58 protein-coding genes (1 of these 58 only partly in view) are annotated in these 55823 nt (G+C 71.5%); 34 read left to right on the forward strand and 24 right to left on the reverse strand.

Annotated features, from left to right (window positions below; translation table 11 throughout):
- The first annotated feature begins 82 nt into the window (after positions 1 to 82).
- Positions 83 to 2452, forward strand: coding sequence for an acylase (locus AB0C02_RS07550; RefSeq protein WP_357542228.1), 2370 nt, complete (start codon positions 83 to 85; stop codon positions 2450 to 2452).
- Between the two features lie 81 nt (positions 2453 to 2533).
- Here the strand turns inward: AB0C02_RS07550 and AB0C02_RS07555 are convergent, their stop codons facing one another.
- Both AB0C02_RS07555 and AB0C02_RS07560 read right to left on the reverse strand, forming a co-directional pair.
- The gene (locus AB0C02_RS07555) at positions 2534 to 3469 is read right to left on the reverse strand and encodes a CU044_5270 family protein (protein WP_357542230.1); all 936 of its coding nucleotides are present in this window, start codon (positions 3467 to 3469) and stop codon (positions 2534 to 2536) included.
- Between the two features lie 15 nt (positions 3470 to 3484).
- Positions 3485 to 4063: an RNA polymerase sigma factor gene (locus tag AB0C02_RS07560; protein ID WP_357542232.1), complete on the reverse strand. Its 579-nt coding sequence runs from the start codon at positions 4061 to 4063 to the stop codon at positions 3485 to 3487.
- Between the two features lie 167 nt (positions 4064 to 4230).
- On the opposite strand from AB0C02_RS07560, the gene AB0C02_RS07565 reads away from it, so the two are divergent.
- From AB0C02_RS07565 to AB0C02_RS07590, 6 genes are all read left to right on the forward strand, one after another.
- Entirely contained in the window at positions 4231 to 4944 is a 714-nt protein-coding gene (locus AB0C02_RS07565; protein WP_357542234.1) for a hypothetical protein, read from the forward strand.
- Positions 4945 to 5012: 68 nt separating this feature from the next.
- Positions 5013 to 5189: a LuxR C-terminal-related transcriptional regulator gene (locus AB0C02_RS07570; RefSeq protein WP_357542382.1), complete on the forward strand. Its 177-nt coding sequence runs from the start codon at positions 5013 to 5015 to the stop codon at positions 5187 to 5189.
- 61 nt (positions 5190 to 5250) lie between these two features.
- Complete coding sequence (locus tag AB0C02_RS07575) at positions 5251 to 6597, forward strand: AAA family ATPase (protein ID WP_357542236.1); 1347 nt, start codon at positions 5251 to 5253, stop codon at positions 6595 to 6597.
- 53 nt (positions 6598 to 6650) lie between these two features.
- Positions 6651 to 6968 carry a FeoA family protein gene (locus AB0C02_RS07580; RefSeq protein WP_357542238.1) on the forward strand — a complete coding sequence of 106 codons (318 nt, stop codon included), beginning with the start codon at positions 6651 to 6653 and terminating at the stop codon, positions 6966 to 6968.
- Entirely contained in the window at positions 6968 to 8917 is a 1950-nt protein-coding gene (locus AB0C02_RS07585) for a ferrous iron transporter B (protein WP_357542240.1), read from the forward strand. Before AB0C02_RS07580 ends, AB0C02_RS07585 begins: the two co-directional genes overlap by 1 nt.
- A gap of 6 nt (positions 8918 to 8923) precedes the next feature.
- Positions 8924 to 9463 carry a NifU family protein gene (locus tag AB0C02_RS07590; protein ID WP_357542384.1) on the forward strand — a complete coding sequence of 180 codons (540 nt, stop codon included), beginning with the start codon at positions 8924 to 8926 and terminating at the stop codon, positions 9461 to 9463.
- 34 nt (positions 9464 to 9497) lie between these two features.
- On the opposite strand, the gene AB0C02_RS07595 is transcribed toward AB0C02_RS07590, so the two are convergent.
- Complete coding sequence (locus AB0C02_RS07595; RefSeq protein WP_357542242.1) at positions 9498 to 10262, reverse strand: TetR/AcrR family transcriptional regulator; 765 nt, start codon at positions 10260 to 10262, stop codon at positions 9498 to 9500.
- 106 nt (positions 10263 to 10368) lie between these two features.
- Between AB0C02_RS07595 and AB0C02_RS07600 the strand changes: the two genes are divergently transcribed.
- On the forward strand, positions 10369 to 11904 hold the full coding sequence (locus tag AB0C02_RS07600; RefSeq protein ID WP_357542244.1) for an MFS transporter: 1536 nt from the start codon (positions 10369 to 10371) through the stop codon (positions 11902 to 11904).
- Between the two features lie 128 nt (positions 11905 to 12032).
- Here the strand turns inward: AB0C02_RS07600 and AB0C02_RS07605 are convergent, their stop codons facing one another.
- The 3 genes from AB0C02_RS07605 to AB0C02_RS07615 are packed head-to-tail and all read right to left on the reverse strand — an operon-like array spanning position 12033 to position 14136.
- Positions 12033 to 13319 (reverse strand): ArsB/NhaD family transporter, encoded by a 1287-nt coding sequence (locus AB0C02_RS07605; RefSeq protein WP_357542246.1) that lies wholly within the window; start codon positions 13317 to 13319, stop codon positions 12033 to 12035.
- 40 nt (positions 13320 to 13359) lie between these two features.
- Complete coding sequence (locus tag AB0C02_RS07610; protein WP_357542248.1) at positions 13360 to 13818, reverse strand: CBS domain-containing protein; 459 nt, start codon at positions 13816 to 13818, stop codon at positions 13360 to 13362.
- Between the two features lie 45 nt (positions 13819 to 13863).
- Complete coding sequence (locus AB0C02_RS07615; RefSeq protein WP_357542249.1) at positions 13864 to 14136, reverse strand: hypothetical protein; 273 nt, start codon at positions 14134 to 14136, stop codon at positions 13864 to 13866.
- Positions 14137 to 14311: 175 nt separating this feature from the next.
- Between AB0C02_RS07615 and AB0C02_RS07620 the strand changes: the two genes are divergently transcribed.
- The 5 genes from AB0C02_RS07620 (at position 14312) to AB0C02_RS07640 (ending at position 19027) form a co-directional block, all read left to right on the forward strand.
- Positions 14312 to 15361 (forward strand): sensor histidine kinase, encoded by a 1050-nt coding sequence (locus tag AB0C02_RS07620; protein ID WP_357542251.1) that lies wholly within the window; start codon positions 14312 to 14314, stop codon positions 15359 to 15361.
- On the forward strand, positions 15358 to 16020 hold the full coding sequence (locus AB0C02_RS07625; RefSeq protein ID WP_357542254.1) for a response regulator transcription factor: 663 nt from the start codon (positions 15358 to 15360) through the stop codon (positions 16018 to 16020). The genes AB0C02_RS07620 and AB0C02_RS07625 overlap by 4 nt, the downstream gene beginning before the upstream one ends.
- A gap of 212 nt (positions 16021 to 16232) precedes the next feature.
- Positions 16233 to 17024 carry a hypothetical protein gene (locus AB0C02_RS07630; RefSeq protein ID WP_357542256.1) on the forward strand — a complete coding sequence of 264 codons (792 nt, stop codon included), beginning with the start codon at positions 16233 to 16235 and terminating at the stop codon, positions 17022 to 17024.
- Between the two features lie 255 nt (positions 17025 to 17279).
- Positions 17280 to 17789, forward strand: coding sequence for a SigE family RNA polymerase sigma factor (locus AB0C02_RS07635; protein ID WP_357542258.1), 510 nt, complete (start codon positions 17280 to 17282; stop codon positions 17787 to 17789).
- A complete protein-coding gene (locus tag AB0C02_RS07640) occupies positions 17789 to 19027 on the forward strand; it encodes a hypothetical protein (RefSeq protein ID WP_357542260.1) in 1239 nt (412 codons plus the stop codon). The genes AB0C02_RS07635 and AB0C02_RS07640 overlap by 1 nt, the downstream gene beginning before the upstream one ends.
- A gap of 163 nt (positions 19028 to 19190) precedes the next feature.
- Here the strand turns inward: AB0C02_RS07640 and AB0C02_RS07645 are convergent, their stop codons facing one another.
- From AB0C02_RS07645 to AB0C02_RS07660, 4 genes are read right to left on the reverse strand one after another with little or no spacing between them, the layout of a single operon-like run.
- On the reverse strand, positions 19191 to 20390 hold the full coding sequence (locus AB0C02_RS07645) for an ABC transporter permease (protein WP_357542262.1): 1200 nt from the start codon (positions 20388 to 20390) through the stop codon (positions 19191 to 19193).
- On the reverse strand, positions 20387 to 21082 hold the full coding sequence (locus AB0C02_RS07650) for an ABC transporter ATP-binding protein (protein ID WP_357542264.1): 696 nt from the start codon (positions 21080 to 21082) through the stop codon (positions 20387 to 20389). Before AB0C02_RS07650 ends, AB0C02_RS07645 begins: the two co-directional genes overlap by 4 nt.
- Positions 21079 to 22167, reverse strand: coding sequence for a peptidoglycan-binding domain-containing protein (locus tag AB0C02_RS07655; protein ID WP_357542266.1), 1089 nt, complete (start codon positions 22165 to 22167; stop codon positions 21079 to 21081). Before AB0C02_RS07655 ends, AB0C02_RS07650 begins: the two co-directional genes overlap by 4 nt.
- Positions 22164 to 22718, reverse strand: a complete 555-nt coding sequence (locus AB0C02_RS07660) for a hypothetical protein (RefSeq protein ID WP_357542268.1) — start codon at positions 22716 to 22718, stop codon at positions 22164 to 22166. The genes AB0C02_RS07655 and AB0C02_RS07660 overlap by 4 nt, the downstream gene beginning before the upstream one ends.
- Positions 22719 to 22849: 131 nt before the next feature.
- Between AB0C02_RS07660 and AB0C02_RS07665 the strand changes: the two genes are divergently transcribed.
- From AB0C02_RS07665 to AB0C02_RS07690, 6 genes are all read left to right on the forward strand, one after another.
- Entirely contained in the window at positions 22850 to 23506 is a 657-nt protein-coding gene (locus AB0C02_RS07665; RefSeq protein ID WP_357542270.1) for a response regulator transcription factor, read from the forward strand.
- Complete coding sequence (locus AB0C02_RS07670) at positions 23503 to 24750, forward strand: HAMP domain-containing sensor histidine kinase (RefSeq protein ID WP_357542272.1); 1248 nt, start codon at positions 23503 to 23505, stop codon at positions 24748 to 24750. The genes AB0C02_RS07665 and AB0C02_RS07670 overlap by 4 nt, the downstream gene beginning before the upstream one ends.
- A 124-nt stretch (positions 24751 to 24874) precedes the next feature.
- Positions 24875 to 25606, forward strand: a complete 732-nt coding sequence (locus AB0C02_RS07675; protein ID WP_357542274.1) for a hypothetical protein — start codon at positions 24875 to 24877, stop codon at positions 25604 to 25606.
- A 13-nt stretch (positions 25607 to 25619) separates the two neighbouring features.
- Positions 25620 to 25880: a hypothetical protein gene (locus tag AB0C02_RS07680; protein ID WP_357542276.1), complete on the forward strand. Its 261-nt coding sequence runs from the start codon at positions 25620 to 25622 to the stop codon at positions 25878 to 25880.
- Positions 25877 to 26284 carry a hypothetical protein gene (locus tag AB0C02_RS07685; protein ID WP_357542278.1) on the forward strand — a complete coding sequence of 136 codons (408 nt, stop codon included), beginning with the start codon at positions 25877 to 25879 and terminating at the stop codon, positions 26282 to 26284. The genes AB0C02_RS07680 and AB0C02_RS07685 overlap by 4 nt, the downstream gene beginning before the upstream one ends.
- A gap of 105 nt (positions 26285 to 26389) precedes the next feature.
- Positions 26390 to 26581, forward strand: coding sequence for a hypothetical protein (locus AB0C02_RS07690; RefSeq protein WP_357542280.1), 192 nt, complete (start codon positions 26390 to 26392; stop codon positions 26579 to 26581).
- A gap of 102 nt (positions 26582 to 26683) precedes the next feature.
- On the opposite strand, the gene AB0C02_RS07695 is transcribed toward AB0C02_RS07690, so the two are convergent.
- The 3 genes from AB0C02_RS07695 to AB0C02_RS07705 all read right to left on the reverse strand — a co-directional run bounded on the left by AB0C02_RS07695 (position 26684) and on the right by AB0C02_RS07705 (position 30104).
- Complete coding sequence (locus tag AB0C02_RS07695; protein WP_357542282.1) at positions 26684 to 29431, reverse strand: tetratricopeptide repeat protein; 2748 nt, start codon at positions 29429 to 29431, stop codon at positions 26684 to 26686.
- Positions 29432 to 29528: 97 nt separating this feature from the next.
- Positions 29529 to 29849 carry a GYD domain-containing protein gene (locus AB0C02_RS07700; RefSeq protein WP_357542284.1) on the reverse strand — a complete coding sequence of 107 codons (321 nt, stop codon included), beginning with the start codon at positions 29847 to 29849 and terminating at the stop codon, positions 29529 to 29531.
- A gap of 33 nt (positions 29850 to 29882) precedes the next feature.
- Positions 29883 to 30104 carry a hypothetical protein gene (locus AB0C02_RS07705; protein ID WP_357542286.1) on the reverse strand — a complete coding sequence of 74 codons (222 nt, stop codon included), beginning with the start codon at positions 30102 to 30104 and terminating at the stop codon, positions 29883 to 29885.
- Between the two features lie 166 nt (positions 30105 to 30270).
- Between AB0C02_RS07705 and AB0C02_RS07710 the strand changes: the two genes are divergently transcribed.
- The 5 genes from AB0C02_RS07710 (at position 30271) to AB0C02_RS07730 (ending at position 34231) form a co-directional block, all read left to right on the forward strand.
- Positions 30271 to 30783: a hypothetical protein gene (locus AB0C02_RS07710; protein ID WP_357542288.1), complete on the forward strand. Its 513-nt coding sequence runs from the start codon at positions 30271 to 30273 to the stop codon at positions 30781 to 30783.
- Between the two features lie 30 nt (positions 30784 to 30813).
- On the forward strand, positions 30814 to 32016 hold the full coding sequence (locus AB0C02_RS07715) for a histidine kinase (RefSeq protein WP_357542290.1): 1203 nt from the start codon (positions 30814 to 30816) through the stop codon (positions 32014 to 32016).
- On the forward strand, positions 32013 to 32690 hold the full coding sequence (locus AB0C02_RS07720) for a response regulator transcription factor (protein WP_357542292.1): 678 nt from the start codon (positions 32013 to 32015) through the stop codon (positions 32688 to 32690). Before AB0C02_RS07715 ends, AB0C02_RS07720 begins: the two co-directional genes overlap by 4 nt.
- Before the next feature lie 134 nt (positions 32691 to 32824).
- The gene (locus AB0C02_RS07725; protein WP_357542294.1) at positions 32825 to 33661 is read left to right on the forward strand and encodes a type II CAAX endopeptidase family protein; all 837 of its coding nucleotides are present in this window, start codon (positions 32825 to 32827) and stop codon (positions 33659 to 33661) included.
- A 57-nt stretch (positions 33662 to 33718) separates the two neighbouring features.
- Entirely contained in the window at positions 33719 to 34231 is a 513-nt protein-coding gene (locus AB0C02_RS07730; protein ID WP_357542296.1) for a GNAT family N-acetyltransferase, read from the forward strand.
- Between the two features lie 259 nt (positions 34232 to 34490).
- Here the strand turns inward: AB0C02_RS07730 and AB0C02_RS07735 are convergent, their stop codons facing one another.
- From AB0C02_RS07735 to AB0C02_RS07750, 4 genes are all read right to left on the reverse strand, one after another.
- A complete protein-coding gene (locus AB0C02_RS07735) occupies positions 34491 to 35684 on the reverse strand; it encodes a glycosyltransferase family 2 protein (RefSeq protein WP_357542298.1) in 1194 nt (397 codons plus the stop codon).
- Positions 35685 to 35960: 276 nt separating this feature from the next.
- Positions 35961 to 36806: an aldo/keto reductase gene (locus AB0C02_RS07740; RefSeq protein ID WP_357542300.1), complete on the reverse strand. Its 846-nt coding sequence runs from the start codon at positions 36804 to 36806 to the stop codon at positions 35961 to 35963.
- A 36-nt stretch (positions 36807 to 36842) separates the two neighbouring features.
- Positions 36843 to 37382, reverse strand: a complete 540-nt coding sequence (locus AB0C02_RS07745) for a DUF1697 domain-containing protein (RefSeq protein WP_357542302.1) — start codon at positions 37380 to 37382, stop codon at positions 36843 to 36845.
- A gap of 160 nt (positions 37383 to 37542) precedes the next feature.
- Positions 37543 to 38316, reverse strand: a complete 774-nt coding sequence (locus AB0C02_RS07750) for a D-Ala-D-Ala carboxypeptidase family metallohydrolase (RefSeq protein ID WP_357542304.1) — start codon at positions 38314 to 38316, stop codon at positions 37543 to 37545.
- 280 nt (positions 38317 to 38596) lie between these two features.
- Between AB0C02_RS07750 and AB0C02_RS07755 the strand changes: the two genes are divergently transcribed.
- Positions 38597 to 39238 carry a hypothetical protein gene (locus AB0C02_RS07755; protein WP_357542306.1) on the forward strand — a complete coding sequence of 214 codons (642 nt, stop codon included), beginning with the start codon at positions 38597 to 38599 and terminating at the stop codon, positions 39236 to 39238.
- A gap of 28 nt (positions 39239 to 39266) precedes the next feature.
- On the forward strand, positions 39267 to 39731 hold the full coding sequence (locus tag AB0C02_RS07760) for a PPOX class F420-dependent oxidoreductase (RefSeq protein WP_357542308.1): 465 nt from the start codon (positions 39267 to 39269) through the stop codon (positions 39729 to 39731).
- 48 nt (positions 39732 to 39779) lie between these two features.
- On the opposite strand, the gene AB0C02_RS07765 is transcribed toward AB0C02_RS07760, so the two are convergent.
- Together AB0C02_RS07765 and AB0C02_RS07770 are read right to left on the reverse strand one after the other, a co-directional pair.
- Complete coding sequence (locus AB0C02_RS07765; protein WP_357542310.1) at positions 39780 to 40421, reverse strand: NAD(P)H-binding protein; 642 nt, start codon at positions 40419 to 40421, stop codon at positions 39780 to 39782.
- Between the two features lie 71 nt (positions 40422 to 40492).
- Entirely contained in the window at positions 40493 to 41725 is a 1233-nt protein-coding gene (locus AB0C02_RS07770) for a serine hydrolase domain-containing protein (RefSeq protein WP_357542312.1), read from the reverse strand.
- Between the two features lie 65 nt (positions 41726 to 41790).
- Between AB0C02_RS07770 and AB0C02_RS07775 the strand changes: the two genes are divergently transcribed.
- From AB0C02_RS07775 to AB0C02_RS07785, 3 genes are all read left to right on the forward strand, one after another.
- Positions 41791 to 42384 (forward strand): pentapeptide repeat-containing protein, encoded by a 594-nt coding sequence (locus tag AB0C02_RS07775; protein ID WP_357542314.1) that lies wholly within the window; start codon positions 41791 to 41793, stop codon positions 42382 to 42384.
- Positions 42385 to 42508: 124 nt separating this feature from the next.
- Entirely contained in the window at positions 42509 to 42817 is a 309-nt protein-coding gene (locus AB0C02_RS07780; protein ID WP_357542316.1) for a hypothetical protein, read from the forward strand.
- Between the two features lie 231 nt (positions 42818 to 43048).
- Complete coding sequence (locus AB0C02_RS07785) at positions 43049 to 43330, forward strand: adhesin (protein ID WP_357542318.1); 282 nt, start codon at positions 43049 to 43051, stop codon at positions 43328 to 43330.
- A gap of 10 nt (positions 43331 to 43340) precedes the next feature.
- Here AB0C02_RS07785 and AB0C02_RS07790 read toward each other — a convergent pair whose 3' ends face one another.
- The gene (locus tag AB0C02_RS07790) at positions 43341 to 44438 is read right to left on the reverse strand and encodes a hypothetical protein (RefSeq protein WP_357542320.1); all 1098 of its coding nucleotides are present in this window, start codon (positions 44436 to 44438) and stop codon (positions 43341 to 43343) included.
- A gap of 184 nt (positions 44439 to 44622) precedes the next feature.
- Between AB0C02_RS07790 and AB0C02_RS07795 the strand changes: the two genes are divergently transcribed.
- On the forward strand, positions 44623 to 45954 hold the full coding sequence (locus AB0C02_RS07795; protein ID WP_357542322.1) for a cellulose binding domain-containing protein: 1332 nt from the start codon (positions 44623 to 44625) through the stop codon (positions 45952 to 45954).
- A gap of 247 nt (positions 45955 to 46201) precedes the next feature.
- Entirely contained in the window at positions 46202 to 47986 is a 1785-nt protein-coding gene (locus AB0C02_RS07800; protein WP_357542324.1) for a glycoside hydrolase family 15 protein, read from the forward strand.
- An 18-nt stretch (positions 47987 to 48004) separates the two neighbouring features.
- Here AB0C02_RS07800 and AB0C02_RS07805 read toward each other — a convergent pair whose 3' ends face one another.
- Complete coding sequence (locus AB0C02_RS07805) at positions 48005 to 49051, reverse strand: DNA polymerase ligase N-terminal domain-containing protein (protein ID WP_357542325.1); 1047 nt, start codon at positions 49049 to 49051, stop codon at positions 48005 to 48007.
- A 127-nt stretch (positions 49052 to 49178) separates the two neighbouring features.
- On the opposite strand from AB0C02_RS07805, the gene AB0C02_RS07810 reads away from it, so the two are divergent.
- A complete protein-coding gene (locus tag AB0C02_RS07810; RefSeq protein WP_357542327.1) occupies positions 49179 to 49964 on the forward strand; it encodes an aldo/keto reductase in 786 nt (261 codons plus the stop codon).
- A gap of 92 nt (positions 49965 to 50056) precedes the next feature.
- Here the strand turns inward: AB0C02_RS07810 and AB0C02_RS07815 are convergent, their stop codons facing one another.
- Positions 50057 to 51220 carry a cellulose binding domain-containing protein gene (locus AB0C02_RS07815; protein WP_357542329.1) on the reverse strand — a complete coding sequence of 388 codons (1164 nt, stop codon included), beginning with the start codon at positions 51218 to 51220 and terminating at the stop codon, positions 50057 to 50059.
- A 247-nt stretch (positions 51221 to 51467) separates the two neighbouring features.
- On the opposite strand from AB0C02_RS07815, the gene AB0C02_RS07820 reads away from it, so the two are divergent.
- The gene (locus AB0C02_RS07820) at positions 51468 to 52574 is read left to right on the forward strand and encodes an FAD-dependent monooxygenase (RefSeq protein ID WP_357542331.1); all 1107 of its coding nucleotides are present in this window, start codon (positions 51468 to 51470) and stop codon (positions 52572 to 52574) included.
- 142 nt (positions 52575 to 52716) lie between these two features.
- Positions 52717 to 54477: a cytochrome c oxidase subunit I gene (gene ctaD / locus AB0C02_RS07825; RefSeq protein ID WP_357542333.1), complete on the forward strand. Its 1761-nt coding sequence runs from the start codon at positions 52717 to 52719 to the stop codon at positions 54475 to 54477.
- A gap of 242 nt (positions 54478 to 54719) precedes the next feature.
- Here ctaD and AB0C02_RS07830 read toward each other — a convergent pair whose 3' ends face one another.
- Together AB0C02_RS07830 and AB0C02_RS07835 are read right to left on the reverse strand one after the other, a co-directional pair.
- Positions 54720 to 55481 carry an alpha/beta hydrolase gene (locus AB0C02_RS07830; protein ID WP_357542335.1) on the reverse strand — a complete coding sequence of 254 codons (762 nt, stop codon included), beginning with the start codon at positions 55479 to 55481 and terminating at the stop codon, positions 54720 to 54722.
- Between the two features lie 76 nt (positions 55482 to 55557).
- Positions 55558 to 55823, reverse strand: partial view of an MFS transporter gene (locus AB0C02_RS07835; protein ID WP_357542337.1) — the final stretch only. The gene runs 1030 nt beyond the window's last position; 266 of the gene's 1296 nt are visible here — the last part of the coding sequence; its start codon lies beyond the right edge, outside the window — the gene reads right to left on this strand; it ends in the stop codon at positions 55558 to 55560.

Genomic DNA, 55823 nt, shown 5'->3' on the forward strand with positions numbered 1-55823 from the left:
TCGTTAGCGTCGGTCGGCAATGGACAGTCGACAGACGGGGAGGACGTCCAATGTTCCGTCACCATCCGCTGCGGGCCGCCCGATGAGGCCCCGCCGCCTGGCTGCTGCCGCCACCGCACTCGGCCTGGTCGCGGTCGGCCTCACCGCCACCACCGGCCCCGCCGCCGCCCACTCCGGCGACTACTCGGCCCTCATCCGGCGCGCCTCGTACGGCGTACCGCACATCACCGCCCAGGACTTCGCCAGTCTCGGCTACGGCGTCGGGTACGTGCAGGCCGAGGACAACATCTGCATCATCGCCGAGTCGATGGTCACCGTCCGCGCCCAACGCTCCCGCTGGTTCGGTACGACCGGCGACGCCGCGGACAACGTCACCAGCGACCTGTTCCACCAGAAGGTCATCGACGAACAAGTCGTCGAGCGGCTGCTCACCGGCCCCCGCGACGGTGTGCACTCGCCGTCGGACGAGGTACGCGACCAGATCCGTGGCTTCGCCGCCGGGTACAACGCCTACCTGCGCCGCACCGGGGCGGCGCAGCTGACCGACCCGGCGTGCGCCGGCAAGCCGTGGGTGCAACCGATCACCGAGATGGACCTGTGGCGGGCCCACTGGACGAACATGGTCCGAGCCGGCTCAGCCGCGCTCGCCGACGGCATCGTCGCCGCCGCCCCGCCCACCGGAAGCGCCCCGGCGCGCCCCGGTGAGATCACCGGCCAGTTGCCCGCCCCCGAGGCGGCGGCCCTGGTCGCCGCCCGCGACGGCGCGCCGGCCGGGGTGGGCAGCAACGCGTACGGGCTCGGCGGCGACGCCACCGCCAGCGGGGCGGGCATGGTGTTGGCCAACCCGCACTTCCCGTGGGACGGCCAGGACCGGTTCTACCGGATGCACCTGAAGGTCCCCGGCCGCTACGACGTCGAGGGCGCCGCCCTGGTCGGTGACCCGCTGATCGAGATCGGCCACAACGGCCGGGTGGCCTGGAGCCACACCGTCTCCACCGCCCGCCGCTTCGCCTGGCACAAACTGACCCTCGCCCCCGGCGACCCGACCAGCTACGTCTACGACGGCAAGCGCCGCAAGATGACCGCCCGCACGGTCACCGTCCAGACCCCGGAGGGGTCGGTCAGCCGTACCCTCTACGACACCCACTTCGGCCCCGTCGTCGTGGTCCCCGGCGTGTTCGACTGGACCACCGACACCGCATACGCGATCAGCGACCCCAACGCCGCCAACAACCGCGCGCTCGACGGCTGGCTGGCCATGGGCCGCGCCCGCTCGGTGGCCGACCTGCGGACCGTGCTGGACCGGCGGCAGTTCCTGCCCTGGGTTAACGTCATCGCCGCCGACAGCGACGGCAAGGCCCTCTACGCCGACCACTCCGTCGTACCCCGCGTCACCGACGACCTCGCCGCCGCCTGCATCCCCGCCGCCTGGCGGGACCTGTACGCCGGCAGCGGCCAGGCCGTCCTCGACGGCTCCCGTTCCGCCTGTGAGCTGGGCCGGGACCGGGACGCGGCCGTGCCGGACATCCTCGGCCCGGCGCACCTGCCCACCCTGATCCGCTCCGACTACGTGACCAACTCCAACGACAGCTACTGGCTGGCCAATCCGGCTCAGCCCCTGGAAGGCTTCCCCCGCATCATCGGCGACGAGCGCACCGAGCGCAGCCTGCGTACCCGGCTCGGGGTCCACCAGGTGCGGCAACGCATCGCCGGCACCGACGGGCTCCCCGGCACCCGCTTCACCACCACCAACCTGTGGACGGTCACCCTCGGCAACCGCGCCTACGGCGGCGAACTGGTCCGCGACGACCTGGTCCGATCGTGTACGGCCCACCCGGTCGCCACCGCCTCCGACGGCACCCGCGTCGACCTGACCGCCGCCTGCGCCGCCCTGCGCGGCTGGGACCTGCGGGTCGACCTGGACAGCCGGGGCGCGCACCTGTTCACCGAGTTCGGCGCTGCCGGCGGCCTGCGCTTCGCCGACGCGTTCGACCCGGCCGCCCCGCTCACCACCCCGAGCCGGCTCGCCGTCGGCGACCCTCGGATCCTTACGGCGCTGGCCGACGCCGTCCGCGCGCTCGACGGCATCCCGCTCGACGCCCGCCTCGGCGACATCCAGACCGAACCGCGCGGCGCCGAACGCATCCCGATCCACGGCGGGCACCCCGGGATCGGCGTCTTCAACATGACGATCAACCCGCTGGAGCCCGGCGTCGGCTACCCGAAGGTGGTGCACGGCACGTCGTTCCTGATGGCCGTCGAGCTGGGCAAGAGCGGGCCGTCCGGCCGGCAGATCCTCACCTACTCCCAGTCGGCCAACCCGAACTCCCCCTGGTACGCCGACCAGACCCGGCTGTACTCGGGCAAGGGCTGGGACACCATCAAGTTCACCGAGCAGCAGCTCAAAGCCGACCCGAACCTGGTGACCTACCGGGTGGGGGAGCGCCACTGATCGACCGAACGTGACCCGGGCCGGCCTGCGGAACCACTGCCGCAGGCCGGCCCGGCACTGTTGCTGAAACGGATCTTGTGGCTACGGGTGCTGGCTGATCTGGTCCACGACCGCGAGCCGCACCACCGCGCTCGCGTACCGGACAGTCCCCCTGGGCTGTTCCTCGAATCGGCCCACCACGATGGATCGCTCGCCCAGGAACCGGTAGGTCTTCGCGTCGAAGATCAGCTCGTGCCGGATGCCGTGGTCCTCACGGGCCACCGCGACGCCGGGGCGTCCGGCGGCATCGGCCACGTTCGGTACGACCTCCACGCCGGGAATTCCCGCGGCCGCCTGGAACGCCGCCGCCAGCACCCGCGGCGGTAGATACGACTCCCTGATCAGGTCGCCGATGGTGATGAAGGCCTGCTCGTGGCGCGGGTTCGCGCCGTGCGAGTTGCGGTACAGGTACTCGCGCATGCCGGCCGCATCTTCCGGCAGGCCGGCGAGGTAGGCCGGCGGCTGGGGCGCGGTAAGAGGCAGGTCTTCCCACGCTCCACCCGAACCCTGGGGGCGGAGCCGGACCAGCCCGTCACGCGTGCCGTCCACCGACCACCAAGCCTGCCGCTCATTGGACTCCCGATGGTGCCCGGTCAGCCGGAGCCTGTCCCGCAGACCGCCGGTGTATTCGGTCACTAACGCCGAGTCGACCGATTCGACGTACACGAGCTGGTCGGGTCGGGGGGCCAGGTCAGGACCGTCCAGCGCGGCCTCCGCCGCGGCGAGGAGCAGGCGGGGTGCGTCGGCGGAGGCATCGACGGGCTCGACCGCCCCGCCGCGGCCGTAGACCACCAGCGTGGCCGCGAGCAGGACTGCCGCGAAAGCCGCCACGGGCACCAAGCCACGCCGCCCCAGCCGCCGCGGCCGTCGCACCGTGGCCGTTCCTGGCCGGGTCGACGACAGCACACGGTGCCGCAGCCCGCCGGGAGCCTGCGGCTCACGAGCGAGGGACTCACCAAGATCCTTGATCATCGTCATCTCGTCCACCGTCGGCTACCTCTCGTTCCGAACGTTCTTGGCGGTGCCCTCGGCCAGTTGCCGGCGTACCTTCTGCCGGGCGCGGCTCAGCCGCGACCGGACCGTGCCGATCGGCAGGCCGAGCACCTCGGCGGCCTCCTCGTAGCTCAGCTCGCTCCAGGCGATGAGCAGCAACAGTTCGCGTTCCCGAGCCGACAGCGCCAGCAGGGCGGCGGCGACGCCGGCTCGGCTGGCCCAGGCCATCACCTCGTCAACCACCCGTTCCGCCGGCCCGTCGACCGTCTCGCGCGGAGCGCTCGCCACCGCCTTCAGATAGGTGCGCTCCTTCCGGCGGTGTCGGGCGATCTCCTTGACCAGGATGCCGAAGAGCCACGGCCGGGCAATCGGCCTTGTCCCGTCGTACCGGGCGCGATGGCGGAAGGCCGCCAGGAACGTCTCGGCCACCACGTCCTGCGCCGCATCGGGCCCGAGCCGACGTTGAGCGTATTGGAAGAGCTGCTCGGCATAGCGGTCGTAGAGGACCGCGAAGAGTTCGGGATTCTCCCTGGAGGCGCGCAGGACCGAGGCGTCCTCGAGCGCCCCGTCTGAGGCCACAGGCGTCAGTCTGCTGGCCATGCCAGGCCTGTCTGCATCACGGATGAGCCTTTCGCTCGGCGGGTCTGTCACCTCTTCTCTCCACTGGGCGCTCATCCGGTTCCCGACCCGTCAGATCGATGACCCACCGGGTCACTCGATTGGACGCCGCTGGCCACTATGGCGGCATGCGCAGATGGCAACGGCCATACTCGCTCGATCTCGCGACCGGCACCGCGGTGCTGGGGCTGGTCGGGGTGGCTGGGTTCGCTACGTTCTTGGTGATTATGTTTGTGCACGGGGAGATGCCGACGCCGTTCGCGTTCTTCGTCGGGGTATGGCTGCCCGGTGCCGTCGCCGCCACGGTGAGGCAGGCGATGTTGGGGGTCTACGTCAGTGATGGCGGCATCCGGTCCCGGTCCTTCTGGCGTACGACCACGGTGCCGTGGGGGTCGGTGTCGGACATCCGCAGCGGCACGTCCACCATGGCGGGCCTGGACATGGGCCGCGTCGCGATCATCATCGAACGAACCGATGGGGTCTCGATACAGACCCCGCTGCAACGCGGCTACATTTTCCGGCCGTTCGAATTCAATCCGCCACTGGGCCGGCTGGCCACCTGGCCAGAACACTATGACGAAATCCTGGCAACACTGCGGGCACACCACCGCGACGCGCAGCGCCGCCGGCAGACCACGCCCACCGGTCAGCTGGCGCATCCCGCCGCCGCTACCCGGCCGACGAGCCCATCCGCCAGAGCCAGCGGGACACGCCAGACCCGCGATGCCCTGACCGCTGACCAGCGGCGCGACATCAACGCGCTGACCCGGCAACACCAGCGTGGCGCGCTCACCGACGCCGAGTTCGCCGCAGAACTGGCGAAGATCCGCGGCATCGACTAGGGCCTTAAGGTGCCGCCCAGCCAGCGGAGCGGAACAGGCCGATCGCGGCGACGAGGCCGGCGACGCCGATCAGGCTAAGCCACCTCGCCGCCGGACTGTCCAACGCCCAGATCGGCCAGCGTCTGCACCTGTCCGGCAAGACGGTGGCGAACAACGTCACCAGCATCCTCGCCAAGCCGCACCTCACCCAACGCAGCCAGGCCATCCTCCGTGCCCGGGGCGCCGGACTCGGCCGCCCTCGCTGAACGCACGTAAGGTGGCGGCACCGCTGCCCACCCGGGCGGCGCCGGTTCGGGGAGGTGGTCGATGCCCACGGGGCTGACCGTTCCACCGGCGGTCGAGGCGGAACGGGTCATCACCGCCGTGCTGGCCGACCTGCGCTCCGGCGCGCACCGGGGCGTCGTGGTCGACTCGCCGCCCGGCGCCGGGAAGTCCACCCTCGTGGTCCGCGCCGCCACCGAGCTGGCCGCCGCCGGCGAGCCGCTGATCATCATCGCGCAGACCAACGAGCAGGTCGACGACCTCATCGACCGGCTCGCCCGCAAGACCCCGCAGCTGCGCATCGGCCGGCTCTCCGCCACCGACTACCAGCCGTCCGAGCGGGTCGCGGGCCACGACACGGTCCAGGTCGCCGCCAAGGTCGCCGACCTCGCTGGGTCAGCCATGATCATCGGTACGGCCGCCAAGTGGGCCACCGTGAGCGAGGGCATCTGGCCGTGGGCGATCGTCGACGAGGCGTACCAGATGCGCTCGGACGCCCTGCTGCGCGTGGCCGGCCGGTTCGAGCGGGCGCTGTTCGTCGGCGACCCCGGGCAACTCGACCCGTTCTCCACCGTCGAAACCGCGCGCTGGACCGGCCTGACCTGGGATCCGATGCAGTCGGCGGTGGTCACCCTGCTGCGGCACAACCCGGAGCTCCCCGTACACCGGCTGCCGGTGTCCTGGCGGCTGCCCGCCAGCGCGGCGCCGGTAGTCGCGCAGGCGTTCTACCCGTTCACCGGATTCCGGGCCGGCACCGGGCCCGCCGACCGGGCGCTGTCGCTCACCGAACCCGGGCCGGGCGACCCGGTCGACGCGACCGTGGAGCTGGCCGCCGCCTCCGGCTGGGCGCTGCACGAGCTGCCGGCCCGGCACACCCTGCGTACCGATGGCGAGGCCGCAGCGGCCTGCGCGGAACTGGCCCTGCGGGTGCTGCGTCGCGGCGCGGTCGCGGTCTCCGAGCAGGCGCCCGGCGGCGCGGCGGTGACGGCGGACCGGATCGCCGTCGGCGCCGCCCACCGCGACCAGGTCGCGGCGATCCGCGCCCGGCTCGGCGCGGCCGGCGCGGGCGTCACCGTCGACACCGCCAACCGGCTCCAGGGCCGGGAGTACGACATGACGATCGTGCTGCACCCGCTGTCCGGGCGGCGCGACGCCACCGCGTTCCACCTGGAGTCGGGGCGGCTGTGCGTGCTCGCCTCCCGGCACCGGCACGCGTGCGTCGTGGTGGCGCGGACCGGGATCGCCGAGCTGCTCGACGCGCACCCGTCGACCGAGCGGGTACACCTGGACGTGCCGGTGAAGTTCCCGGACGGCTGGGCGGCCAACCAGACCATGCTCACCCACCTCGGCAGCGGTCGCTTCCCTGGCCGAGGGCCGACCCCGGGCGGGTGAGCGAGCCCACCCGCCGCTAGCAGGTAAAGGGAGCCTTACCTTATGGTGGACTGGTGGTACGACGCCCTTCCGCCAGCCCGCACCCTCGCCAGCTGACCGACGACGCCGCGACGGCGCAGCGGCCGGCGGGCCAGGTGTCGCTGCTCGCCGACCTGCCCCGGGGCCACCGGGCCACGGTCGTCCGGGTCGCCGACGACGCCCACCCCGCCACGGCGCGTCGCCTCGAAGATCTTGGGTTCACCAGCGGCACCGAGGTGGAGGTCGTCCGCCGCGCCCCGCTGCGCGACCCGGTCGTCTACCGCGTCAAGGACTACGAACTGTGCCTGCGCCGGGCCCAGGCGCAGTGCGTGCTGATCCGAGAAGCCGCCTGATGGACGCCGGATGCCACAGCGAGGGCACCCCCGGCGCCGTTGACACCGCACTGCCGCGCATCGCCCTCATCGGTAGCCCCAACGCCGGCAAGACCAGCATTTTCAACGCACTGACCGGCATGCACGCCAAAACGGGCAACTACCCGGGCGTGACGGTGTCCCGGTTCATCGGCAGCACCCGGATCGGCGACCAGCGTTATGTGATCGAGGACCTGCCGGGCACCTACAGCCTCGAGCCGATCAGCCCGGACGAGCAGGTCATGGTCGACGTCCTGCACGGCCGGCTGGACGGTGAGCAGCCCCCGGACGCGCTGCTCGTCGCCATCGACGCCACCACCCTGCGCCGTTCGCTGCGCTTCGTCGCGCAGGTGTTGCGGCTCGGCCTGCCCACCTGCGTCATGGTCACGTTCACCGACGAGCTGTCCGGCCGTCAGGGCCACCTCGACGTCGAGGCGTTCGAGCAGGCCCTGGGCGTGCCGGTGGTCCGGGTGATCGGCAACCGCGGGCAGGGCATCGACCGGCTGCGCGAGCGGATCGCGCAGTGGCGGACGTGGTCTGCCCCGGTTCTGCCGCCACCCGCCGACCCGGCCGAGACGGACGCCTGGGCGGAATCGGTGCTGACGTTCGCCGCGTACCGGGCCCCCGGACGGCACCGCGTCACCCAGCGCGTCGACGCCGTGCTGCTGCACCCGGTCTGGGGCACCATCGTGTTCTTTGCCGTGATGGTGCTGTTCTTCCAGACCGTGTTCACCATCGCCGCACCCCTGCAGGGCTACGTCGAGACGTTCTTCGGCTGGTTGTCCGGGCTGACCGCCGAGCACATCGGCAACCGCTGGGCGGCCGGGCTGCTCGGTGAGGCACTGCTCGGCGGCATCGGCGCGGTCCTCGTCTTCGTGCCACAGATCGTGCTGCTGTTCCTGCTGATCGCGCTGCTCGAAGGCGTCGGCTACATGTCCCGGGCCGCGTTCCTCATGGACCGGGTGATGGCCCGCGCCGGCCTGGAGGGGCGCGCGTTCGTGGCGCTGCTGTCCTCGTTCGCCTGCGCCATCCCGGGCATCATGGCCACCCGTACGCTGCCCTCGGCCAAGGATCGGCTGGCCACGATGATGGCCGCGCCGCTGATGACTTGCTCGGCCCGCCTGCCCGTGTACGTGTTGCTGATCGGCCTGCTGGTGGACCCGCAGGCGCGCGTTGGGCCCTTCGGCGTGCAGGGCCTGGTCATGTTCGGCATGTACCTGCTCGGCGCGGTGTCGGCGATGGTTGCCGCCTGGGCTTTCAAGAAGATCGGCGACCGCCGCGGCGCGCTGATGCCGTTCTACATGGAGATGCCGCCCTACCGGCTGCCCTCGGTGCGGTCCGTCCTCGTCGCGATGGGCCACTCGGCGAAGTCGTTCCTGCGCAAGTGCACCACGATCATCGCCGTCACCACGGTCGCGCTCTGGCTGCTGCTGAACCTGCCCCTGCACTCCGACGCCGAACTGCGCGCGCACGGAGTCGACCCGGGCGACTCGGCGGCCGTCGCCACCTACGTCACCGACCACAGCTACGCCGCCGATCTTGGCCATTTGGTCGCGCCGGTGTTCGAACCGCTCGGCTTCGACTGGCGGATCAACGTCGGCGTCCTGTCGGCCCAGTCGGCGCGGGAGACGTTCGTCGCCACCCTCGGGCAGGTGGCCGCCGCCGACGATCCCGAGCAGCCGACCCAGGCGCTGCGGTCGATGACTCACACGGACGGGCCCCACGCCGGTGAGCCCCTGTTCACCGCGCCGACCATCGCGGCCCTGTTGGTCTACTTCGCCTTCGCGATGCAGTGCATGGCCACCATCGGCGTCATGCGGCGGGAGACCGGCGGGTGGAAGTGGCCGATGATCGCGTTCAGCTACCTGACCGTGCTGGCCTGGGTGATGGCCTACCTGGCCCGTACGGTTGTCGCGCTGCTGGGCGGGTGAGTGGTGCTGATCCCGATCCACCCCCAGCCGGTCCCGGACCGGCCGGACCAGCTGCGGTGGATCACCCCCGGCGGCGTTCTGCCCTTTCGTGGCGTCGCCGCGACGGCGCCGGAGCCGCTCGGCGCCCTGCTCCGCGACGGCACCCTCGACGAGGTACGGGTGGAGACGGCCGGCGTCGTGACCACCCTGGGTCCCGGCCGTACATGGTCCGGGGAAGGCACCCGGGTCCGCTCGGCCCTGCACGCGGCCCTCGCCGACCCCGCCAGCTGGCGGCCGGCCGACGTGGCCGACAAGCCTGACGACGCGCCACTGCGGGAAGCGGCGCAGGCCCTGCTCGACGGGCAGGTCGGCGAGTTCGCTCGCTCGCACGGCGGCCACATCGAGCTGGTCGACGTGCACGACGGCACAGTCACCGTCCGCCTCGGCGGCGCCTGCCGAGGCTGCCCCGCCTCCCGACTCACCCTGCGCCACCGCCTCGAAGACCAGCTCCGCCGGCGCTGCCCGGACCTGGTCGCGGTCACCGACACCACCGCCCCCCAGAACTGACCCCGCTCCCGGCCCACCCCATCCCGCCCGGAACCTATGGCGTCGCGGCGTCGCGTTGTGCGCGGGTCTCGATGAAGGCGGCGATGCCGTCCAGGATTCGGGCTAGCCCGAAGGTGAAGTCGCTCGCCGGGTCTTCGGGTTGGTCCATCGCGCCGGCGTCGATCGCCTGTCGCAGCATGGGAAATCGCTCGGCCTGCACGAGATGCCGCATCAAGCCGCCGAACTCGGTGATCACCGCCTCCACGCTTTGCCCGCTGGCGCGCGCCGCGTCGACCATCTGGCCGCGTGTTAGGGCGTCGTACCGGATGTAGCCGTTGACCAGCATCAGCAGAGATAACTTCTCCGCCTCGGTTAGCCCGGTTTCGGTCAGGGCGCAGAGGCCGGTTTCCATCCATGCGAGCTGCCGCGGGGTGGCCGGCGGAGCGGCGACCGGCACCTGCAGAATCCATGGGTGCTCGCGGTACAGGGCGAACATTCCGTGTGCCCACCGCTCGACCGCGGCCCGCCACGTCTCGCCGGGCGCTTTCGGCGCTGGTGGCTCACCGGCCGCTGCCTCCATCATCAGCAACACGAGCTCGTCCTTGTTCGCGACATGGCGATAGAGCGCCATCGCGGAGGTCGACAGCTCACCGGCGACCCGGGGCATGGATACCGCGGGGTAGCCCTCGGCGCGGGCGATGTCCACGGCTGTCGCGACGATTCGATCGGCGCTCAGTGTCGGTTTTGGGCCCTTGGTGGGCCTTTCCCGTAGGCCCCAGGCCGCTTGCAGGGCACTGGGCACCGGGCTGGTCTCGGTCATCGACGCTGATTTCTCCTTCGGGCTTGACCCCCATCCTAGTACTGCGTAATGCTTAAGCAGTAACGCGTAAGCCGTACGCAGTAAACCGTCTCGCCTGGAGGAAGCCGTGCACAACACCATGACGCCGCCGCGAGCGGGCCGGCGGGAGTGGATCGGGCTCGCTGTGCTGATCCTGCCGCTGCTGCTGGTCTCGATGGACGTCTCGGTTCTCTACTTCACCGTGCCGTTCATCAGCCGCGACCTGGCACCGAGCAGCACCGAACAGCTCTGGATCTTCGACATCTACGGGTTCGTGCTGGCCGGGTTCCTGATCACCATGGGAGCGCTCGGCGACCGTGTGGGTCGGCGCCGCCTGCTCATGATCGGGGCACTCGGGTTCAGCGCGGCGTCCGCACTGGCGGCGTATTCCAGCAGCGCGCCGATGCTGATCGGCGCGCGGGCGGTCCTCGGCGTCGCCGGCGCGACCCTGATGCCCTCCACGCTCGCGCTGATCCGCAACATGTTCCACGACGAGAAGCAGCGCTCCACCGCGATCGCCGTCTGGACCGCCGTGATGACCTGCGGGATCGCGCTGGGCCCGATCGTCAGCGGCCTGCTGCTCGAACACTTCTGGTGGGGCTCGGTCTTCCTGATCAACGTCCCGGCGATGGTCCTGCTGCTGGCCCTGGCGCCGATCCTGCTGCCGGAATACCGCAACTCGGGGCGCGGTCGGTTCGACCTCGCCAGCGCCATGCTCTCGATCGCGGCAGTCGTACCAGTCATCTGGGGCATCAAGGAGATCGCCGCGCACGGCGCCGACGTGACCAGGACCGCCGCCATCGTCGCGGGCCTGGTGATCGCGGCGGTGTTCATCCGGCGTCAGCAGCGCCGCCCGGACCCGATGCTGGACCTGGCCGTCCTGCGCCGTCCGGCGTTCGCCGGGTCAGTGGTGGTGAGCCTGCTCGCGACGTTCGCGATGATCGGTTTCGCGGTCCTGTCCACCCAGTACCTGCAGTTGGTGCTCGGCATGAGTCCGCTCAAGGGTGCGCTATGGAGCTTGGTGCCGTCCGTCGGGGTCGGCGCGGCTGCCCCGATCGCGTCCACGCTGGCACGGCGCGGTGTGGACCGCGCGAGGATCATCGCCGCTGGATTCCTTGTCGCCGCCGGCGGCTTCGCCCTGCTCAGCGCGGTGCCGGTCGAGTCGGGTCTATGGGTGTTGCTGGTCGGGTCCGGGATGTACGCGGCCGGCCTTGTCGTGGTGCTGTCCACCGCTACGGAACTGGCCGTCGGCACGGTCCCGCCGGAGCGAGCCGGAGCGTCCTCGGCTCTGATGGAGACCGCGACCGAGTTCGGCGGCGCGCTCGGCATCGCGATCCTCGGCAGCATAGCCACCGCGGTGTACCGCACCCAGCTTGGCGACCACGTGCCGGGCCCCGCCCGGGAGACCCTCGGTGGAGCCGTCGTCACCGCGGAACAACTGCCGTCGGCCGCGGCCACGGGTCTGTTGCAGTCCGCACGGGAGGCATTCGTCGCCAGCATGCACACCGTTGTCTGGACAAGCGCAGCGATCATGCTGCTGGCCGCTGCGGTAGCTCTCACATGCTTGCGCGGAGTAGCGACTCCGCGTCAGGCAGCAGAACCCGAACTTCTCGCAAAGGCATAATCAGTCGTCGTGCCTTCGGTAGTCCCGCCCCCTGATTATGGAGTTGTGGCGCCTCGAATGCCCGGGATGGGGCTTTGCGAGGCGCCACGGTTCCATGATCGACGGGGCGGTCAACACATCACGGCTGGTCAGAGGAAGTAGCGGAGCCAGATGTAGAGCCAGGCGATCAGGCAGCTCATGATCGTGACGATGATGCCGTACCGGGTGAACTGCCAGAACGAGATGCGGTGACCGGTGCGGGCGGCGATGCCGATCGCCACCACGTTGGCGCTTGCGGCGACCGCCGTGCCGTTGCCGCCGAAGTCCGCGCCGAGGGCGAAGGCCCACCAGAGCGCCTGGCCGATCCGCGCGTCGGGCACCTCGGCCACCAGTCCTTCGACCACCGGGGCCATGGTGGCGACGTACGGGATGTTGTCGAAGAAGGCCCCCAGCACCGCCGAGCCGAACAGCAGCGCGGTCGCGGCACCGAAGAAGTTGCCGTCCACCTGGCCGATCACCCACTCGCCGAACGTGCTGATCACGCCGGTGTGTGCCAGGCCGGAGACCATCACGAACAGGCCCATGAAGAAGACCAGGGTGGGCCACTCGACCTCGTTGAGCACCTCGGTGACGTCCATGCGGGAGACCAGCAGCATCACCCCCGCGCCGACCATCGCCACCACCGACGGATCGATGTGCAGCACGGAGTGCAGCGAGAAGGCGACCACCACCAGGCCGAGTACGACCAGGCAGCGCGTCAGCAGCCGTACGTCGGTGATCGCCCGCCGCTCCTGCAGCGCCAGCACCGCGTTGACGTGTTCCGGGTTGTACCGGAACGACTTGCGGAACAGCACCCGGGTGAGGAGCACGAAGACCACGAAGATCACCACGACGATCGGGGCCATGTGCACCAGGAAGTCCGTGAAGGTCAACCCGGCGCGGCTGCCGATGATGATGTTCGGCGGGTCGCCGATCAGGGTCGCGGCACCGCCGATGTTGGAGGCCAGGATCTCGGCGATCAGGTACGGCTGCGCCGGGATGTGCAGCCGGTTGCAGACCACCACGGTCACCGGGGCGACCAACATGATCGTGGTGACGTTGTCCAGGAACGGCGACGCGACGGCGGTGATCAGCATCAGCATCACCATCAGTCGGTACGGCTTACCGCCCGACCGCTTCGCGGACCAGATGGCGAGGTAGTCGAAGAGGCCGGTCTGTTTCAGTACGCCGACGATGATCATCATCCCGAGCAGCAGGAAGATGACCTCCCAGTCGATCCCCGCGTGCTGGGAGAACCACACGTCGGCCCCGGGCGCGAAGCCGAGCACCAGCATCACGGCGCCGGCGACCAGCACGACCTTGACCTTGTCGATCTTCTCGGTGGCGATGAAGAAGAACGCCACCACGAAGATGACCAGCGCGGCAATGGCGCTCACCGGTCACCCTCCGACCGGCTCGCGCCCCCGTACGCTGGGATCAGACGTCCGGGTGGGCCACCGCGAATTCGGCGATCACCCGCTCCAGGGTGATCGCCCCGACCAGTACGCCGGCGCGGTCGACCACCGCCACCAGCGGGCTGCGCTGCCCGGCCATCAGGGCGGCCACCTCCAGCAGCGTCCCGTCCAGGCTGACCGTGACCACCCGGGCCGGCTCCCGATGCAGGCAGTCGCCCACGGTCAGGTCGCCGAGTTCGTCCCAGTAGTGATCCGCGTGCGCCTCGTCGATGGCCCGAGCCAACGCCCGATCCGCCCGGTAGCTGTCGGGCACCGCCATCCGCAGCACCTGGGTGCCCGGCAACACCGTGCGCGGGCGGCCCCGGTCGTCCACCACGATCATGCCGGGTAGCCGGCGTAGGGCCATCAGCCGGACCGCATGGGCCACGGAGTCCCGAACGGTCACCGTCGGTACGGTCACGGCGATCTGCTGTGCCTGCATTCCACCAACTCCCCGGGCCTGGACCAATCTCCTGATACGCGGCGATCATGCGGACCCGCTCTGAAGCTCGGCGAGCTGCCGTTCCAGGCTCGCCAGCCGGTCGGCGACCGAGGCGCTCTGCAGCACCTCGGCGACCTGGTCGGCCTCGTCAAGGTCCAGTTCGATGCGGTCGACCGGTACGTCCGGATCATCCGCCCCGTAGCGGAGCAGCGACCGTTGGCCGGTCTGATACACAAGTACGCCAAAGCGCTGCCCGCGCCGGGTCAGGAAGTGGTTGACGACGCCGACGCCGGAAACACTGGTTCGGGTGACCTCCACTGTGGCCTCCTTCGGGTAGGGGCGGCTGCTCGCCATCAACGTTTCGGGAATTCGGCCCGACCGACCATGGGGTCCGACACCCATCTCGACCGGGGCGGAACATGCAGGTGAACAGGGGTGTGAATGGGTGCTCGACCGGATGGACAAAACGGCTGCTGCGGGTGAGGCTGGCCCGGTGACCAACACCGCTGACCGCGCTGCCCGCCCCGGACCCGGCCGCCGGGCGGAGGCCGGACGCCGGGCGCCGGCCCAGGCGTTGTTCCGCCGGCTGGTCCTGCTGAACGGCCTGGTCTTCACCATCGGCACGCTCGTGCTCGCGATCTCGCCGGCCACCGTCTCGTCGCTGGTACGGCTGGCCGAGATCCCGGTGCTGGCCGTCGGGCTGGCGCTCATCCTGACGGTGAACGCCCTGCTACTGCGGGCCAGCCTGGCCCCGCTCGACGCGCTGACCGCGCTGATGCGCCGGGTGGACCTGCTGCGCGGCGGAGACCGGCTGGTGGATTCCGGCAACGGCGACCTGGCGGACCTGATCGCGACCTTCAACGCGATGCTGGACCGGCTGGAGGCGGAACGCACCGCCAGCAGCGCGGACGCGCTCGCCGCCCAGGAGGGGGAACGGCAGCGGATCGCCCGGGAACTGCACGACGAGATCGGGCAGAGCCTCACGGTCGTGTTGCTCGGCCTCAAACGGGCCGTGGACCGGGCCCCCGACGAACTGCGCGATGAGCTGCAGGCCGTACAGGAGACGCTGCGGTCCAGTCTTGACGACGTGGGACGGGTGGCCCGCCGGCTCCGGCCGGACGTGCTGGAGGATCTCGGGCTGCTCAGCGCGATGAACGCGCTGGCGACGGAGTTCTCCCAGACCAGTGGGGTGCCGGTGGTGCGACGGGCGAAGCCGGACCTGCCTCCGCTGAGCCCGGAGAAGGAACTGGTGATCTACCGGATCGCCCAGGAGAGCCTGACCAACGTGGCCCGGCACGCTCGGGCCGGCCGGGTCGAGCTGTCGCTGCGGCCCGACGCAGGCACGGTGGTGCTGCGGGTCGCCGACGACGGCCTCGGCGAGGTGAGCCGGGAGGGCACCGGCATCCGAGGAATGCGGGAACGGGCGCTGCTGATCGGGGCCCGGCTGTCCATAACCGCCGTGCCCGGCACCGGTACCGAGGTCCGGCTGACCGTTCCCGCCGACGGTCCCACTCCGTCGGTGGTGGAGAGTAAGCGGGGGTGAGCGTGTCCACGACCAAGACCCGGATCATGCTGGCGGACGACCACGCACTGGTCCGGCGGGGGCTACGACTGATACTCGACGCCGAGCCCGACATGACGGTGGTCGCCGAGGCCGCCGACGGGGCGGAAGCGGTGGAGGCGGTCCGCCAGTCCGAGATCGACCTGGTCATTCTGGACATCGCCATGCCGCGGATGACCGGACTGCAGGCGGCCCGGGAGATCTCCCGACGAGCCCCCGGCGTACGCATCCTGATGCTCTCGATGCACGACAACGAGCAGTACTTCTTCGAGGCGCTCCGGGCCGGAGCCTCCGGCTACGTGCTCAAGTCGGTCGCCGACCGTGACCTGCTGGAGGCGGTCCGGGCGGCGATGCGCGGCGAGCCGTTCCTCTATCCCGGCGCGATCACCGCGCTGATCCGGGACTACCTGCACCGGGCCCGGCAGGGCGAGAAGCTGCCGGAGAGCATCCTGACGCCCCGGGAGGAGGAGATCATAAAGCTGATCGCCGAGGGGAATTCGGCGAAGGAGATCGCCGAGACGCTGGTGATCAGCGTGAAAACGGTCGACCGGCACCGGGCCAACATCCTCCAGAAGCTCGGCATGCGGGACCGGATCGACCTCACCCGGTACGCGATCCGGGCCGGCCTGGTCGAGCCCTGAGCCGGACGGCAGTCTCAATATGCCGATGCTCTCGGACCTCCGGGTCGGCGTTCATGGCCGTCCACGGCGGCAGGTCGGAATCCTGCCAGTCCCGCAGGACAAGCCGCTCAGTCTCGATCTTCACATCCGGCGAACCTGCAACCCCGCCGGAGCTCGGCAAAGAGCATCATCCGCCCGGCCTCCCGTTGCGTGCCTGGGCCAGAATCCACGCCGTGACAACTTCGCTCCATCGTTCCGACGACGCACGACTCCGCCGACTTCTCCTGGCCGCCGGCTTCGCGGTGCCCGGGGTGCTCGCAGCGCTCGGAAACCTGTTCGGCTGGTGGGGGGTGGCGCTGCCTGTCTTTGTGGGGTCCATAGCAGCGTTTGGCGGCTGCGCGATGTGGATCAGCGGGGAGTCGATCGAGGGTGCGCGCGCCTGGAAGCGATTCGCAGTGACCGCATCCGTCGCCCACTGCGTGTGGGTGTTCGCGATGACGGGGGCCCCTCTGGTCACTGTGCTCGACCTGCGGGGAGAGCCGGTGGTGGCGAGGATCGTGAATCACGACGTCATCCATCACTCCAGCCGCGGAGGCGGATATGACGAGCACTGCTACCGCCTGCAGCGTAGCGACGGCACGCCGCTGTCCAGGGACCTCTGCGGCAACGGCGACCGGTACAAGTTTGTTGTCGGTGAGGACCTCACCGTGCTGGTCGACCCGAGCGGGCTGTTCGTACCCGAAATTCCGGACAGAGTTGCCACCGCCCGCGTCTGGCAGGGGCTCGGGCTGGTGAGCTTCGTCGCGGCCGTCGGGTCTTACTGGGTCGCTGGCGTGCTTCTGAAACGTGCGGAGGACCGCGCCACCGCCGCTCTGGAAGCGGGCCCACATCCGCAGTGGCGAGCACCGGCTCACCCTGGCCCACGACCCAGACGTGGCCGCAAGCGCACGGGCCGCAACCACCTCGTTCCGGTACGGCACCCACATCCACCACGATCCAGACGTCGCAGCAAGCACAAACCCTGATCAACCCACTGCTTGGTCAGGCGTTGAGGTACGCGAGGACGGCGAGGACCCGCCGGTGCGAGTCGTCGAAGGCACAGGAACAGCGGTTCGCTCTCTCGGTGCCGGGGGCCTTCTGCGTGTGGGGCGCGGTCATCTCCACCGCGTTGCTTCGCCGGGAAGCCCAGCAACGCGAGGCGGCGTATCCGAAGTAGTCGACCCGTACAACCGCTTCCGACCGACGGCCGTCTGTAGGGGGGAACTGACGGAGGTAACCGGATGCCCGACGCGTCGGAACAGGAATACGTCGAGTACGTCAACGCGCGGCTGCCGATGCTGCACCGGCTGGCGTATTCGCTGTGCGGAGACGTCGACCAGGCCGACGACCTGGTGCAGGAGACGGCGGTCCGGCTCTTCGAACGCTGGTCCCAGGCGTCGCGGGCCGACCAGATCGACGCGTACGTCAGGACGATCCTGGTGCGGCTCTTCCTCGACGGCCGTCGGAAGGGCTGGTGGCGGATCCGGCTCTTCGGCGCGCCGCCGGACGTCCGCCGCACCGAGGACCGCGGCGCGGAGGACCGTACGGTGCTGCGCGACGCCCTGGCGAAGGTGCCCCCGCGTCAGCGGGCCGTGCTGGTCCTGCGATTCCTGCACGACCTGCCGGTGGACGAGGTGGCCCGCGCCCTGGGCTGCTCGGCCGGCACGGTGAAGAGCCAGACCTCGCACGGTCTTGCCGCGATGCGCCGACTGCTCGGCAACCGGGAGTTGATGGAGACGGGAGCGGTGTGATGACAAACGATGAGGAAAACTTCGCCGGACTGCTGCGCCACCTCGACGACGGCCCCGACCGGCCGCCCCGGGTGGACCTGGTCACGGCGATGCGCGAGGCCCGCCGTCGCCGGCGCAACCGGCGTACGCTCACCGCCTCGGTTGCCGGGATGGCGGCGGTGGCGGCGGTGGCGGCGGTGCCGCTGGCCGTACGGGCCGATCGGCCGGCCGAGCAGGGGCCGCCGATGGCGGCGGGGACGTTGGCCAGCGCCAGCCTTCCGCCGACGTCGTCCGGGCCGACCACCTGCACGGCTGAGCTGCTGCCCATCCCCGGGGGGGCCCGCTTCAGCCAGGTCACGGGCGGCGACCCGACTGGCCGGTATCTGCTCGGTCGCTCATCCCAGAAATACGATGGCAGGAGCATCTCGTATCCGATGATCATCTGGGACGGCGACCAGGCCCGCGAGGTGCGGCTGCCTGGCTCCGACCAGCTGCTGGCCGATATCAACCCGTCCGGCGTCGCCGTCGGTGTGGCGTATACCGGTGACCAGCCGCAGCCGTACGTGGTGCGGTCGGGCCGGGCCACCCGGCTGCCCGGGGTGGCAGCGGGCGTGGCCAAGGCGATCAGTGACGACGGCCGGATCGTCGGGGCTCGGCAGGTCGGCGATCGGCAGCTGCCGGTGCTGTGGCCCGCCCCGGACAAGACCGCCGTCGACCTGCCGCTGCCTGGCCCGCAGTGGCAAGGGATCGCCATCGGCGTCGACTCCGACGGCACGGTCGTCGGCAGGATTCAGATCGGTTTCCAGGGCGCGATGCGGGCGGTCGTCTGGCGGTCCGGCGGAAAGCCCGAGCTGCTGCCGCTGCCGTCCGTCACCGGCGGTATGGCTATCGAATTCGCTCCGCAATCGTTCCAGGGCGGGTGGATCACCGGCACGGCGTATCGGAATGAGGGCAACGGGTCCATACACGCGGTCCGCTACCAACTGGCCCGCGGCGAGTACGCGCCGGTGCCGGCCAATCTCATGACGTCCGCCGGCAACGGTCAAGGATGGATGGTCGGCCTGGTCGCCCCCAGGGACGCCGGACTGATCACCGACGGCGGGCTGGTGCGGCTGCCCGACCTCGCCGGGCGCACCAGCCTCGGCGCGGGCGCGGTGAGCGTCAGCGATGACGGGCAGGTGATCGGCGGCACGCTCGGCACGAATTTGGACCGGCGCGGCATCGACGACCTGCGGGCGGTCCGCTGGCGCTGCCACTGACCTGGTTACCCGGAATTCGGGCTGCGGCCCAGTTGGCTGTGCCGGAGAAATCCACTACAGATGTGCCGGAGATGTAGTGGATTCCTCCCGTGGGCCCAGCGGACGATTGGCGGGTTGTGGCCGGCGACCGACCACAACCCGCCGTCCTTTCGAACGTCCTTGGTCAGGGCGTGGCGAGCGCCTCGGTCGGGGCGAGGCGGGCGGCGCGGATGGCCGGGTAGAGCCCGGCGAGCGCGCCGATCAGCAGGGTGGCGCCGACCCCGCCGCCGACCGCCCACGCCGGCACCACCGTGGGCCAGGACTGCGAGAACGCGTAGCCGGCGGTCACCCCGCTGCCCAGCAGCACCCCGCCCAGCCCGCCGAGAGCGGACAGCAGCAGCGACTCCGCCAGGAACTGGATGCGTACCTGGCCACGGGTCGCGCCGAGCGAACGGCGTAGGCCGATCTCCGGGCGGCGTTCCAGCACCGAGATGACCATCGTGTTCGCCACCCCGACACCACCCACCAGCAGGGCGACCGCGCCGAGGCCGAGCAGCAGCCCGGTGAACGCCTCGTCGGTGGCCTGCTTCGCGGCGAGCGCGTCGGAGGGCCGGGACACCTTCACCTCGTTCGGCGCCTCCGGGTTCGCGGTGGCGCCGAGCACCGCGCGTACCGCCTCGACCGCCGTGTCGGCGGTGCGGGCGTACACGGTGGTCGGATGCCCGTCGAACCCGAGATACGACGTCGCCGCGTCCCAGCCGACCAGCGCGGACAGGTCCAGCTCCGGGGCCAGCGGCACGGGTGCCAGGATCCCCACCACGGTGAACCAGCGCGGTCCGAGCTGGACCTGCACGTCCGTGCCGGCGGCGCCGATGCCGAGCCGACGTGCGGTGGTGGCGCCGAGCACCACCGCCGGGTAGCGGGCCGTGGCGGCGTTCAGCCAGGTGCCGCTGGTCAGCTCCAACCCGACGGTGTCGCGCAGTTCCAGGCTGGTCGCCCGGGCGGCGATCCCCCCGCTTTCGCCTCGGGGGATCAGATCCGACCGGTACACCCGCGCGTCGCTGAGCAGCCCGGTGGCGGCGACCGTCCGCACCGGCCCGATCCGCCCGATCATCGCCACCGACTCGGTCGGCAGCTGGGCGTCGCCGCCGAAGAGCGCGTTGCCCGGACCGACGGTGAGCAGGTTGGTGCCGAGCGCGGCGAGCGTGCGGTCCAGCTCCGCCCGCGACGACGCGGAGATCCCGACCACCGAGACCATGGCGGCGATCCCGATCGCGATGCCCAGCGCGGACAGCACGGCCCGCAACGGCCGGGTACGCAGCCCGACCCCGCCGACCCGCAGGACGTCCCGTGGCCGTAGCCGGGCGGGGACCAGTCCGGTCATGCCGGCACCCCCAGGGAACGCTGGTCGGCCACGATCCGGCCGTCGCGCATCTGCACCCGTCGGGGCAGCTGGGCCGCGATTTCCAGATCGTGGGTGATCACCACGATGGTGGTCCCGGCCGCGTGCAGCTCACGCAGCAGCGCCAGCACCCCGGCACCGGAGGCCGAGTCCAGGTTGCCGGTCGGTTCGTCCGCCAGCAGCAGCGCGGGCGCGCCGACGACCGCGCGGGCGATCGCCACCCGCTGCCGCTCGCCGCCGGACAGCTCGTGCGGCCGGTGATCGAGCCGGTGTCCCAGCCCGACCCGGACCAGCGCGGCCTCCGCGCGCCGCCGCCGCTCCCGCAGGGGTACGCCCGCGTAGAGCAGCCCGTCGGCCACGTTGTCCCGTACCGGCACGTTCGCGGCGAGGTGGAACTGCTGGAAGACGAAGCCGATCCGGGACGACCGGAGCGCGGAAAGCTGCCGGTCACCGAGGCCCGCCACGTCGTACCCGTCGATGCGTACCCGGCCGGTCGAGGGCCGGTCCAGGGTGCCGATCAGGTGCAGCATGGTCGACTTGCCCGACCCGGACGGGCCGACGATCGCGACCAGCTCGCCGTAGCGGACGGTCAGCGACACCCCGTCGAGGGCCCGTACGTCGCCGGGATAGACCTTGCTCACGTCGGTCAGCTCCACAACCGCGTCGCCGGTCACGTCGGCATCCCCACCGTCGCCCCCTCGGCGAGCCCCGCACCGGAGACCTCCACCCGGCCGGCGGCGAACAGCCCGGTCTCGACCGCGATGATCCGGGTGCTGTCGCCCTCGACCAGCTGCACGCCGTAGCCGCCCTCGGCCAGGGCCAGCAGCGCGGCGACCGGCACGGTGAGCACGTCCGGACGCTCGGCGGCGGTGAAGGCCACCTTGGCCGAGGCCTGGTCGAAGCCGGTCAGCGCCTTCGGGTCGGCCACGGTCACGGTGACCTCGATCTTGGTCTCCGGATCGCTGCCACCGCCCGGCCCGCCGCCGCTGCCGGTGTCGATCACCGTCTCCGTGTCGGTGATCGTCCCGGGGACCTGCTTGCCGTTGGGCAGCGTGACGCTCACCTTGGCGCCCCGCTTCGCCAGCCGCTCGTCGTCGACCTTGAGGTCGACCGTCACCACGCGGGCGGTGCCCGTGTAGGTGAGCACCGCCTGGCCGGGCTGCGCCGGGTCGCCGCGGTCCGCCTGCTGGCTGTTCACCCGGACCGCGCCGTCGGCGTAGACGACCCGGCCCAGCTCGACCCGGCCGGTCTCGGGCAGGCCGAGGTCCTTCTGCCAGCTCCGCACCGCCGTCGCGGTGGCCGAGGTGTACTCGTTGTCGACGGTGAACCCGGTGTAGCCGAGCGCCTCGAGGTTCCGTTCGAGTTGCCGCACGTCGGCGCCGGACATGCCGGGCCCCAGCGTCCGGTAGGCCGGTAGCCGCCCGTACAGCAGCACCACCTTCTCGTTGTCGACGCTGAAGAGCGGCTTGCCCCGGCTGACCTGGCTGCCGGTGGCGGCCACCGAGGTGACCGTGCCGGGTATCCGCGCTGTCGCGGTGTGCGTGGCACCGTAGCCGAGGGTCCCGTCGAAACTCTCCGTGTCGACCAGGGTTTGCCGGGTGACCTGCGCGGTCCCCGGCGGCAGGCCGCCGCTGGCCGCCGTACCCCCGGGGTGGCCGTCGGCCCCGACGGCGATTGCGACGCCCGCGGCGGCGGCGACCACCACCGCGGCGGCAACCACCAGCGGGGTACGCCCACGGCGCAGGTTCGGTTCGTTCACTGGGTCCTCTTCATCATGAGCGGCGTGTCGCCCTGTCGGCACTTCTCCAGCGCGGCCTGCCCGGTCGGGCTCTGCGGGTCGAAGCCGGCGTCGCCCTTGATTTCGAGCGCCCCGTCCGGGCCCGGGTCCGGGAAGTCCGGCACCCCGTTCTCCCGCATGCACCGGGCGAGCGCGCGCACCTTCTCGACCTGTTCCGGGTCGAGCTTCATCGGCTGGCCCCCGTTGGGCATCAGGCTGCGGCACTTCTCCACGGCCGCCTGCGCCTTGTCCCGGTCCTGACCGGCCGGGATGCGGATGCGGAATCCGCCGCCCTCGCCGGGCTCCGGGTCCGGGAAGTCCGGCATCCCGTTCTCCCGCATGCACTTGGCGAACTCGCGCTGCCGGTCCTCGTCGTTGACCTGGACGACGCTGGCGCTGGGCGAGGCGGCGGCCGCACCGCCACCAGCCGTGGCCACCTGATCCCCGTCCGAGTCGGCGCGCGCGCAGCCGGCGGTCGCGAGCCCGAGCAGCAGGGGCAGGACGAGCAGTGTGCCCGACATTCGTCGGCGCATGGCGCAACTCCTTCCTCTTGGCCGGCGCGGATCGCCAGCCAATGCGGACGAGTTGACCTCAGGGGCGGTATCCGGGGCGTAACCGTTGGGGTTAACGCCGCCGTTATCCGTGGCCGCGTCACCATGGTGCGGTGCGAGTGCTTGTGGTCGAGGACGAGATGCTGCTGGCCGACTCCATCGTCGAGTGGCTGCGCCGGGAGGCGTTTGCCGTGGACGTCGCGTACGACGGGGACGCGGCGTTGGAACGGCTCGGCATCACCGACTACGACGTCGTGGTGCTCGACCGGGACCTGCCGGTGGTGCACGGCGACGACGTCTGCCGGGCGGTGGTGGACAGCGGCGGCGAGACGCGGGTGCTGATGCTGACCGCCGCGGCGGCCGTCCGCGACCGGGTGGCCGGCCTGGCCCTGGGCGCCGACGACTACCTGGTCAAACCGTTCGCGCTGGTCGAGCTCTCCGCGCGGGTGCACGCGCTGGGCCGCCGGGCCCGGCCGGCCGCCCCGCCGCAGCTGAGCCGGGCCGGCATCGTCGTCGACCCGGCCCGGCGGGAGGTCCACCGCGACGGCCGGTACATCGCGCTGTCCCGCAAGGAGTTCGCGGTGCTGGTCGAGCTGGTCCGGGCCGGCGGGGCGGTGGTCTCCGCCGAGGAACTGCTGGACCGGGCCTGGGACGAGCACATCGACCCGTTCACCAACGTCGTACGGGTGACCGTCATGAAGCTGCGCCGCAAACTCGGCGACCCACAGGTGATCGAGACGGTGCCGGGAGTGGGGTATCAGATCCGGTGAAGCGACTGACCATCCGCGCCCGCCTGACCCTGGTGCACGGCGGCCTCCTGCTGCTCGCCGGCACCATCCTGCTCGGCGTCACCTACGTGCTGGTCGACCAGCGTCTGCGGCAGCCGTTGAACGGCATCTTTGCCCGGGCTCAGGTCGTCCCGACGACTCCGTACGGCCAGCTGCCGAGCCCGGGCGGCGCGGCCGAGCAGGTGCGAGTCCTGATCCAGGAGACCCAGGACGAGGCGAAGCGCACCGCGTTGGAGTCCCTGCTCACCCAGGGCGGGCTCGCGCTGCTGCTGATCTCGGCGGTCGCCCTCGGCTTCGGCTGGCTGATCGCCGGGCGGGCGTTGCAGCCGCTGCACCAGATCACCGGCACCGCCCGGCGCATCGCCGCCGTCGGCGCGGCCGGGCGGGGCCTGCACGAGCGGATCGCGCTGCACGGCCCCCAGGACGAGGTGAAGGAGCTGGCCGACACGTTCGACCTGATGCTGGAGCGACTCGACCGGTCCTTCGACGGGCAGCGCCGGTTCGTGGCGAACGCGTCGCACGAGCTGCGTACCCCGTTGGCGCTCAACCGGTCGTTGCTGGAGGTGGCGATGTCCCGGCCGGGTGCCCCTGCCGAGCTGCGGCAGCTCGGCGAGACCCTGCTGGCGGTCAACGAACGCCACGAACGGCTCATCGACGGGTTGCTCACCCTGGCCGACTCCGAGCAGCAGGTCGTCGACCGTACGCCGGTGGACCTCGCCGAGATCGCCGGCCACGTCCTCGACCAGGCGGCCGGCACGGCGGAGCCGACCGTACGCCGGTGGCTCGCGCCCGCCCCGACGGCCGGTGACCCGGTGCTGCTGGAGCGGCTGACGCACAACCTGGTGGAGAACGCCGTCCGGCACAACCTGCCGGCCGGCGGCGAGATCGAGGTCAGCACCGGCACCGTCGACGGCCGGGTCGTCCTGGTGGTCGTCAACACCGGCCCCGTGGTGCCCACCTACGACATCGAGACGATCTTCCAACCGTTCCGTCGGCTACGCCACGAGCGCGTGGCCGTCCGCCGGCCCGACGACCGGGCCGGAGCCGCACGCGGTTTCGGGCTCGGCCTGTCGATCGTGCGGGCGGTGGCCCAGGCGCACGGTGGTGCCGTGCACGCCCAACCCCGAAACGGTGGCGGACTCGTCGTGACGGTGACCTTGCCATCCCTGGGTGCGATGGTCCCCGCGCAACCGGCGCGGGTGCTGCCCGCCGCGACGTACGGCTGAGGGGCGGACATCGGCGAGCACATGAACGCCCGTTCACGCCGCCCTTGATCACCGGACTTTCTGTCAAACTTCCGTCACGTCGCGTGTTCCAATTGATCGGTCCCGGTCGATAGCGTCAGGTCACTTGGCCGTCGACGAAAGGCCGACGATGAACCACAACGGACACCCGCTCTCGCGCCGGCGACTCTTCGCCGGGGCGGCGGCGGCCTCGGCGGTCACCGTGACCGGCGTGGCCACCACCTCGACCGCCGCCGCGGCGAGCCCCACCCACGCCCCAACGCCGCTGGTCACCCGGGACCGGATCGGCTCCGCCCTGCTGCACGCGCCGGGCGGCGGCCCGACCGCCGTCCGCTTCCAGGCCGACTTCCACGACCGGCTCGTCTCCTGGCTCGCCTTCTGGTCGGCGAACTCACCTGCCGCCTGGAGTGCCCCGGTCCACATCGAGGCCCAGGTGGACCGGTCCGGCGACACGCTCACCCTGCACGCCATCCGCTACCGACGCGACGACGAACTGCGCGACGGGTTCGCCGCCGGCCGGGTCGGCGGCAGCCACTGGGCGACCCTGGCGAGCCTGCACCACCACTTCCCGATCGTCGCCCCGCTGGCCGGCGGCGCGATCCAGGTCGGCGACGGGGTCGCCGGCTTCACCGGATCGCCGGCGCAGGTCGCCTTCGCGGTCGCCGCCTGCCGACAGCTGTGGGGCGACCCCTCGGCCACCGCATCCGGCTGGCAGGAGCACGCCGGCCGTGCGCTGGCCCGGGCCGGGCAGCGGGCCGACGTCGCGTCCCGGGCCGGTTGGGCCGCCTTCACCCGTTCCAGCCTGCGCCGCGGGCTGGGCACTGATTCATCCGAGTGACCGGAGGTAACGCATGTCCCGCATTGAGTTCCGATTCGTGGTCGACGGTGTCGAGCTGAGCGACGAGCAGCGGGCTCTCGTCTCCCGCGAGGTCCAGAAGGCCGGCCTGGCCGCCCTCACCACCGCGAACGCCAAGCTGAAGAACGCGCTCACCCTCGGTCACGACATCCCCGGGATTCGTCCCGAGTGGCAAGGCCTGTGGGTGATCGACGGTGGCCCCGCCCGTGAGCTGGCCGAGAAGATCAACGACTCCGCGTTCTGGATGCAGAAGTGACCGACGCCGCCCGTCGGGTCGACCCGCCGGAGCGGATGTGCCCGAGCACGCCCGTGGCCAACGCCACGGTCTTCCTCGGCATGATCACTCCGGCGGGCCGGGTCGCCTACGTCACGCCCGCGATGCCGGCCGAGGTCGCCCTCGCCGCGGTCGACGACGACTCCGACGCCTCGATCGAATCCCGCTACCGGCTCGCCGGGCCCTGCGTCACCTCGTCCTGCGGGTTCTGGACCGGCGACCACTGCGGCCTGGGCGCCCGGCTGGCCGAGTCGTACCAGGAGGCCGCCGGCCCGGCCGAGGTGGGGCTGCCGAAGTGCGCCATCCGACGTACCTGCCGGTGGTTCGCCGAACAGGGCCCCGCGGCCTGTTCGGCCTGCTCGCACGTGGTCACCGACTCCCGTTGATCCGGACGCCCCCCGGTCCGGTGTACCCGTCGCCTTCCACAGTGCTTCCACAGACTTCCGGCACGGTGGGCACAGTCGATCTCGACCTCGGCCGGGGAGGGACGGATGATCAAGCTCAGCAGCGTGTGGCAGGGTGGCCGGACGACCCGCTACGCGGGCAGCCACAACCTCAGCTACCGGTCGCCGCACCAGCACGACGACCGCGTCCTGACGCGGCGCGACCACCTGCTCAGCGGGCCGCCGCAGCAAAGGTTCGACGCCGACCCGAGCCGGTCGCGGCGACGGTGGTCGGCGTGACATCCGACGACGTCGACGAGGAGGCCGCGGACCCAGCGCACGCGACGTCCAGCCTGACGGCGCCGCACCATGGGACGGGGGGGTGCGGCGCCCGGAAGGCCCTCACAAATCCTCGCTGAGCAGCGCGCGAACCCGCGCGGCGTCCGGATGCTCGATCTCGGTGAAGATGTCCAACGACCGCCGCCAGGATCGCCGGGCGGCGTCGCTGTCACCGGCCGCGTGCTGGGTTTCACCCAGATAGCGCAGGGTGATCGCTTCGTTGGGGCGGTCGCCGAGCCGCTGATAGAGCGTGAGCGCCTCCCGATAGCAGGAGATCGCCTGCCGAAGGTCGCGGTGACGGTAGGCGTACCCGAGGCTGTCCCACGCCCCGGCCATGCCGACCGGATCGCCGAGCCTCTCCAGCAGGGCCAGCGATCGCCGGCAGTGCACGATCGCCTGGTCGTGGTCGCCCAGCAGCGCGTGACACCAACCCACCGAATTGAGCGTGCTCGCCACCCCCCGCTCATGGTCGGCGCGTTGAAACAGTTCCAGGGCACGCTGGTCCTGGCGCAACGCCTCGCCGATGTCGCCCTGTTGCTCGCACAACCACCCCAGGCTGCGGTACGTGTACCCCTGCCCGACCAGATCGCCGAGCCGCGCGAACAGCTCCAGCGCCTGCTGATAGTGCTCCCGGGCGGCGTCGAACCGGTGCAGCCGGACGTACGCGCCACCCACGGTCCGGTGCGCCTCCGCCTCGGCGGCGCGGTCACCCTGCCGCCGCGCGGCGGCCACCCCGGCCTGCCCGGCCCGCACCCAGTCCGACCAGTGCCCCCGGCGGGCGAAGAAGTTGGTGGCCGCCCAGGCCAGCGGCCACACGTGCCCGTCGAGCCCGCAGCGCGCCGCCAGGTCCAGGCCGGCGAGCAGCACCGCGTGCTCGGCGTCGAACCACGCGAGCGCCGCAGCCCGGTCGGCGAACCCCTCGGCGGCCACCCCGGCGGCGGCCGGTGACACCCCCAGCGGGTCACGGTGCGGCCAGAGGATCCGGTCGGCGACCAGCGCGGTGTGCAGATAGTGCTCCAGCCCCCGCCGCCGCGCCGCCGGCAACCCGGCGTCCTCGCGGCCCAGCTCGGCGGCGTACATCCGGAGCAGGTCGTGCAGCAGCAACCGGCCCGGGACGTGCTCCACCACCAGATGCGCCGCCGCCAGTTCCCGCAGCGCCGGCCGTACCCGGTCGGCGGGCTCGCCGGCGAGACTGGCCACGGCGGCGAGGGTGAAATCCGGGCCGGGGTGTGCGGCCAGCAGCCGGAACAGCCGGGCCGCCGCCGGGGTGAGGCCGTGGTACGACCAGGAGAAGACGGCCCGCACGTCGGTGCTGGTGTCGCCACCGGTGAACGCGTCGAGTCCACCGCCGGGCGGCAGCTCCTCGGCGAGCGCCGAGAGCTTGAACTCGGGGTGGGCGGCGGCCCGGGCGGCCACGATGGCCAGGGCCAACGGCAGCCGCCCGCACGCGTCGATGATCGCCTCCACCGCCGCTGGCTCGCCGGCCAGCCGCGCGGCCCCCAATCGGCGGGCGAGCAGCTCGCGGCACTCGCTGCCGGACAGCGGCGCGAGGCGCAGCGGACGGGCGCCCTCGGCGACCACCAGACCGGGCAGCTGGTTGCGGCTGACGACCACCGCGGCGCAGCCGGGCGCGCCGGGCAGCAGCGGGCGGACCTGCTCCGCGTCACGGACGTTGTCGAGCACCACCAACACCCGCCGGTCGGCCAGCAGACTCCGATAGAGCCCGGCCTGTGCCTCCAGCGTGGCCGGCACCCGATCGGGCGGCACGCCGAGCGCGTCGAGGAAGCCGCGCAGCGCCTCGCCGGCCGGGACCGGTGTTCCGGTCGGGTCGAACCCTCGCATGGTGACGAACAACTGCCCGTCCGGAAAGTTGTCCAGGGCCGTGTGCGCCAGCCGTACCGCGAAGAGGGTCTTGCCGACGCCGGCCGGTCCGCCGACGAGCACGACGGGGGAACCGCCGGCGGTGGGACCCAGCAGCTCGCGGCCCCGCTCAAGGTCGTCGGCGCGGCCCACGAACTGCGGCGGGTCGGGCGGCAGCAGGCAGGGCCGCGGCATCTTGCCGCGCTCGGCCGGCGGTGGCAGCGGCAGCCGCCGTCGCAGGATGTCCCGCTGCAGTTCGTGCAGCTCGGGCGCGTCGAGCCCGCGCTCCCGCAGCAGCACCAGGCCCTCGCGGCACACCTCGGCCGCCTCGTCCACCCGCTGCTCGGCGTAGAGCGCCAAGGCGAGCAGCCGCCGTACGGCCTCGTCGTACGGATCGTCGACCAGGGCGCCGGACAGCTGCGCGATCGCCTCGGCGTGCCGGCCGAGCACGCCGAGCGCCTCCGCGTACCCGCGCCGCGCCGCGCGCCGCGTCGCCTCCAACTGGGCGACCTTCGGCAGTACGAACGACCGGTCCGCCACGTCGGCGAAGGCCGGGCCACGCCACAACGCCAACGCCTGATCGAGCAGCGCGGCCGCGCGTTCGGTCAGCTCCGGCTCGCCCGTGTCGAGCAACCGGCGGCCCTCCGCGCACCAGCGCTCGAACCGCTGGTGGTCGACCACGTCCGGTGCCACGTCGAGCCGGTACGCGGCGTTGACGCCCGAACCGGCCGTCACCACGACCGGCTCGTCCGCCGGGCCCAGCGCGCGGCGCAGATGCGACACGTGGCTGCGCAGCGTGACCCGGGCGCCGGGCGGCGGCGACTGATCCCACAGCAGCCCGACGACCCGGGACGCCGGCACCGCCGAACCCGCCTCGACCAGCAGGACCGCCAGCAGCTCCACCAGTTTCGGGCCGAGCCGGACGGGCCGCTGGTCGCGCGTGACCTGCACGGGCCCGAGCACGCCGATGCGTAACAACCCGGCTCACGCTCCCCACTCGGTCAGCCGTTCCGACCACCGTAGTGGATCGTGGAGCGGCCCCGAGTGATCACTTACCGGGGGCCTGGTAGGCCAACTTCGTCCGGGTCGCCTCGTCGACCTCCTCCGGCGTCAGCATCGGGGTGATCCGGGTGTGCACCCCGCCCGCCGCCCGGATGGCGATGACCAACGCCGCGGCGGCCTTGTAATCCGGCATATCACACACCACGTAGGTGTCGTACTTGCCGAACCCGAAGTGCAGGGATTCGATCCGCCCGCCGCTGCTCTCGATCGCCTGCCGTGCTACCTCGGCCCGCTTGCTACCACCGTCGGCGATCAGCCCCTTGACTCCCTCGGTGCTGTAGCTCGACTCCAACAGAAATTTCGGCACCTCGTCATCACCCCCTCGTCGGTACGGAACGGGTCAGCGCGTCCCCTGGCGTTGGATCCGCTCGCCGCGCTCGACCCTGGCCCGGCCCTGGTCACGCTCGGTGCCCGAGGTGCCGGTCGCGGCCCGCAGGTGCCGCCGCTGCGGCGAGCGTTCGACCTCGGAACCCTGCCGGCCCCGGGCCCCGCTGCCGGGATTCCGTCCCGCACGGGCCGACTCACCACCGGGGTCGTGCTTGTTCGCCTTGTGACTACCCATGCGCCGCGCGTACCCGCTGCGCCGGTGGCTAGTCGTCCGGTCGGTGGCCTCCATCCTGGGGTGGAGAGCGGGGCCGGGGCGGATCCATCCGCGCGCCGATGCCGGCGGCACGGCGCGCTGCGACTCTGGGTGCCGTTGACGTCCCACCCCGCCAGGGAGTTCCCCCATGACCACCAGCCAGTACCTGCTCAACCTCGGCCTGCTCGGCTACGTGCTCTACAGCAACCTGGGCACCAGGACGCTGACCCGGCGGCGCATGATCCTGCCGCTGGTCATCGTCGCGATCGCCGGGGCGGCGTTCCTGCGCGACGTTCCGACGCTCGGCAACGACGTACGGTTGGAGGTCACCGGAGCCGCCGTCGGTGCGGTGCTCGGCGCGGCGGCCGGGCTGCTGGTGCGGGTACGCCACATCGGCGAGCGAACGGTCACCGTCGCCGGGGCCGGGTACGCCGCGCTGTGGGTGGTGGTGATCGGCGGGCGGATGGTGTTCGCCTACGGCGCCGAGCACTGGTTCTCCCACGGCATCGCGATGTTCTCCCGTACCCATCTGATCACCGGCGCCGACGCGTGGACGGCGGCGTTCGTCCTGATGGCCCTCGCCATGGTCGTCACCCGGGTCCTGGTCACCGCGGTGCGAGCCCTGAACAAGCCGGTCCGGCCCGTGCCCGTACTGTCCTGACCAGCCCATCACCAGGCAGTGGAGGTGAACGTGACAGCGCGCTCTCTCCCGCGCGGCCGGTCGTCGGCGTCCGCCCGCCACGTCGGCGACTACCGCCGGGCGCTGGTCGTGCTCGGCTGGGTCGCCGCCGCGATTGTCGCGCTCAACACCATCCTGGCCGGCCTGCCGGCCGGTGCGGCGGCCCGCGTCGCCGTCCCGGTGCTGACGGCGGTGGCCCTCGCGCTGTGGCTCGTCGGCCTGGCCCGCACCGTCACCAACGTGTGGCTGCTAACCGGCTGCCTCACGGGCGGGGGCCTGGGCGGTGCCGGCCTGGACCTGCTGCACCCGTCCGGACCCGGGTTCATCCTCACCTACATGGCCATGGCCGCGATCGGGCTGCGACTGCCCCGCCCGGTCGCCCTGCCCAGCGGCGCGGTGGTCGTCGCCGCGGCCGCCTGGGCGGAGTCACACACCTCGGCCAACGCCGCCAGTGCCGCCCTCAACCTGGGCATCGGCGCCTGCTTCCTCTTCGTGGCCTCCGCATTCGCGGCGGTGAACCGCGACGCCCACGCCCAGGCCCAGGCGCTGCTGGCCGAGGAGGCCGCCGCCCGGGCCGCCCGCGAGCAGGCCGCGGTGCTGGCCGAACGCGGCCGGCTCGCCCGCGAGCTGCACGACGTGCTCGCGCACACCCTGTCGGGGCTGGCCGTGCAACTCGAGGGCGCCCGGCTACTGGCCGAGAAGACCGACGCCGACACCCGGCTGGTCACCCAGATCCGCACCGCCCAGCGACTCGCCCGCGACGGCATGGCCAGCGCCAAGGGCGCCGTCGCGACGCTGCGCGGCGACACCCTGCCCGGCGTCGACCAACTGCCCGAACTGGTCGCCCAGGCGCGGCTGGCCACCGGCACCGCCGCGCACCTCGTCGTGTCCGGTGAACCGCGGTCGCTCCCACCGGAGGCCGGCCTGGCCGTCTACCGGACGGTGCAGGAGGCGCTGACCAACACCGCCAAGCACGCCGGCCCCGACGCACCCGCCACCGTCACGCTCACCTGGGCAGCCGACCACGTCAGCGTGGAGATCCTCGACACCGGCGGCACCCCGGCCACCGGCCTGCCGTCGGGCGGCTTCGGCCTCACCGGCCTCGCCGAACGCGCCGAACTGGCCGGGGGACACCTCGACGCCGGGCCCACCGACGCCGGCTGGCGCGTCCACCTCGTCATGCCCGTCCGCCCACCGCAGGAGCAGCAACGGTGAACCCCGCACCCGCGCCCATCAGGGTCCTCATCGCCGACGACCAGAAGGTGCTCCGCGACGGGCTGGCGATGATGCTGGGCCTGCTCGACGGCATCGAGGTCGTCGGCACCGCCGTGGACGGCGCCGACGCGGTGCGCCAGTCCGCCACCACCGACCCGGACGTCGTGCTCATGGATCTCAGCATGCCCAACGTCGACGGAGTCGAGGCGACCCGACGGCTGGTGGCCGCCGGCAGCCGCACCCGGGTCGTCGTACTGACCACGTACGCCGACGACGAATGGGTGTTCGCCGCGCTGCAGGCAGGTGCCCGGGGGTACCTCACCAAGGACGCCGGCGCGGACGACATCCGCGCGGCGATCGTCGCGGTCGCCTCCGGCGAGGCGCAGCTCGACCCCTCGGTACAGCGGCGGCTGCTGGACGCGCTGGCCACGAAGGCACCCACCGGCGTGACGGCAGCGCCGGCCGCACCGGAGGACGGGCTGACCGCCCGCGAGACGGAGGTGCTCACCGAGATCGCCCACGGGCATTCCAACAGCGAGATCGCCCAGCGGTTGTACGTGTCCGAGGCCACCGTCAAGACGCACGTCAACCACCTGCTGGCCAAGACCGGCTGCCGCGACCGCGCGGCACTCGTCGCGTACGCCTTCCGCACCGGCCGGGCCCGGGTGGACTGACCCGTCGTGGTCTCCACCCCTGGGTGGACACCACGACGCCAGACAATCCATCCGCGACCCGATGATCGTCGTGGCGCCGTCGTCGACAGTTGGCAGCGAACCGCTCGGGCCACGACGACCAGAAGGCGACCACCATGACGACCGCGCTCGCACCCCACCCCGACAGCTCGACGACCACCCGTCCGGTGGTGGCCCGCACCGCCCGCGCCCGGCACCTGGTCGCCATCGGCGCCGCGATGTTCACGCTGCCGTGGCTGGTGTGGGGATCGGCCATCGCCCAGGCGCACGGGCTCATCGGCTGGCGACTGCCACAGGGCATCGCGCTGTGGGTCCTCACCCCGTCCATCGCCGCGGTCACCGCCCTGATCGGCGGCCTTCCGGCGCTGCGGGACCTCGGCCGACGCCTCATCGCCTGGCGGGTACCGCCGGTCACCGGTCTGCTCGCGTTGACCGTGCCCGCAGTGATCGCGGCGGCTGCGGTGGCGCTCGCGGCGGCCACCGGGCACCACCCCCGGCTGGGTGCCATGCTCAGCCTGCCGGCGGCGCTGGCCTACCTCGGCTACGGCGTCGGGCTGTATCTGCTCACCGAGGAGGCCGGCTGGCGCGGGCTGCTGCTGCCCCGGCTGCAGGCGAGGTTGCGGCCGGTGCCGGCGAACCTGCTCCTCGGCGTGGTGTGGTCAGGGTGGCACTACCCGCTGCTGCACGTGCCCGGCGAGAGCGACAGCGGCCTGCCGTTCGCCGGGTTTCTGCTGCTGACGACCAGCACCACCATGCTCATCGGCGCCCTCGTCAACGCCGCCGGAGGCAGTGTGCTCGTCGCCGCCCTGTTCCACGCCGCCTTCAACGCCACCTACAGCTACAGCGGCATCGTCGGCCCCGACCACACGCCCCTCTGGGCGGCAGCCGCCGTCTCGGCCGCACTCGCCACCGCCGTCTGCGCGGCCACCCGAGGCCGCCTGTACCTGCGCTGAAGCCGATCGGCTTGGCCCGCTGCTGCTTCAATCCGCCGTGTGGAGAAGGGAAAAGGTATGGCCGAGGTACGTATCACGCGGTGGAGCAGCGCGGGCCTGGAACTGCTGCGGCAGCTCAACACCCACGAGGTACGCCAGCACACCGGTGGGCCGGAGACCGACGAGCAGGTGGTCGCCCGCCACGGGCGGTACCTGGCCGGCCCGGGGCCGCGTAGCGGGCACATGTACACCGTGGCGCTCCCCGACGGGGAGACGGTGGGCAGCGTCGGCTACTGGGCACGGGAGTGGCGCGGTGAGCAGGTCTACGAGATGGGCTGGGCGATCCTGCCCGCGTACCAGGGGCGAGGGCTGGCCACCGCGGCGGTGCGCGCGGTGATCGCGGAGGCCGGGGCGGACGGCGACCGGCGCTCCGCGCACGCCTACCCGTCGGTCGACAACCCGGCGTCCAACGCCGTCTGCCGCAAGGCCGGCTTCACGCTGCTCGGCGAGACCGAATTCGAATACGGGCCGGGGCAGATGATGCGCTCCAACGACTGGCGGATCGACCTGACTGGCCAGACCGAGCAGTGACAGGGCCTGCGGCTGAGAGACGGCCGACGCCGGCGGCGTGAACCTCGCGCCGCCGGCGTCAGGCCGGTCAAGTCAGTGTTTCGGTAGCTTCACCGAGACCGGCGGAGCCGCGGAGCGATTCGCATCAGAGCGGATCCGGCGGCCACCATGGCGAACCCCGCCAGCACGATCCAGACCGTGCTGGCTCCGGTCAGGGCGAGTCCGCCGGAAGTAGCCGCACCGGCAGCCGCCGGGGCAGTCACGTTGTTGTACATATTTGTCACCAGTTCCTTTCTCGGCGCAGAATTGCATCTGCGTACGCTTTCGCATGGACGAATTGCAGAAACAGGTCGAGGGTCAACTCATACATCGTGGCCGCGGCGATCATGTATTTCCAGCCGCGATAGCGGATGGTCACCACCCGCTCGACGACGAAGATGCCGGTAATCGCCAGCCAGAACGGCTGAATGTGGACTCCCCGGGCAACGACCACGCTGTACACGAGGGATCCGAGATACACGAAGGTGACGAGTACGCCGAGGAACGTCACCAACTGTCTGCCCCAGTACGGCCACGTCACCCGTGTGAGCCCGTACTGGAGGCAGTTCTCCACGGCGCCCCGCTTCCAGCGGAGGCGCTGTTTCCAGAGATCGCCCCACGTGGTCATGACCTCGGTGACCAGGGAGCATTCCTTGGGCGAGAGCACCGTGTAGCCGAGATGACGCAGGGCGAAGGTCATCTCGTTGTCCTCGGTCAGCACGGTGGTGTCGTAGACGCCGCCGGCTCCGTCGCCCGCGGGAAGCCGGCCGCTGAGTCTCGCCGCCGACACTTCCATCAGCGTGCCGGCCCTGAACACGGCTGCTGTGCCGGTGACCACCAGGCATTTTCCGTTCAGCCGTGTGACATCCCGGGCGTACCGCATGTACTCGTTGCGCTGCAGGTGACCAACGAAACCGCTGCCGCTGCTGCCTCGGAACACACCCCCGACCGCACCCAGCCGCCGGTCGGCACTCAGCCTCGCCACCGCATGATTCAGGAAATCAGGGTCCAGAACTGAATCGGCGTCCACGACCATCACGTAGTCGTCAGCCTTGAGTTCCGGTAGCAGTCGCGCGAGTGCCTGGTTCAGCGCACCCGCCTTCTTGTGCTGGTTCTGCCGGGTGGTGTAGACGCGTGCGCCAGCCCGTGTGGCGAGGCTGGCCGTCGCGTCCTGACAATTGTCGGCGACGACCACCACCAGGTCGGGCTGGTAGGACTGCCGCAGCAGGGCGGTGACCGACTCGCTGATTCCCTCGGCCTCGTTGTGCGCGGGCACCAGCACGACGAGTTCTCCCGGCACCCTGGCGCTGCCCCGGGCGGCAGCCGGGTTCCTCCCCGTCGAGGGTCTCGCATCGGGCCGGTTGCTGTCGCGACGGCGCCGCCGGTGCTGACCCTGGTACGCGAGCATGACCCGGGTAGGCCGGTCGGTGCTCATGGGATGCGAGGTGTCCGTTCCTGTTGCGGGCCCGCCACCAGCGCCGCTGCCTACGGTCGCCAAGCGTCGGTTCTAGATCAATTCCCAGTATTCGACGATGCTGACCTGCGAATCCACGGCGATACGAACTGATCTTGTTGCCTGACCATCCCGTCGGTCTGATCCACATCTTCGGTCTCAGCGGCGGTACGGCTACCGGGGCGCACGCGGACGGCCAGGCCGACTCGCCTGAACGGTGGATCAGGCGGGCGAATTCGCACCTCAAGGGCTTTATGGTCAGCCCGGCAGGTAGTCGAACGTGTCCGGGTGCGGGCCCTGCCGGCCGGCCTCGCCCCGGTTCAGGCTGGTGATCCGCTCCATCACCGCGTCGTCCAGCTCGAAGTCGAAGATCTGGAAGTTCTCCTCGATCCGCTTCGGCGTGCTCGACTTCGGAAAGACGATGTCGCCGCGCTGCACGTGCCAGCGCAGCACGACCTGCGCCGGGGTGCGGCCGACCTCCTCGGCGACGTCGACGATCGTCGGATCGTCGAGCACCCTGCCCTGCGCGATCGGCGACCACGCCTCGGTGAGGATGTTGTGTGCCGCCCCGTACGCGCGCACCTCCTCGTTGCCGAAGTACGGGTGCGCCTCCACCTGGTTGACCGCCGGTGTCACCTCCGCCTCGGCGGCCAGCCGCTCCAGGTGCGGCACCTGGAAGTTCGACACGCCGATCGACTTCGCCCGACCGTCGCGCTGCAGTTCCTCCAGCGCCTTCCAGGTGGAGACGAAGTCGCCGTCGTACAGCGTCGGCAGCGGCCAGTGGATCAGGAACAGGTCGAGGTAGTCGAACCCCAACGTCTGCAACGTCGACTCGAACGCCCGGCGGGCGTCGTCGGGGCGGTGGAAGCCGTTGTGCAGCTTGCTGGTGACGAAGACATCGGCGCGGTCCAGCCCCGAGGCGCGGACCGCCTGCCCCACCTCGGCCTCATTGCCGTACATCTCGGCGGTGTCGATGTGCCGGTAGCCGACCTCGAGGGCTTGGCCGACGGCCCGAACAGTGTCCTTCGGCTCGATCTGGAACACCCCGAAGCCGAGCTGCGGGATCACGTTGCCGTCGTTCAGCGCGATCTTGGGTACGGGCACCCGAACCGGTTACCCGATTCGGGAGGTTCCTCACGCTCAGCCCGCCGCCAGGTCCCGCAGGGCGCACACCGACTTCCAGTTGCGGGAGGTGGCCACCACCCCGAGCTTCTTCTCCAGGTACGCGTTGGTGAACTTCGACCGGCCGTACCCGCCGTCGGGGTAGTGCAGGAAGACCTCCCGGCCGGCCACCGCGTACTCCACGTTCTCCCCGCCCGGCACGGTCAGCGTGGCGACCCGCGCCGCGGTGGGCGCGGCCGACAGGAAGGCCACCAGCAGCCGCGTCGGGTCGTCCTGCCTCCCGGCGTACGGGTTGCCGGCGGCGACCGCCGCTAGCTCGGTGCCGCTGCGGAGCAGCACCGGCACGGTCAGCCCCAACTCGGCGGTGATCACCCGCTCGATCCCCTCGGCGAGGATCTCCGCCTTCGTCGGCGGGCTGGTGAAGACCACGTTGCCGCTCTGCAGGTACGTCTTGACGTCCTCGTGCCCGAGGTCGGTGACCAGGCGACGCAGGTCCGCCATCGCGATCCGGATGGTGCCGACGTTGACCCCGCGCAGCAGGGCGACGTACCGCTCCACGGCCTCCTCCTCGCCTCGGACTCACTCGACGAACGAGCCTAGGCCGTAAGCCGGCGCCGACTCGGCCGACGACATCTGCGACCCGCCGGCCGAGTCGGGCTGAAGTGGCTGGAGAACGCTCCGTTCGACGCGCACGACCTTGGCCGAGGCGCCGCATCGATCAGATTCCGCATTTCCGGGCCGACCAGATGGTCGTCCCCGCGCTCTTGCTGGCCTTGTTCTCCCGGCGCGAGTCCACGTGGACGTGGTTGCTGTGCCCCGGGTAGCCGGGGCCGAATATTCCGCTGAAGCCATGCCTGCGGGCTGCCCGGGCCAGCCGGCACAGCGACGAGGTACGAGAGGTCAGGTCGGCGGCGTTGCCGTAGAGGTGCTGGCTGTCCGACGCGCCGCCGACCTTGCGGTTGCAGCCGTAGCTGCGGAAGCCGCTGGTGACGGTGAGGGACTTGTCGCCGAGGTCGTGGACCAGCGCCTCCAGCTTCCACATGATCCGTAGCGCGTTCGCCCGCGTGGCGGCCGGGGAGAGCGGGCCGCCGCTCCAGCCGCCCTTGCCGCAGCCGTTGTCCAGCTGCTTGTAGCGGAAGTGCTTCGGCGTGCAGTTGTTGTGCTGCAACGCGTAGATCTTCTTGAAGGTCGACGGGCCGGCGATGCCGTCGGCGCGCAGCCCGTACGCGGACTGGAAGCGCCGGACCGCCGCCGCCGTCTCCCGGCTGTACTTGCCGTTGACGTGGACGATGCCCCGGTAGGCAGGCCATCCGGCCACCCGGATCTGCAATTGGCGGACGTCCTCACCGGAACGTCCCTGGCTGAGCGTCCGGGTCCAGGTGTAGCAGCCGTCGGCGTGCGCCGCAGGCGGGGCGACCACCGTGGCGATCGCCGCTCCGGGCAGGGCCAGCCCGAGCGCGAGGATCACCCGCTTGAGCATGTTGACGCGCACTGAGGTCCTCCTGACAGGAGTGGGATTGGGATGCGATCAGGGTCGACCGAGACATCGTGCTCCTCCCACCTTGGCAGGGATTCAGCCGATCAGAGCTGATTACCGGAATTATCCTCAAAATTCCGAGTCGTGCATCGTTGGCAAAGTCCCAGGAATAGGCGAATGGCCGCCGACCAGAGGCCCGCCGGGGGCCATGTTGCCGAGCGACCCTGGGCCGGTAACGTCTGCGCGGGGGCCGGAGACGGCCCCCGGCGACCTGCGCGGGCGGGGGAGGTGGGCGGTGGCGCGTGGCGGCGTCTTCTGCGTCGAAGGGCAGTGGCACCGGGATCTCAACGAGCGCGGCTCCGTGCTGCCCACCCTCGAATTGCTCGAACGGCTTAGCCGGATCCGCTTCATCCACAAGGACGCCGCCACCCGTGACGAGCTCTTCTACTTCATCGACCGCTGGCTGCTCAAGCAGTACGCCGACTACCGGGTCGGCTTCTTCGCCATGCACGGCGAGCCCAGCCGGCTCTGCCTCACCGACTGGGACTCGGTGGAGCTGACCGACGTCGCCGAGCGGATGGCCGGCCGCTGCGAGGGCCGGCGCCTCTACTTCGGCAGCTGCTCCGTGCTGCGCGCCTCCGACGCCGCGCTGCGGGACTTCCTCGACGTGACCGGGGCGGCGCTGGTCTGCGGCTTCACCCGGGAGGTCGACTGGGTCGAGTCGGCCGCCTTCGAGACCGTGCTGCTGGACGTGCTGGCCAACGGGCAGCGGCACAACGCCGCCGAGCTGCGGATGGGTTCCGCACACTGGGCGCCGCTGGCCGCGTACCTCGGGTTCCGGGTGATCTACGCCAACGGCCGTGCCTGGCGGCCGACCGCCCGGCCCCGCGTGCCGGCCCAGGCGTCCCCGCAGCGCGTCGCCGGCCGCCCCCGCTGACCCCGGGTCGGCCTGGTAGAACCGACACATGGCACGCACGATCGCGACCAACACCCGGGCCGACCGCGACGCTCTGCTCGAATTCCTCCGCCCCCGGCACAGGGTCGTGCTGATGACGACCCGCGCCGACGGCCGGCCGCAGTCCTCCCCGGTCGCCGGCGGGGTCGACGTCGAGGGCCGCCTGGTCATCTCCACCTACCCGGAGCGGGCCAAGGTGGCCAACATCCGCCGCGACCCCCGGGTGTCCGCCTGCGTGCTCTCCGACGACTGGAACGGGCCCTGGGTGCAGGTCGACGGCACGGCCGAGGTGCTCGACCTGCCCGACGCCCTCGAACCGCTGGTCGAATACTTCCGTAGCATCTCCGGCGAGCACCCGGACTGGGACGAATACCGCCAGGCCATGGTGAACCAGGGCAAGTCGCTGATCCGGATCACCATCGAGACGTGGGGCCCGATCGCCACCGGCGGTTTCCCCGCCAGGCTGGCCGACTGAGCGACCAGGCCGCGTGGACCGCGCGCGGCTCGGTACGCCGCGCGCGGCTCAGTACGCCGCGGTGAAACGCGCGTTGTCGAACCGCGGGTTCTCGATCTCGTCGACGATCGCCACCGCCAGGTCCTCGTAGGTGAGCACCGACCGACCCTGCGCATCGGTCACCGGATGATCGGTGCCGGTGCGGTAGTGCCCGGTCCGTTCGCCCGGGTGGAACTCCAGCGGTGGCGGGGAGACGTACGTCCAGGTCACCCCGTCGGCCGAGGACCGGTAGACGGCCAGGGCGTCGGCCTGGCCCAACGCCGCGTCCCGGTACTCCTCGGGGAAGTCCGGCTCGTCCAGGTACGGGGTGCCCTTCGACGTCAGCAGCGTCGCCCCGCCGCCGATGTGGATCACCCGGGGCGGGTCGGGCAGTTCCCGGAGCGTGTCGACCAGTGTCCGGGCGGCGTCGCGCCACAGCTCCCGCTCGCCGCCGCCGATCGCCACCACGAACACGTCGGCGTCCTCGGCCAACTCCCGCACACTGCGCGCGGACGTCGCGTCGCCGGTTACCGTGCGTACCCCGGCTGGTAGATAACTGGTCGCCTCCGGGCGGCGGACCGCCGCGGTGACCCGGTGACCCCGCTCGACCGCCTCGGCGGCGATCCGCGAGCCCGCCGTCCCGCCGGCGCCGAACACGACGATGCTGCTCATGCCCTTCACGTTAGAAAACCGGATGCCCGGCCGGTGCCGCAAACGGCGATCCGGGCCGGGCAGCGAGCCGGTCAGTCGATCAGCGCGGAGTAGACGAGCTGGCGCAACTGCGAGCGCAGCGGGTACGTGCTGGACGGCATGAGCTGGGTGAACAGCAGGGCCGTGACCTCCTCCACCGGGTCCACCCAGAACGCGGTGCTGGCCAGCCCACCCCAGTAGTACTCGCCCACGCTGCTCGGCACCCGGGACGGCACCGGGTCCAGCACCACCGCGAAGCCGAGGCCGAAGCCGATGCCGCCGAGCACCGTCTCGGCGAAGCCCGCCGGCTCGAACGAGGCCAGGTCGCGCCCGCCGGGCAGGTGGTTACGGGTCATGAAGCGCACCGTCCGGGGGCCCAGCAGGCGTACCCCGTCCAGCTCGCCGCCGCGCAGCAGGAACTGGGTGAACCGGTGGTAGTCGGCGGCCGTGGAGATCAGCCCGCCCCCGCCGGAGAGCCAGCCCGGCTCGGTCAGCGCGGCGCGGCCGATGCCGTCGTGGCGCGTGGCCTGCCCGGTGGTCGGGTGCGGGGCGTAGAGCGCGGCCAGCCGCTTGGCGTCCGCCTCGTCCACCCACCACCGGGTGTCGGTCATCCCCAGCGGGCGCAGGATCCGCTCGGCGAGGAACACGTCCAGACGCTGCCCGGAGATCACCTCGACCAGCCGGCCCAGCACGTCCGTGGAGACCCCGTAGTTCCAGCTCGTGCCCGGCTGGAAGAGCAGCGGCAGCCGGGCCAGGCCGGCGGAGGTCGCCGCCAGATCCATGCCCGGCGGCACGTCGAGGTCGAACCCCGCCGCCCGGTACAGGCCGTCAACCACCGTGCTCTGGGCGAAGCCGTACGTCAGGCCGGCGGTGTGGGTGAGCAGATGCCAGACCCGGATCGGCTCGGCCGCCGGCACCGTGTACGGCTTGAGCACCGAACCCTGGTCGTAGACCCGGACGTCGGCGAACTCCGGCAGCCAGCGGCTGATCGGATCGTTGAGCTCGAACCGGCCCTCCTCCCAGAGCAGCATCGCCGCGACCGAGGTGATCGGCTTGGTCATCGAGTAGATGCGCCACAGGGTGTCCGGCTCGACCGGCGTGCCGGCTTCCCGGTCCCGCAGCCCGTAGGTGGCGGAGTGGGCGATCTCGCCCCGGCGGGTCACCACGATCTGCCAGCCGGCGAGCCGGCCATCATCGACGTACCCGCCGAAATGTTCGTCGATCCGGGCCAGCCGGGCGGGGTCGAAGCCGATACGGACGGGGTCGGTGCTCACTGCGACGCTCACGCCGCCGAACCTACCGATCGGTACGTCGACCGGGAAGTGTCGGGGGCCACCAGTAACCTGGTCTGATGCCGGAGCCGACAGTGGACGTCACCTACCGCCACGAGGACTGGTACGCCGAGGAGCTGGTCGACCGGCACTTCGTCCGCTGCTCCTTCTTCGACGTCGACCTCACCGAGGCGACCAGCCAGGGCGCGGTCTTCACCGAGTGCGTCTTCGGCAACGTCGCCTTGAACGCCTCCCGGCACACCGACTCGGCGTTCAACCGCTGCACCTTCAAGCGCTGCAACCTGTTCGAGGCCGAGTTCACCGGCTGCAAGCTGGTCGGCAGCGGCTTCGAGCAGTGCGACCTGCGCCCGCTGCGGGTCAGCGGCGGTGACTGGTCGTTCGTCGCGTTGCCCGGCGCCGACCTGCGCGGGGTGCAGTTCACCGGCGTACGCATGCGCGAGGTCGACCTGGCTGGCGCCGACCTGACCGGCGCCACCGTCACCGGGGTCGACCTCTCCGGCGCCCAACTGCACGCCGCCAAGCTGGCCCGCGCCGACCTGCGCGGCAGCGACCTGACCGCGCTCGACCCGACCACGGTCGAGCGAGCCGGGGCGATCATCGACGCCGAGCAGGCGATCCTGCTGGCCCAGACGCTCGGCTTCGAGATCCACTGATCGGTCCGGCAGGGCGGGCTGACAGCCCGACGGGTGCCGGGACAGTTTGTCCGTCACGGGCGTCATGGGCCGTCGTACCTTTCCGGTTGTCCCGACCCGATCATCCTCTGTGGAGGCTTCCCGCATGAGCAGCAGTGTGCCCACCCTCCGACCCGTCGCCCCGTCCGGCGAAGTGCTGCGGGAGATCCCGCTGCCGCCGTACGTGACCGGCGAGGACGCCCAGTTCGCGGTGCGGGCGGTGGTGGTGCACGCTCCCCGGAGCTGGTCGGGCGGGACGATCTGCCGCAACGACGCCAGCCCGCACCCGTGCCGGCTGCACCGCTGGGGGCGGCGGGTGCTCGTGCTGCGTGGGCTACGGCCCGCCGAGATCGACGAGCTGATCGAGCGCGGCGATCCCGCTGCCGACCCGAGCCTGCACCGTCCGGGCGCCTGACCAGGGGCTTTCAACTTCGTGGCCGGGTGCGGCGGCCCCGCTGTCGACTCATTCCGCTCTATTTGACGGCGGCCCGTAGAGGGGGCACCGTAGGTCATGAGGGGGGTTCGACCTGCCCTGGTTTGTACGCGAAGACCGATTCGCCGTCCAGGGTCCGGACCCGGCCGTCCGCGGCCGCGTCGACCAATTCGCCATCGCCGTCACGGGCGAGGCAGCCACGAGGAGTTCGCGATGCTGACCATGACCGACAATGCCGTTCTGGTGATCCGCGACCTGACCGAGCAGCAGGACGTCGCCGAGGCGGGCGGGCTGCGGATCGCCGCCGACGCCGATGCCGGTTCGCTCTCCATCGAACTGGTGCCGCAGCCCGTGCAGGGCGACCAGGTGGTCGACAACCAGGGCGCCCGGATCTTCCTCGACGCCGACGCCGCCCAACTGCTCAACGACACCTCCGTTGACGCGGCCGTCGACGAGGAGGGCATCGTGCAGTTCGGCTTCACCTCGAAGGAGTGACGGCCGGGGCTCACCCCGCCCAGCGGGTTTCCCTGCCACGAGGCGGCCGACGCTTTCGCTCCGGCGCGTCCTGAGCGGCGTGCCACGGGCCGCCGTCCTGCTCGTCCGCCGGCGGTCGCAACGCGGCCAGCACCTGCGCCAGATGGTGTGACGTGCTCCAGGCGAGCCAGTTCGCCGGCGAGCCGGCACCAGCACCGCGCCGGGCCCGCCGCAGGATCTCGTGATCGCCCCAGGAGAAGCCGGCCCCGGCGGTCGGCCAGTGCGGGGCCGACACCAGCGTGCGGCACAGGTCGGCGAGCCGCTCGTCGCCCCGGCCACCCCGGCGCGCCCAGCGGTAGACCCACCACGCCTCGCCCGTGGTGTAGCGCAGCGTCGGCAGTCGGTCGGGCGGGCCGTCCGAGCCCGGCACCGCGCAGTCGACGCCGTAGTCGCCGTACCCGACGCCGAGGTCGGACAGGCGCTGCCAGAGTTGCCAGTCGAAGCGGTCGAGGCGTACCGGCTCGTCGGTGGGCAGGCGGGCCACCGTCGGTGGCATCCCGCCGGCGGCCACCGTGACCGAGCGCCAGGCGTGCCGCCGGGCCCATCCGGCCAGCCGCCGGATCCGGGGCTCGGCCAGCCGCACGTCGGCCGGGCAGCACACGTCCCCGGCGTCGATCAGCAGGTCGCACTGCTCCGGCACCAGCCGGGTCAGCCGCCAGGCCCGCTCCACCGCGCTGGTCGTCGCGTCCGGCCCGGCCCGATCCTGGCCGGTCTGCAACCGCACCACCGCCCGCCGGGCGTACGCCCGCGCGGCGACGCCGTACGCGCCCAGCCGGCGGTCGCTCTCCGCGAGCCCGATCACCGGCACCAGCGGTACGCCCCAGCGGACCACCTCGCTCTCCGCGGTGTCCGGCAGCATCGAGACATCGACGGCGGGCAGCAGGCCGGCCGGCAGTCGGCCCAGCTGATCCATGGTGGATGGTTCGAGCGCGTGGAAGGCGAGAATCGGGGCGAGCAGCGGCACGGTGGCGTCGTCGAGGTGGGCCAACGCCTCCAGCTCACCCCGACGGCCGTTGAGGACAGGGCGGTAGACCGGTTCTGCCGCCCGACCGACGTGGGCGGACACCATAAGTCAAATCTACCGACCGCGCAGGTCTGCCGCAGGTTTGCTTTCGTCTGCCGGCGGGACGCCGTTGACAGCCATCGGCCAGGGTGATGGCATGGGTGGGCGGGCGCAGTCGGGCATGTTCGGGCATCCATGGCATCCCCTGAGTCGGCCCCGTCCGGGGTCGACCCGCCCGGAAGGTTTTCCCATGTCGACCTCGCGCCCTCGCCTCCGCCTCGTGGCGGCCCTGGCCGCCGCCGTGACCGCGCTGCTCGCCGCCGGTCAACTGCCCGCCCTCGCCGTCGGTGACCCGCCCGCCCCGGTGACCGGCAACGCCACCCACTTCGACGGCCTCGGCTCCCCGTACGGGGGCTGCGGCCTGCCCCAGTCCGAACTGGACTCCCAGGACTTCCTCGCCCTCAACGTCTACCGGCTGCCCGGCGACTACTCGTCCTTCCCGACCCGGCCGTTGCCGCCGGCACAGGCGGACCGGATCGGGCTGTGGAACAACGGCCTCAACTGCGGCCGGTACGTCAAGGTGACCATCGGCGACCGCTGCACCGGCGTCAACGACGGCGCACCCGGCCAGCCGTTCTGCCGTAACGGCTCCTGGGTCGCCGACGGCTACAACGGGGCCACCCTCACCATGCTGGTCGCCGACTCCTGCGGCGACGGCAACGCCTGGTGCCGGGACGACCCGTACCACCTGGACCTGGTCACCGCCTCGCTGAACCGCTTCGCCCGCAACGGCGTGCCGGTCGGCAACATGTACCCGAACAACTGGAACAACCGGCACGTCTCCTGGTCCTTCGTGTCCGCGCCGAACTACACCGGGGACATCCGGATCGGCTTCCTCAGGGGCGCGCAGCGATACTGGCCGGCGATCGCGCTGTCCCACCTGGCCAACGGCGTCCACGGCGTGGACTACCTGGCCGACGGGGTCTGGAAGGCCGCCACGATGAACAGCGACATGGGCCAGTCGTACGTCATCGGGGCGACCACCTCGGGCGGCACCGACTTCCAGATCCGCGTCCGCGACGTCGCCGACACGCTGATCAACAACGGCCGCGTCTACAAGTTCACTCTGCCCGGATCCTGCGGTGGCACCTGCGCCGCCGCGTACACCCAGGTCAGCTACACGACCTCGGGCGGCACCGGCCCCACGACGTCGCCCACCGCCACCCCCACGACGTCGCCCACCGCCACCCCGACGACGACGCCGACCAGCCCGTCGCCCGTCACCGGCTGCACGGCCGACTACCGGGTGACCGGGGCGTGGAGCGGCGGCTTCCAGGCCGAGGTGAGCGTCCGCAACACCGGCACGAACCCGATCGCCGGCTGGTCCACCAGCTTCAGCTTCCCGGGCGCCCAGCGCATCTCCGACGCCTGGAACGCCACGGCGAACCAGTCCGGGCAGCAGGTGACCGCAACTGACGTCGGCTGGAACGGCAGTCTCGCCGCCGGTGGCACCGCCAGCTGGGGATTCGTGGCGACCGGTGACAACCAGCCGCCGACCGGGCTGCGCTGCACCACGCGCTGACCACCGGGCGGGAATGAGCGCGCGGCGCCGCCCGACCGGGGTCGTGACGTCGCCGCGCTCTGGCCGTCTCCCACCACCGCAGCCGTACGGCGGTACGACAGCGGGGACTTGGCTCGACCGGCCCGTCGTGCACCGGTCCTGGCGCAGCTGATCCCCGTACCGGAACGATCCAAACCACGGGAGGTGGCACATTTCGAGAAAAGCCTGATCCGCGGCTGAACGCGGCAGGTCCGGGTAACCGGGGCGGGTGCGTTCGCCGGCGATCTCCGACTACGGGTTTCTCTCCGACTGCCGATCCGGGGCCCTGGTCGGCCGGGACGGGTCGGTCGACTGGTGGTGCCCGGACCGGTTCGACGCGCCGTCGGTCTTCGCCCGCCTGCTCGACCCGGCCGCCGGGCACTGGCGAATCGCCCCACTGGCCACCGGCCGGGTCGAGCGCGCCTACCGCCCGGACACGCTGGTGCTGCGGACCGTGCACCACACCCCGGAGGGCAGCGTGGCCGTCACCGACGCGCTCGCCGCCGAGTTGGGCGCCCGCGGGCACCAGCTGGGCATGAACTCGCCCGCGGTGCTGCTGCGCGTGGTGGAGGGACTGTCCGGGCGGGTGCGGATGCGGCTCGACTTCGCACCGCGACCCGAGTACGGGCTGCTCACCCCGCACCTGCACGAGCAGCCGGACGGCGGGGTGCTGGCCGTCGCCGGACCGGTGACGCTGAGCCTGCACGGCACCGGACAGCAGCTGCGCGCGGACGGGAACCAGGTCACGCACACCTTCGAGGTCGCCGCCGGACAGCAGGTCGGCTTCGACCTCGCGTACGCCCCGCTCTACGGAAACCCGCCGGCCCGGCTCGACCCGATCAGCAGGGTCGAGGACACGGCGCAGGCATGGGGGGCGTACCGGGAGAGCCACCACTATCCCGGCCAATATCGCGTTCAGGTCCGCAACAGCGCGACCGTGCTGACCGGCCTGACGTACGCCCGCAGCGGCGCGGTCGCCGCCGCGCTCACCACCTCGCTGCCCGAGCAGACCGGTGGTGACCGCAACTACGACTACCGCTTCTCCTGGCTGCGCGACTTCTCGATGACCATGCGCGCCCTCTGGGTGGCGGCCTGCCCCGACGAGGCGTCCCGCCTGTTCGGCTGGGCCGCCCGCTCGATCGGGCGGATCGGCGACCAGCCGGTGCCGGTCCTGTTCGGGCTGGAAGGGGAACGGGATCTCACCGAGCACGAAGTCGTCCACCTCCACGGGTACGCCGGCAGCCGGCCGGTACGCGTCGGCAACGATGCCTGGCGGCAGCGGCAACTGGACGTGCCCGGCGAGGTGATCCAGGCGGTCTGGCAGCTGCGCGACTCCCTCGGCGAGACCCTCGACGAAGAGCTGCGGGAGATGGTGATCGGGCTCGCCGAGCAGGTGGCGACGACCTGGCGGCGGCCCGACCGGGGGATGTGGGAGAGCCGGGACGCCGAGCGGCACTACCTGTCGTCCAAGGTGCTCTGCTGGGTGGGGCTGCACCGGGCGGTGCAGCTCGCGCCGCGGCTCGGGGACCGGGCCGACCCGCGGCGCTGGGCGGGCATCCGGGACGAGATCCGCGAAACCGTGCTGCGCGAGGGTTGGAACGACCGGGTCGGCGCGTACACCGGGGCCTTCGACTCGGCCGAACTGGACGCCTCGGTGTTGTTTCTACCGATCATGAACTTCCTGCCCGCCACGGATCCCCGGATGCGCGCCACGATCGATTTGATCGGGCGCGAACTGGGCACCGACGACGGTCTGGTGCGGCGCTGGAGCACCGATCCGGCGGGCTTTGTGCTCTGCTCGTTCTGGCACGTGGACTGCCTGATCAAGGCAGGGGAGACGGAACGGGCCCGGACGCTGTTCGAGAAGATCCTCGGGCACGCCAACGACCTGGGCCTCTTCGCCGAGCAGATCGACCTGGACAGCGGCGCGCAGCTCGGCAACATGCCGCAGGCGCTGTCGCACATCGGCCTGATCAACGCGGCCTGGCGGCTGACCGACCCGACCGCCGACTGACAAGTAAGGGTCCCTTCCTTACCGCGCTCCCGGGCTCGGGTCGATGCTCAGCCAGTGTCGGCTGCGTTGGCCCGGCTCGTACGGGGAGTCGAGGCGCTTGGCCACCACACCCGGTAGGCCCTGTTCGCGGGCCGTCCGCAGGGCGTCCGCGCCGGCACCCGGGAACCATGGCGGAGTCTGCCAGTGCCGGCCGGTGAGTGCCAGGCCGTCGAGCAGCTCGCGCCGCTGCGCGTACGGCACGTCGAGGCTGGCCACGCCCTCCAGCCAGAGCAGGTCGACGGCGAGGAACTGGCCGTCCCGGGCGGTGGGTGGCTTCACCCGTCCGGCGGGGTCGATCCGGACCAGCACACCGTCCAGCACCGCCTCGGTGGGTGCCAGCTCCTCGGCCATCGCCCGCAGCCACGGGTACGCCCCGGTGATCTCCTCGTCGGCCTCGCCGAGCAGCCGCAGCCGGCCGCCCGAGACGTACGCCATCGCCCGTACGCCGTCCCAGCGCAGCTCGTAGCCCCACTCCGCCTCGTCCTTCGGCAGCCGCCTGCCCGGCGCGGCGTGCATCGGGCGGACCAGTTCGGGCATCGGCGTCCAGCCCGGCGGGGCGGGGTCGGTGCGTCGGACCATCCAGTCCCGGCCGCGGCCGCCGGTGGCGAACAGCACGTACCGGCCCGTTGTCCGTTTTCCGTCGAGCACCACGATCACCTCGTCGTCGCGCCACTTCTCCGCGCGGTACGTCCCGGTGTCGTGGATGGTCATCTTCCCGCCGCCGTACTCGCCGGCAGGGATCTCGCCGTGAAAGGTCAGGTACTCCATCGGGTGGTCCTCGGTGTGCACGGCGAGGTGGTTGCGGCCGGGGTCGCGGGGCAGGCCGCGCGGCACCGCCCAGGAGGCGAGTACACCGTCGTGCTCCAGCCGCAGGTCCCAGTGCAGGCTCCGGGCGTGGTGCTGCTGGATGACGAAGCGGGGCTTGCCCCGGTCGGCCCGCTTCCGCGCCGGGGCCCGTTCCGGCACCGGCTCGGGGGTACGCGCCGCGTGCCGCTTCCGCCGGTACTCCTCCAGCCGGTCAGCCACTCCCGCATTGTCCGGCACATCCCGTGCACCAGCACGGCGGACGTCGGGTCCGCGCCGCGTCGTACGGGTCCGCCACCGGGTGCCGATCGGCGGCATGGCGGCGTCGATCACGGGTAGAACAGCCGCCATGACCAGCCCTGTACAGCCCACCGTCCTGCTCTCCGGCGAGGTCCGGATGCCGCTGCTCGGCTTCGGCACCTGGCAGGCCACCGGGCAGGCCGGGTACGAGGCCGTGCTCGCCGCCCTCGACGCCGGCTACCGGCACATCGACACCGCCACCATGTACGGCAACGAGCGGGAGGTCGGGCGGGCGGTCAAGGAGAGCGGGCTGCGCCGGGAGGATGTCTTCATCACCACGAAGCTGCCGCCCGAGCGGGTGGGCCGGGAGCGGGAGACCATCGAGGAGAGCCTGGCCGCCCTGGACACCGACTACGTCGACCTGTGGCTGGTGCACTGGTCGCCGACCACACCCGCCGAGGGCATTCCGGTATGGCGGGAGATGCTCGCGGCCCGCGACGAGAACATGGCCCGGGCGGTCGGGGTGAGCAACCACAGCATCAGTCAGATCGACGAGCTCGTCCAAGCCACCGAGGAGAACCCGGCGGTCAACCAGATCCGCTGGGGCCCGTCCCTGTACGAGCGGCAGGTGCACGCCGCGCACCGGGACCGCGGCGTGGTGCTGGAGGGCTACAGCCCGCTGCGGACCACCGACCTGGCCGATCCGGTGCTGGTCCGGATCGCGGCCGCGCACAACGTCTCGCCTGCGCAGGTGGTGCTCCGCTGGCACATCGATCACGAGATCGTGGTGATCCCGAAGTCGGTCACCCCGGAGCGGATCCGGGCCAATGCCGACGTCTTCCATTTCTCGCTCACCGCACCGGAGATGCGCGACATCGACGCCCTCGGCGGCTGAGCCGGCGAAGTGATCCGCGCACTTGCGGGGAAGTTGCTGCCTCCCGGCACCGGGAGGCAGCAACTTCCCCGAAGTTGTGCGGCGTGAAGTGTTCAGGAACGGGCGCAGGTGACGCCGTTGAGGGTGAAGGTGGTGGGGGAGGAGTAACTCCCCTTCAGGGTTCCCTGGTAGCCGAAGCTGGTCGAGCCGCCCGGTGCCAGCGTGCCGTTGTAGGCGAGGTTCTTCGCGGTCACCGCGGACCCGCTCTGGGTCACGGTGGCGTTCCAACTGCTGGTGATCTGCTGCCCGGAGGGCAGGGTGTAGGCGAGCGTCCAGCCGTTGATGGTGCCGGAACCGGTGTTGGTGATCTGCACGTCGGCGGTGAAGCCGTCGGTCCAGGCGTTCGGGGTGTACTTCACCGAGCAGCCGCCGCCCGACGGCGGGGCCGTGGTCGGGGGCGCCGTGGTCGGCGGCGCGGTGGTCGGCGGGGCCGTCGTCGGCGGGGTGGTACCGCCCCCGGTGTTGACGCTCTGCGAGAAGGAGTTGACCGCCAGGCCGACGCCGCCCTGCCAGGGCTCGAACCCGGCCTGGATGCTGGTCAGGTACCAGTCATTGGTGATCCCGCCGCGGCTGCGGGTGTCGTTGATGAACTCCATGACGTCGAAGCTCATGCTGGGGATCGCCGACGAGGCCACGTACGAGATGACGTTGTTCGACCCGTTGCTGCCCCGCCAGACCTGCCAGCTCCGCCCGGCCAGGGTGGCGTTGCCCACCGTCGAGCCGATCGGCTGGATCGGGCCCTGCCGGTTGAGCCAGATCATGATCTCCATCTGGTTCACCCCGTCCCGCTTCGCGCTGGGGTCGAGCCAGATGTCGTACGCGGCGTCGTAGGTCGCGCCGCTGATGTAGTTGTAGCTGATGCTGCCCGGAGCGCTGCTGATGTTCTTCACCTGGACCGGCAGGTTGGTGCCGGGCGAACAGTTCGTGTAGTGGCAGCCCAAGAAGATCGACGGATACGAGACCGGCGCTCCGCTGGTGTTCCCCGTCCCGTCCTGCCGGGTGATCGAGAAGCCGGTGGAGGTGACGTTGATGCACTGCTGGGCGCTGGTGCCCCAGCGGTTGTTCTGCACGACGTACCGGCCGCCGATGGTGGTGGATCCGTACTGGTCGCAGATCTGGGTGTCGGCGGAGGCGTTCCCCGCGCCGAGGACGACGGCGACGATCGAACCGGCGGCGAGCAGGCCGGCCGCCGCGATCGCTCTCAGTGGACGCTTCATGATTGCTCCTTGGCTTCGCAGCGGGACGCCGGGTTCGTGCCGGGATGACACGACCGGGAGCGCTCCCAACCCGCGAACACATTGACATGCCTGAAACCGTTACGCAACGAGCCGCCCGCTGGCCGGGATGCGACCGACCAGTGGTGAACCACGTTAGACCCGACGGGGGTCTACCGTGCATCGATCGCGGCGAGTAGTGTCTTGCCCCCCAACGCGTTCCGAACCCCTCCGGAGGCGTGACACAACGATGGGTGCTTCCTCCCTGCGCATCCTCGTCGTCGGTGCCGGCATCGCCGGTCTCGCCGTGGCCCGGGCGCTGCGGCTGGCGGGGTTCCGGCCCGACGTGACCGAGAAGCTGCCGCCCGCCGAGCGGGCCGACGTCGGCCTCTACCTTCCCGGCAACGCGGCGCGGGCGCTGCGCCGGCTCGACCTGGACGGCCCACTGCGCCCGCTCGGCCAGGTCATCCATCGCCAGCGCTTCCTCGATGCCGCCGGCGCACCGCTCTGCGAGGTCGACCTCGACGCCCTCTGGGCCGGGGTGGGCGAGTGCCGCGCGCTGCCCCGCTCCGAACTGCACCGGGTGCTGCTCACCGGGGCCGGCGGCGCGGTCCGGCACGGCGCCGAGATCAGCACCATCGAACCGCTGCCCGGCGGCGTGGCGGTCAGCTTCGCCGACGGCACCGGCGGGGAGTACGACCTGGTCGTCGGCGCCGACGGGCCACGTTCGATGGTGCGCACCCTGGCCGGGCTCGGTGGCCCGCCCCGCCCCGTCGGCCAGGTGGTCTACCGGGCGGTGGTCCGCGGCGGCCCGCGGGTCGTGGACTGGACCGCCCTGCTCGGCGAGCGCGCCGGCTTCCTGGTGGTGCCGATCGGCGCCGGCCGGCTGCACTGCTACGCCGACGAGGCCGGGACCGGGCTGCCGGCCGATCCCCTGGCCCGCCTGTACGAGCTGTTCGGCGCCTACGGCGGCCCGGTTCCCGAGGTCCTCGAGACGCTCGACCGGGTGCACGTCGAGCTCACCGAGGAGGTCGAGCTGGGGCGCTGGTACCACGGGCGGGTGCTGCTCGTCGGCGACGCCGCGCACGCCACCGCGCCGACCCTCGCCCAGGGCGCCGCCATGGCGCTGGAGGACGCCGTGGTGCTGGCCGAGTCGTTGCGGGCCGCAGGCAGCGTGGAGGCCGCGCTGATCGCGTACGAGAGCCGGCGGCGGCCGCGTACCCGATGGGTGCGGGACCGGACCCGGGACCGCAACCGGACCCGCGACGTGCCGCCGGCGCTGCGCGACCCGCTGCTGCGCGGGCGCGGCGGGCGCATCTTCCAGGAGCACTACCGGCTCCTGGTGGACCCGCTCTAGTACGCGCGGCTGGGCGGCGGTGATCGTAGCCGCCCACCCCCGGCGGCGTTGCCACCTGCCGGGGACTATCCTCCTTGCGGATGACGGCCGCGCAGATGACCAGCGCTCGCCGAGCAGGACAACCCAGAACCGGAGGCCACTCGTGACCACCGTCGCACCCAAGCCGGTCGTGACCCGGCCCTGGCCGGTCCGCGAGCCGGTCAAGGGGTCGACCATCGCGCGGCTGCTGCGCACCACGGACGCGAAGCAGATCGGGATCATGTACATGGTCACCGCGTTCGCGTTCTTCATGATCGGCGGCTTCATGGCGCTGCTCATGCGTGCTGAGCTGGCGCGGCCGGGCCTGCAGTTCCTGTCGCCCGAGCAGTTCAACCAGCTCTTCACGATGCACGGCACGATCATGCTGCTGTTCTTCGCGACGCCGATCGTGTTCGCCTTCGCGAACTACGTGGTGCCGCTGCAGATCGGCGCGCCCGACGTGTCGTTCCCCCGGCTGAACGCGTTCGCCTACTGGCTGTACCTGTTCGGTGCCACTCTGACCACCGCCGGGTTCATCGCACCGGGCGGCGCGGCCGACTTCGGCTGGACGGCGTACGCGCCGTTGAGCACCGCGGACCACTCGCCGGGCGTCGGCGGGAACATGTGGGTGATGGGCCTGGTCATCTCCGGTCTGGGCAGCATCCTCGGCGCGGTCAACCTGATCACCACGATCCTGACTCTGCGCGCCCCCGGCATGACCATGTTCCGGATGCCGATCTTCACCTGGAACATGCTCGTCACGAGCCTGCTGGTGATCCTGGTCTTCCCGCTGCTGGCCGCCGCGCTGCTGGCGGTCGCCGCGGACCGCCTGATCGGCGCCCACGTGTACGACCCGGCCACCGGTGGCCCGATGCTGTACCAGCACCTGTTCTGGTTCTTCGGCCACCCCGAGGTCTACATCATCGCGCTGCCGTTCTTCGGCATCATCTCCGAGATCATCCCGGTCTTCTCCCGGAAGCCGATCTTCGGTTACAAGGGCCTCGTCGCCGCGACCATCGCCATCGCCGCCCTGTCGATGAGCGTGTGGGCGCACCACATGTTCGCCACCGGCCAGGTGCTGCTGCCGTTCTTCAGCTTCCTCAGCTACCTGATCGCCGTGCCGACCGGCATGAAGTTCTTCAACTGGCTCGGCACCATGTGGCGGGGCCAGATCACCTTCGAGACGCCGATGCTCTTCGCCGTCGGCTTCCTGGTGACCTTCCTCTTCGGTGGTCTGACCGGTGTGCTGCTCGCCAGCCCGCCGCTCGACTTCCACCTGACCGACTCGTACTTCGTGGTGGCGCACTTCCACTACGTGCTCTTCGGCACGATCGTGTTCGCCGTGTTCGCCGGCATCTACTTCTGGTTCCCGAAGATGTTCGGCCGGATGCTCGACGAGCGGCTCGGCAAGATCCACTTCTGGCTCACCATGGTCGGTTTCCACACCACCTTCCTGGTGCAGCACTGGCTGGGCAACGAGGGCATGCCGCGGCGCTACGCCGACTACCTGCCCGGCGACGGCTTCACCACGCTGAACATGATCTCCACGATCGGCGCGTTCATCACCGGTATCTCGACCCTGCCGTTCATCTACAACTGCTGGAAGTCGTACAAGGCCGGTCCGGTGGTCGAGGTCGACGACCCGTGGGGCTACGGCAACTCCCTGGAGTGGGCCACCACCTCGCCGCCGCCGCTGCGCAACTTCGACCGGATGCCGCGGATCCGCTCCGAGCGGCCGGCGTTCGACCTCAAGTTCCCGGAGTTGGCCGCCGGGGCGCAGACCCTGGCCGGTCCGCCGGAGGGTGGCGCCAAGCCGCTGACCAGCGAGGCCGACGGTGGCGCCAGCTACGTGGAGGACACCACCGGCAACCGCGACCAGCACTGACCGCTCATCGCTGAAGGGCCCCTTCGCACCGTCTCCGGCGCGAAGGGGCCCTTCTCGTGCGGGGCTCGCCTCTCGTGTGGGGCTCGCCGGCCGCCTCGGTCGCGGCAGGCCGGGTGGCCCCCGAAGCCTGATCCACTCCGTGTGCGGCATGTCGTGGTCTCCCGTGGCCCGGAGACCGCAACATGCCGCACACCGCGATGATCACGCTGGGGCGTGGCCGGTCGGCCCGGGGTGGCGGGCGCTCAGGCCGGCGGGGCGTAGGTGTCGAGGAACTTGGTCAACCCGTCGCGGATCTCGATGCTGCCGGTCTCCGGGATGAGCAGATTCACCCCGTGCGCGCTGGTGGGAGCCAGCACCAGCTTCCGCTGCGTGGTCTCGGGGGTGGCGGCGTAGAGCTGCCGGGCCGACTCCGCGAAGCTCGTCTCCAGCTCACCCGCGCCCAGGAAGACCGGAGTGGTGATCTTCGGGGCCGCAGCGGCGGCGTCCGCGTCGTGGTAGGCGGAGGGCGGGGAGAGGGCGACGACCGCGACCGGCGCGGGGCTGAGGGCCGGCGTGGCGGCCAGCACCGCGGTGCCGCCCATCGACCCGCCGACCAGCGCGATCCGGCCGGCGCCGTCGGCCCGCAACGCGCCGGCCGCCGCCTCGACCTGTCGGCTCATCGGCACGTCGTGGCCCCGGGAGACCCCGTACCCGGCGAAGTCGAAGGCGAGCACTCGATATCCCCGGTCGGCCAACTGCTTCCCGTAGGGCAGCCACTGGCAGACGTCACCGCCGGCCATGTGCGCCAGCACCACACCGGTGCTCCCGGAGCCGAGGACCACCCCGCCCAGTTCGGCGTCGAGCTCGCTGCCGAACACGATCTGCCGGCCGCCGCCGGTCCACTCGGGGCAGGCCTCGCCCGCGTTGAGTCCGGTCGGCTTCGGCTCCGGCGGGGGATCGGCGCTACAGGAGATCAGCCCTACAGACAGGGCCACGGCAACCAGGCGTAGCGCGGCGAGCTTCATGGCGACTCCTCGATGACGGCGTGGAAGCGCTCCCATTGTTCCGATGGACAGGCGCCTCGCGCGATCCCGCCCGCCCCTAACGTGTCGAAGCTGTTACCGCCGGCCCGGTCGGATCCGGACCGGTCGCCGCGCCATTCGCCGCGCCGGTCGGCGTCGGAGCCGCTGCCGGGTCGCCGGCGGCCACCCGCCGCTGGCGCAGCTCGACGGGGAGCACGGCCAGGGCCACCAGCGCGCCGATCGCGCCGGTGACCGCGAAGCCCCAGAGCGGGGCCGAGGCGTCGATCACCGCGCCGGCGAGCGGCGCGCCGAGCGCGATGCCGACCGTGACGGCTGAGCCGTGCA

This window comes from Micromonospora sp. NPDC048999 (assembly GCF_040649295.1).
Classification (GTDB): domain Bacteria; phylum Actinomycetota; class Actinomycetes; order Mycobacteriales; family Micromonosporaceae; genus Micromonospora.

What these genes read in the sequence shown, in the direction of transcription:
- AB0C02_RS07760 (WP_357542308.1), top strand. Translation starts at nt 39,267, where the DNA reads ATGGCACGCACGATCGCGACCAACACCCGGGCCGACCGCGACGCTCTG.
- AB0C02_RS07725 (WP_357542294.1), top strand. Translation starts at nt 32,825, where the DNA reads ATGACGACCGCGCTCGCACCCCACCCCGACAGCTCGACGACCACCCGT.
- AB0C02_RS07565 (WP_357542234.1), top strand. Translation starts at nt 4,231, where the DNA reads ATGCGCAGATGGCAACGGCCATACTCGCTCGATCTCGCGACCGGCACC.
- AB0C02_RS07775 (WP_357542314.1), top strand. Translation starts at nt 41,791, where the DNA reads ATGCCGGAGCCGACAGTGGACGTCACCTACCGCCACGAGGACTGGTAC.
- AB0C02_RS07730 (WP_357542296.1), top strand. Translation starts at nt 33,719, where the DNA reads ATGGCCGAGGTACGTATCACGCGGTGGAGCAGCGCGGGCCTGGAACTG.
- AB0C02_RS07585 (WP_357542240.1), top strand. Translation starts at nt 6,968, where the DNA reads ATGGACGCCGGATGCCACAGCGAGGGCACCCCCGGCGCCGTTGACACC.
- AB0C02_RS07765 (WP_357542310.1), bottom strand. Translation starts at nt 40,421, where the DNA reads ATGAGCAGCATCGTCGTGTTCGGCGCCGGCGGGACGGCGGGCTCGCGG.
- AB0C02_RS07610 (WP_357542248.1), bottom strand. Translation starts at nt 13,818, where the DNA reads ATGCAGGCACAGCAGATCGCCGTGACCGTACCGACGGTGACCGTTCGG.
- AB0C02_RS07660 (WP_357542268.1), bottom strand. Translation starts at nt 22,718, where the DNA reads ATGCGCCGACGAATGTCGGGCACACTGCTCGTCCTGCCCCTGCTGCTC.
- AB0C02_RS07785 (WP_357542318.1), top strand. Translation starts at nt 43,049, where the DNA reads ATGCTGACCATGACCGACAATGCCGTTCTGGTGATCCGCGACCTGACC.
- AB0C02_RS07690 (WP_357542280.1), top strand. Translation starts at nt 26,390, where the DNA reads ATGATCAAGCTCAGCAGCGTGTGGCAGGGTGGCCGGACGACCCGCTAC.
- AB0C02_RS07640 (WP_357542260.1), top strand. Translation starts at nt 17,789, where the DNA reads ATGACAAACGATGAGGAAAACTTCGCCGGACTGCTGCGCCACCTCGAC.
- AB0C02_RS07550 (WP_357542228.1), top strand. Translation starts at nt 83, where the DNA reads ATGAGGCCCCGCCGCCTGGCTGCTGCCGCCACCGCACTCGGCCTGGTC.
- AB0C02_RS07780 (WP_357542316.1), top strand. Translation starts at nt 42,509, where the DNA reads ATGAGCAGCAGTGTGCCCACCCTCCGACCCGTCGCCCCGTCCGGCGAA.
- AB0C02_RS07820 (WP_357542331.1), top strand. Translation starts at nt 51,468, where the DNA reads ATGGGTGCTTCCTCCCTGCGCATCCTCGTCGTCGGTGCCGGCATCGCC.
- AB0C02_RS07815 (WP_357542329.1), bottom strand. Translation starts at nt 51,220, where the DNA reads ATGAAGCGTCCACTGAGAGCGATCGCGGCGGCCGGCCTGCTCGCCGCC.
- AB0C02_RS07575 (WP_357542236.1), top strand. Translation starts at nt 5,251, where the DNA reads ATGCCCACGGGGCTGACCGTTCCACCGGCGGTCGAGGCGGAACGGGTC.
- AB0C02_RS07555 (WP_357542230.1), bottom strand. Translation starts at nt 3,469, where the DNA reads ATGACGATGATCAAGGATCTTGGTGAGTCCCTCGCTCGTGAGCCGCAG.
- AB0C02_RS07645 (WP_357542262.1), bottom strand. Translation starts at nt 20,390, where the DNA reads ATGACCGGACTGGTCCCCGCCCGGCTACGGCCACGGGACGTCCTGCGG.
- AB0C02_RS07705 (WP_357542286.1), bottom strand. Translation starts at nt 30,104, where the DNA reads ATGGGTAGTCACAAGGCGAACAAGCACGACCCCGGTGGTGAGTCGGCC.
- AB0C02_RS07595 (WP_357542242.1), bottom strand. Translation starts at nt 10,262, where the DNA reads ATGACCGAGACCAGCCCGGTGCCCAGTGCCCTGCAAGCGGCCTGGGGC.
- AB0C02_RS07790 (WP_357542320.1), bottom strand. Translation starts at nt 44,438, where the DNA reads ATGGTGTCCGCCCACGTCGGTCGGGCGGCAGAACCGGTCTACCGCCCT.
- AB0C02_RS07735 (WP_357542298.1), bottom strand. Translation starts at nt 35,684, where the DNA reads ATGAGCACCGACCGGCCTACCCGGGTCATGCTCGCGTACCAGGGTCAG.
- AB0C02_RS07795 (WP_357542322.1), top strand. Translation starts at nt 44,623, where the DNA reads ATGTCGACCTCGCGCCCTCGCCTCCGCCTCGTGGCGGCCCTGGCCGCC.
- AB0C02_RS07635 (WP_357542258.1), top strand. Translation starts at nt 17,280, where the DNA reads ATGCCCGACGCGTCGGAACAGGAATACGTCGAGTACGTCAACGCGCGG.
- AB0C02_RS07680 (WP_357542276.1), top strand. Translation starts at nt 25,620, where the DNA reads ATGTCCCGCATTGAGTTCCGATTCGTGGTCGACGGTGTCGAGCTGAGC.
- AB0C02_RS07710 (WP_357542288.1), top strand. Translation starts at nt 30,271, where the DNA reads ATGACCACCAGCCAGTACCTGCTCAACCTCGGCCTGCTCGGCTACGTG.
- AB0C02_RS07830 (WP_357542335.1), bottom strand. Translation starts at nt 55,481, where the DNA reads ATGAAGCTCGCCGCGCTACGCCTGGTTGCCGTGGCCCTGTCTGTAGGG.
- AB0C02_RS07810 (WP_357542327.1), top strand. Translation starts at nt 49,179, where the DNA reads ATGACCAGCCCTGTACAGCCCACCGTCCTGCTCTCCGGCGAGGTCCGG.